The organism is Terribacillus sp. 7520-G (genome assembly GCF_002271665.1).
Classification (GTDB): Bacteria; Bacillota; Bacilli; order Bacillales; family Amphibacillaceae; genus Terribacillus.
This window is the reverse complement of record NZ_NQFP01000011.1, coordinates 1-57,671: the sequence shown is the minus strand read 5'-3', so window position 1 is coordinate 57,671 and position 57,671 is coordinate 1. Positions and strand designations below refer to the sequence as shown.

At 41.8% G+C, this 57,671-nt stretch carries 51 protein-coding genes (1 of these 51 running past the window's edge); 44 read left to right on the top strand and 7 right to left on the bottom strand.

All coding sequences use genetic code 11. The annotated features are described in order from the left end of the window. The 3 genes in view from purN to purD are tightly spaced (at most 19 nt apart) and all read left to right on the top strand, a layout consistent with a single transcriptional unit that may run on beyond the window. Positions 1-314: the 3' portion of a phosphoribosylglycinamide formyltransferase gene (gene purN, locus CHH53_RS04955; protein WP_095215017.1), read on the top strand. The gene continues 241 nt to the left of window position 1, outside the view; only the last 314 of its 555 coding nucleotides appear in the window; its start codon lies beyond the left edge, outside the window; the stop codon is at positions 312-314. 19 nt (positions 315-333) lie between these two features. Beyond that, positions 334-1,860, top strand: coding sequence for a bifunctional phosphoribosylaminoimidazolecarboxamide formyltransferase/IMP cyclohydrolase (gene purH, locus CHH53_RS04950; protein ID WP_095215016.1), 1,527 nt, complete (start codon positions 334-336; stop codon positions 1,858-1,860). Positions 1,861-1,878: 18 nt separating this feature from the next. Further along, a complete protein-coding gene (gene purD, locus CHH53_RS04945; RefSeq protein WP_095215015.1) occupies positions 1,879-3,132 on the top strand; it encodes a phosphoribosylamine--glycine ligase in 1,254 nt (417 codons plus the stop codon). 39 nt (positions 3,133-3,171) lie between these two features. Here the strand turns inward: purD and CHH53_RS04940 are convergent, their stop codons facing one another. Then, on the bottom strand, positions 3,172-3,396 hold the full coding sequence (locus CHH53_RS04940; RefSeq protein WP_158221486.1) for a YgaP family membrane protein: 225 nt from the start codon (positions 3,394-3,396) through the stop codon (positions 3,172-3,174). 167 nt (positions 3,397-3,563) lie between these two features. Here CHH53_RS04940 and CHH53_RS04935 point away from each other — a divergent pair, with 167 nt between their 5' ends. The 12 genes from CHH53_RS04935 (at position 3,564) to CHH53_RS04885 (ending at position 17,101) form a co-directional block, all read left to right on the top strand. Further along, entirely contained in the window at positions 3,564-3,866 is a 303-nt protein-coding gene (locus CHH53_RS04935; protein WP_093727343.1) for a YerC/YecD family TrpR-related protein, read from the top strand. Positions 3,867-3,881: 15 nt separating this feature from the next. After that, positions 3,882-4,874 (top strand): Gfo/Idh/MocA family protein, encoded by a 993-nt coding sequence (locus CHH53_RS04930; RefSeq protein ID WP_095215013.1) that lies wholly within the window; start codon positions 3,882-3,884, stop codon positions 4,872-4,874. Positions 4,875-5,012: 138 nt separating this feature from the next. Continuing rightward, positions 5,013-5,702 (top strand): heptaprenylglyceryl phosphate synthase, encoded by a 690-nt coding sequence (pcrB, locus tag CHH53_RS04925; RefSeq protein ID WP_095215145.1) that lies wholly within the window; start codon positions 5,013-5,015, stop codon positions 5,700-5,702. 13 nt (positions 5,703-5,715) lie between these two features. After that, positions 5,716-7,935, top strand: a complete 2,220-nt coding sequence (gene pcrA / locus CHH53_RS04920; RefSeq protein ID WP_095215012.1) for a DNA helicase PcrA — start codon at positions 5,716-5,718, stop codon at positions 7,933-7,935. Between the two features lie 13 nt (positions 7,936-7,948). Continuing rightward, the gene (gene ligA, locus CHH53_RS04915) at positions 7,949-9,955 is read left to right on the top strand and encodes an NAD-dependent DNA ligase LigA (RefSeq protein WP_095215011.1); all 2,007 of its coding nucleotides are present in this window, start codon (positions 7,949-7,951) and stop codon (positions 9,953-9,955) included. Positions 9,956-9,968: 13 nt separating this feature from the next. Next, the gene (locus CHH53_RS04910) at positions 9,969-11,183 is read left to right on the top strand and encodes a CamS family sex pheromone protein (RefSeq protein WP_095215010.1); all 1,215 of its coding nucleotides are present in this window, start codon (positions 9,969-9,971) and stop codon (positions 11,181-11,183) included. Between the two features lie 132 nt (positions 11,184-11,315). Next, entirely contained in the window at positions 11,316-12,662 is a 1,347-nt protein-coding gene (locus CHH53_RS04905) for a helix-turn-helix domain-containing protein (RefSeq protein WP_095215009.1), read from the top strand. 12 nt (positions 12,663-12,674) lie between these two features. Beyond that, positions 12,675-12,806: a hypothetical protein gene (locus CHH53_RS17775; RefSeq protein ID WP_255374701.1), complete on the top strand. Its 132-nt coding sequence runs from the start codon at positions 12,675-12,677 to the stop codon at positions 12,804-12,806. A 277-nt stretch (positions 12,807-13,083) separates the two neighbouring features. Further along, positions 13,084-13,374, top strand: a complete 291-nt coding sequence (gene gatC, locus CHH53_RS04900) for an Asp-tRNA(Asn)/Glu-tRNA(Gln) amidotransferase subunit GatC (protein WP_095215008.1) — start codon at positions 13,084-13,086, stop codon at positions 13,372-13,374. Positions 13,375-13,385: 11 nt separating this feature from the next. Further along, positions 13,386-14,852, top strand: a complete 1,467-nt coding sequence (gene gatA / locus CHH53_RS04895; RefSeq protein WP_095215007.1) for an Asp-tRNA(Asn)/Glu-tRNA(Gln) amidotransferase subunit GatA — start codon at positions 13,386-13,388, stop codon at positions 14,850-14,852. Further along, complete coding sequence (gene gatB, locus CHH53_RS04890) at positions 14,849-16,279, top strand: Asp-tRNA(Asn)/Glu-tRNA(Gln) amidotransferase subunit GatB (protein ID WP_095215006.1); 1,431 nt, start codon at positions 14,849-14,851, stop codon at positions 16,277-16,279. Before gatA ends, gatB begins: the two co-directional genes overlap by 4 nt. Before the next feature lie 114 nt (positions 16,280-16,393). Then, the gene (locus tag CHH53_RS04885) at positions 16,394-17,101 is read left to right on the top strand and encodes a dienelactone hydrolase family protein (protein WP_158221485.1); all 708 of its coding nucleotides are present in this window, start codon (positions 16,394-16,396) and stop codon (positions 17,099-17,101) included. 185 nt (positions 17,102-17,286) lie between these two features. Here CHH53_RS04885 and CHH53_RS04880 read toward each other — a convergent pair whose 3' ends face one another. Continuing rightward, on the bottom strand, positions 17,287-17,949 hold the full coding sequence (locus CHH53_RS04880; protein ID WP_095215004.1) for an O-methyltransferase: 663 nt from the start codon (positions 17,947-17,949) through the stop codon (positions 17,287-17,289). 295 nt (positions 17,950-18,244) lie between these two features. Here CHH53_RS04880 and CHH53_RS04875 point away from each other — a divergent pair, with 295 nt between their 5' ends. The 18 genes from CHH53_RS04875 to CHH53_RS04800 all read left to right on the top strand — a co-directional run bounded on the left by CHH53_RS04875 (position 18,245) and on the right by CHH53_RS04800 (position 37,820). Further along, positions 18,245-19,162: a diacylglycerol kinase gene (locus tag CHH53_RS04875; RefSeq protein ID WP_095215003.1), complete on the top strand. Its 918-nt coding sequence runs from the start codon at positions 18,245-18,247 to the stop codon at positions 19,160-19,162. Positions 19,163-19,271: 109 nt separating this feature from the next. Next, positions 19,272-20,657: a 23S rRNA (uracil(1939)-C(5))-methyltransferase RlmD gene (gene rlmD, locus CHH53_RS04870; RefSeq protein WP_095215002.1), complete on the top strand. Its 1,386-nt coding sequence runs from the start codon at positions 19,272-19,274 to the stop codon at positions 20,655-20,657. A gap of 1,312 nt (positions 20,658-21,969) precedes the next feature. Next, positions 21,970-22,245 carry a hypothetical protein gene (locus CHH53_RS04865; protein WP_095215001.1) on the top strand — a complete coding sequence of 92 codons (276 nt, stop codon included), beginning with the start codon at positions 21,970-21,972 and terminating at the stop codon, positions 22,243-22,245. An 11-nt stretch (positions 22,246-22,256) separates the two neighbouring features. Next, positions 22,257-23,063, top strand: a complete 807-nt coding sequence (locus CHH53_RS04860) for an SAVED domain-containing protein (RefSeq protein WP_095215000.1) — start codon at positions 22,257-22,259, stop codon at positions 23,061-23,063. Between the two features lie 192 nt (positions 23,064-23,255). Continuing rightward, positions 23,256-23,852, top strand: coding sequence for a cyclic GMP-AMP synthase DncV-like nucleotidyltransferase (locus CHH53_RS17620; RefSeq protein WP_233134857.1), 597 nt, complete (start codon positions 23,256-23,258; stop codon positions 23,850-23,852). Between the two features lie 69 nt (positions 23,853-23,921). Continuing rightward, a complete protein-coding gene (locus tag CHH53_RS17615; protein ID WP_233134855.1) occupies positions 23,922-24,419 on the top strand; it encodes a nucleotide-binding domain-containing protein in 498 nt (165 codons plus the stop codon). A gap of 120 nt (positions 24,420-24,539) precedes the next feature. Next, positions 24,540-24,815, top strand: a complete 276-nt coding sequence (locus CHH53_RS17120) for a hypothetical protein (RefSeq protein WP_143594466.1) — start codon at positions 24,540-24,542, stop codon at positions 24,813-24,815. Positions 24,816-24,833: 18 nt separating this feature from the next. Beyond that, on the top strand, positions 24,834-25,814 hold the full coding sequence (locus CHH53_RS04850; RefSeq protein WP_095214999.1) for an HD domain-containing protein: 981 nt from the start codon (positions 24,834-24,836) through the stop codon (positions 25,812-25,814). Positions 25,815-26,188: 374 nt separating this feature from the next. After that, on the top strand, positions 26,189-27,391 hold the full coding sequence (locus tag CHH53_RS04845) for an AAA family ATPase (protein WP_095214998.1): 1,203 nt from the start codon (positions 26,189-26,191) through the stop codon (positions 27,389-27,391). A 180-nt stretch (positions 27,392-27,571) separates the two neighbouring features. Beyond that, a complete protein-coding gene (locus CHH53_RS04840; RefSeq protein WP_095214997.1) occupies positions 27,572-28,396 on the top strand; it encodes a hypothetical protein in 825 nt (274 codons plus the stop codon). A gap of 617 nt (positions 28,397-29,013) precedes the next feature. Further along, positions 29,014-29,568 carry a TetR/AcrR family transcriptional regulator gene (locus tag CHH53_RS04835; RefSeq protein ID WP_095214996.1) on the top strand — a complete coding sequence of 185 codons (555 nt, stop codon included), beginning with the start codon at positions 29,014-29,016 and terminating at the stop codon, positions 29,566-29,568. 94 nt (positions 29,569-29,662) lie between these two features. Then, the gene (locus CHH53_RS04830) at positions 29,663-30,781 is read left to right on the top strand and encodes an MFS transporter (RefSeq protein ID WP_095214995.1); all 1,119 of its coding nucleotides are present in this window, start codon (positions 29,663-29,665) and stop codon (positions 30,779-30,781) included. Between the two features lie 709 nt (positions 30,782-31,490). Continuing rightward, positions 31,491-32,099 (top strand): hypothetical protein, encoded by a 609-nt coding sequence (locus CHH53_RS04825; RefSeq protein WP_095214994.1) that lies wholly within the window; start codon positions 31,491-31,493, stop codon positions 32,097-32,099. Positions 32,100-32,104: 5 nt separating this feature from the next. Next, positions 32,105-33,937 (top strand): DUF6792 domain-containing protein, encoded by a 1,833-nt coding sequence (locus tag CHH53_RS04820; protein ID WP_095214993.1) that lies wholly within the window; start codon positions 32,105-32,107, stop codon positions 33,935-33,937. Beyond that, entirely contained in the window at positions 33,938-34,276 is a 339-nt protein-coding gene (locus tag CHH53_RS04815; RefSeq protein WP_095214992.1) for a hypothetical protein, read from the top strand. Positions 34,277-34,533: 257 nt separating this feature from the next. After that, positions 34,534-35,226 carry an N-acetylmannosamine-6-phosphate 2-epimerase gene (locus CHH53_RS04810; RefSeq protein WP_095214991.1) on the top strand — a complete coding sequence of 231 codons (693 nt, stop codon included), beginning with the start codon at positions 34,534-34,536 and terminating at the stop codon, positions 35,224-35,226. A gap of 364 nt (positions 35,227-35,590) precedes the next feature. After that, positions 35,591-36,571 (top strand): tRNA dihydrouridine synthase, encoded by a 981-nt coding sequence (locus CHH53_RS04805; protein ID WP_095214990.1) that lies wholly within the window; start codon positions 35,591-35,593, stop codon positions 36,569-36,571. Between the two features lie 394 nt (positions 36,572-36,965). Further along, positions 36,966-37,820, top strand: coding sequence for a methyl-accepting chemotaxis protein (locus tag CHH53_RS04800; protein ID WP_095214989.1), 855 nt, complete (start codon positions 36,966-36,968; stop codon positions 37,818-37,820). Between the two features lie 52 nt (positions 37,821-37,872). Here the strand turns inward: CHH53_RS04800 and fni are convergent, their stop codons facing one another. The 4 genes from fni to CHH53_RS04780 all read right to left on the bottom strand — a co-directional run bounded on the left by fni (position 37,873) and on the right by CHH53_RS04780 (position 41,153). Then, a complete protein-coding gene (fni, locus tag CHH53_RS04795; RefSeq protein ID WP_095214988.1) occupies positions 37,873-38,943 on the bottom strand; it encodes a type 2 isopentenyl-diphosphate Delta-isomerase in 1,071 nt (356 codons plus the stop codon). Between the two features lie 12 nt (positions 38,944-38,955). Continuing rightward, the gene (locus CHH53_RS04790) at positions 38,956-39,408 is read right to left on the bottom strand and encodes a hypothetical protein (RefSeq protein ID WP_095214987.1); all 453 of its coding nucleotides are present in this window, start codon (positions 39,406-39,408) and stop codon (positions 38,956-38,958) included. Positions 39,409-39,489: 81 nt separating this feature from the next. Next, positions 39,490-39,720: a non-oxidative hydroxyarylic acid decarboxylases subunit D gene (locus CHH53_RS04785; RefSeq protein WP_095214986.1), complete on the bottom strand. Its 231-nt coding sequence runs from the start codon at positions 39,718-39,720 to the stop codon at positions 39,490-39,492. Positions 39,721-39,734: 14 nt separating this feature from the next. Next, positions 39,735-41,153 carry a non-oxidative hydroxyarylic acid decarboxylases subunit C gene (locus tag CHH53_RS04780; protein WP_095214985.1) on the bottom strand — a complete coding sequence of 473 codons (1,419 nt, stop codon included), beginning with the start codon at positions 41,151-41,153 and terminating at the stop codon, positions 39,735-39,737. A gap of 251 nt (positions 41,154-41,404) precedes the next feature. Here CHH53_RS04780 and CHH53_RS04775 point away from each other — a divergent pair, with 251 nt between their 5' ends. The 11 genes from CHH53_RS04775 to CHH53_RS04715 all read left to right on the top strand — a co-directional run bounded on the left by CHH53_RS04775 (position 41,405) and on the right by CHH53_RS04715 (position 56,589). Continuing rightward, a complete protein-coding gene (locus CHH53_RS04775) occupies positions 41,405-42,616 on the top strand; it encodes a DUF2334 domain-containing protein (RefSeq protein WP_095214984.1) in 1,212 nt (403 codons plus the stop codon). Positions 42,617-43,122: 506 nt separating this feature from the next. Next, the gene (locus CHH53_RS04765; protein ID WP_095214982.1) at positions 43,123-44,649 is read left to right on the top strand and encodes an AbgT family transporter; all 1,527 of its coding nucleotides are present in this window, start codon (positions 43,123-43,125) and stop codon (positions 44,647-44,649) included. Positions 44,650-45,334: 685 nt separating this feature from the next. Further along, positions 45,335-45,808: a hypothetical protein gene (locus CHH53_RS04760; RefSeq protein WP_143594465.1), complete on the top strand. Its 474-nt coding sequence runs from the start codon at positions 45,335-45,337 to the stop codon at positions 45,806-45,808. Positions 45,809-47,368: 1,560 nt separating this feature from the next. Next, positions 47,369-48,163, top strand: coding sequence for a hypothetical protein (locus CHH53_RS04745; RefSeq protein ID WP_095214978.1), 795 nt, complete (start codon positions 47,369-47,371; stop codon positions 48,161-48,163). A 2-nt stretch (positions 48,164-48,165) separates the two neighbouring features. Then, positions 48,166-48,798 carry an ATP-binding cassette domain-containing protein gene (locus tag CHH53_RS04740; protein ID WP_233134852.1) on the top strand — a complete coding sequence of 211 codons (633 nt, stop codon included), beginning with the start codon at positions 48,166-48,168 and terminating at the stop codon, positions 48,796-48,798. Then, complete coding sequence (locus tag CHH53_RS04735) at positions 48,791-49,366, top strand: hypothetical protein (RefSeq protein WP_095214977.1); 576 nt, start codon at positions 48,791-48,793, stop codon at positions 49,364-49,366. Before CHH53_RS04740 ends, CHH53_RS04735 begins: the two co-directional genes overlap by 8 nt. 308 nt (positions 49,367-49,674) lie before the next feature. Further along, a complete protein-coding gene (locus tag CHH53_RS04730; protein ID WP_095214976.1) occupies positions 49,675-49,950 on the top strand; it encodes a DUF6018 family natural product bioysynthesis protein in 276 nt (91 codons plus the stop codon). Between the two features lie 209 nt (positions 49,951-50,159). Continuing rightward, the gene (locus CHH53_RS17290) at positions 50,160-50,330 is read left to right on the top strand and encodes a hypothetical protein (protein WP_158221484.1); all 171 of its coding nucleotides are present in this window, start codon (positions 50,160-50,162) and stop codon (positions 50,328-50,330) included. Between the two features lie 84 nt (positions 50,331-50,414). Further along, positions 50,415-51,881 carry a DEAD/DEAH box helicase family protein gene (locus CHH53_RS04725; RefSeq protein WP_095214975.1) on the top strand — a complete coding sequence of 489 codons (1,467 nt, stop codon included), beginning with the start codon at positions 50,415-50,417 and terminating at the stop codon, positions 51,879-51,881. Positions 51,882-52,011: 130 nt separating this feature from the next. Beyond that, positions 52,012-53,412 (top strand): 23S rRNA (uracil(1939)-C(5))-methyltransferase RlmD, encoded by a 1,401-nt coding sequence (gene rlmD / locus CHH53_RS04720; protein ID WP_233134845.1) that lies wholly within the window; start codon positions 52,012-52,014, stop codon positions 53,410-53,412. A gap of 285 nt (positions 53,413-53,697) precedes the next feature. Further along, entirely contained in the window at positions 53,698-56,589 is a 2,892-nt protein-coding gene (locus CHH53_RS04715; protein WP_095214974.1) for a DEAD/DEAH box helicase, read from the top strand. Between the two features lie 84 nt (positions 56,590-56,673). On the opposite strand, the gene CHH53_RS04710 is transcribed toward CHH53_RS04715, so the two are convergent. Continuing rightward, positions 56,674-57,561 (bottom strand): WD40/YVTN/BNR-like repeat-containing protein, encoded by an 888-nt coding sequence (locus CHH53_RS04710; protein WP_095214973.1) that lies wholly within the window; start codon positions 57,559-57,561, stop codon positions 56,674-56,676. Between the last annotated feature and the right edge of the window lie 110 nt (positions 57,562-57,671).

Genomic DNA, 57,671 nt, shown 5'->3' with positions numbered 1-57,671 from the left:
TCTTCCTGGCAGGCTACATGCGCCTGATCGGACCGACACTGCTGGAAGCTTTTCCAGGAAGGATCGTGAACATCCATCCGTCCTTATTGCCTGCATTTGCCGGCAAGGATGCCATCGGACAAGCTTTGGCAGCAGGCGTGAAAGTAAGCGGTGTGACAATCCATTATGTTGATGCAGGCATGGATACCGGCACCATCATCGCCCAGGAAGCAGTCCAGGTACAGGATACAGATACACGTCAGACATTACATCGACGGATTCAAGCCATCGAGCATCGGCTTTATCCGGAAACGATTCGATCCATACTTACATAACGAGAAAGGAATGAAAGCAATGCCACGTGCGTTGATCAGCGTATCAGATAAAACTGGAATCATCCCGTTCGCCAAAGGTTTGGCAGCATTGGATTATGAAATCATCTCTACCGGAGGCACATTGAAACAGCTGCAGGAAGCAGGCATTCCGGCTATGGCAGTATCCGACGTCACAAAATTCGATGAAATCATGGACGGTCGTGTGAAAACTCTCCATCCAGCCATCCACGGCGGACTGCTGGCGAGAAGGGACCTCGAAAGCCATATGCAGGAGCTGAAAGAGCGCGATATCACACCAATCGATTTGGTGGTGGTGAATCTTTATCCTTTCAAAAATACAATCGAGAAAGCCGGCGTGACCGAAGCCGATGCGATTGAGAATATCGATATCGGCGGACCGACAATGCTTCGCTCGGCTGCAAAGAACTTTGCTGGAGTCACAGTCCTTGTCGACCCGGATGATTATGATGCGACATTGTCTGCTTTGCAGCAGGGGGAACTTTCCTATGAAGCGAAACGCCGTCTGGCAGGAAAAGTGTTCCGTCATACCGCAAATTATGATGCGATGATTGCGTCTTATTTTGCAGGGTTGAATGAGGAGCAAGATACGGAAACGCTGACACTTACATATGAAAAAGTCCAATCCCTGCGTTATGGGGAGAACCCGCATCAAGCAGCGGCGTTTTATAAGGAGCCGATCGTCAAAGGTGCCTCGATTGCAAACGCCAAGCAGCTGCATGGCAAGGAGCTGTCCTATAACAATATCCAGGATGCCAATGCGGCACTGGAGATTGTCATGGAATTCCAGGAGCCGGCTGCGGTGGCGGTCAAGCATATGAACCCTTGCGGCGTCGGCATCGGCGATACCATCTCCAATGCATTCCGCAAAGCATTCGAGGCCGATCCAACATCCATTTTCGGCGGCATCGTGGCCTTGAATCGGGAAGTGGACAGAGATACGGCATTGCAGCTGAAAGAAATCTTCCTGGAAATTGTCATTGCACCAAGCTTCACGGAGGAAGCAATGGCCCTATTGACAGAGAAGAAAAATATCCGCCTATTGGAGCTGGCAGCAGACAAGATCCGGCAGCCGAAAAAAGTCGTCAGCGTAAGCGGCGGTTTACTTGTCCAGGATCATGACACAGGTGCAGTGACGGAAGCGGATTTGACAGTAGCTACCGATCGCAAGCCGACAGAGGAAGAACTGAAGGATCTGCTCTTTGCCTGGAAAGTCGTGAAGCATGTGAAATCCAATGCAATCGTAGTCGCAAAAGAGGATCAGACAATCGGTGTCGGTGCTGGTCAGATGAACAGGGTCGGTGCAGCTGAAATCGCCTTGGAACAAGCCGGAGAGAAAGCGAAAGGCGCGGTGCTTGCATCCGATGCTTTCTTCCCGATGCCGGATACAGTCGAAGCAGCGGTGCAAGCTGGTGTGACAGCTATCATCCAGCCAGGCGGCTCCAAACGGGATGAAGATTCCGTGGCTGTCTGCAACAAGCACAATATTGCCATGGTTTATACGGATATGCGCCACTTCAAGCATTAATCGTCAGGAGGAGACATTGTGAAAGTTCTTGTAATAGGCAGCGGCGGCCGTGAACACAGCATCGTCGCGAAGCTCGCTTCAAGCACGAAGGTATCTGCTCTGTATGCAGCGCCTGGGAACGGCGGCATAGCGGATTTGGCTACTTGTGTGCCGATAGATGTAACAGCTGTTGAGGAGCTTGTACGCTTTGCCAAGGAAGAACAGATCGACTGGACGTTTGTCGGACCTGAGATTCCTTTGCTGGCAGGAGTCGTCAATGCATTCCAGCAGGAGGGATTGCATGTTTTCGGTCCGACAAAGGAAGCAGCTTTGATCGAAGGCAGCAAGGATTACGCCAAGCGGTTCATGCGCACGCATGGTATACCGACTGCTGCAAGTGAAACCTTTTCGGATGCAGAGAAAGCAAAAGCCTATATTGCCGAACAGGGTGCACCGATCGTTGTCAAAGCGGATGGTCTTGCAGCTGGTAAAGGTGTTGTCGTCGCTCAGACGGTTGAAGAAGCAAATGAAGCTGTGGAGAGCATGCTCGTCGGCAATCAGTTCGGTCAGGCAGGCAGCCTGGTTGTCATAGAGGAGTTCCTTGAGGGCAAGGAATTTTCACTGATGGCTTTCGTCCATGGTAAAAATGTTTATCCGCTCGTGCCTGCCCGGGATCATAAACGCGTTTATGATAATGATGAAGGACCGAACACCGGCGGCATGGGAGCTTTTGCACCAATTCCTGATTTGAAGCAGACAGTGATCGACGAAGCTGTCAGCCGTATCCTGAAGCCTGCTGCTTCTGGCCTGGCCGAGGAGAAACGTCCCTTTACTGGTGTTCTTTACGCCGGTCTCATCGAAACAAGCAACGGTCCGAAAGTAATCGAATTCAACGCACGCTTCGGTGATCCCGAAACACAAGTCATCCTGCCGCTTTTGGAGAATGATTTGCTGCAGGTGATGCAGGATGTCACGGCTGGTGAAGATCCAAAGCTGAAGTGGAAGGACGCCTATGCGACTGGAACGGTCATTGCTGCAAGCGGCTATCCCGGAAGCTACGAGGAACAGCTTCCGATACCAGACTTATCCGGGCTTCCGAATGATGTATTCTGCATTCACGCCGGGACGGAAAGAAAGGCAGATGGCTTTGTTTCCAGCGGCGGACGTATCTTGTTCATCGGATCTGTACATCATAATCGGGCGGTCGCAGTGGAAAGTGTCAAAAAAGGGCTGGATATTTTCAAAGATAATCCTTCCTTCCATTATCGGACGGATATCGGGTTCGGGGAATAAAACGAAAGAAGAACTGGGATAAAGGCCAGTTCTTCTTTTTTATTCTTCTTTGGAAGCTTGTTTTTGACGAAATTGGTTGATCAAAGTCATGCTCGGGCAATATCGGACGATACCCTCGGCAATCTTGATTGCACCTGCCAATAACACCAAATGGGCGGTGAACTGCTTTGGCTTTGTGACGAGTGCAGCTGTCGCATACCCGACCATGCTGACGCCGGCAGCAATTCGGATCATTGCCTGGATCAGCCCCATATTCGGTTTCATTTTTTGGCACCCCTTTCCTTCTGCCAGCTTAGTTTTTCCTGCCATGACAGGGGTTTATGCTAGTATAAAAATTCCAATGCGCGTCGTATTACGCAAAAGCCTCAAGATGATGTATGATAAAGGATAAGGTAAGAAGCACATCCGTACGTATGGGGGAGGGAAGCTGCATGCAGCTTGACAAGCTCCGTGGTGAGCATTTAGATGAATTATTCAAGGCTATCCTTTCATTGAAGGATATCGAGGAATGCTATCGTTTCTTCGATGACATTGCAACCATCAGCGAAATTCAATCGCTTACACAGCGTCTTCAGGTTGCGAAGATGCTCCGTGATGGGGCGACGTATCATAGCATCGTCCAGGAAACAAGTGCATCCACGACAACGATTTCCCGGGTGAAACGCTGCCTCAATTATGGAAACGACGGCTATAATACAGTACTTGAACGTTTGGAAGAAAAAACAGAAGAATAAGGGAGCTGACATGGGATGGTGCGCTTTGGTGTGATCGGAACGAATTGGATAACGGAATCCTTTTTGGAAGCAGGAAAGAAAGTAAAGGACTTTGAACTGACAACCGTTTATTCCCGGAAAGCTGAAACGGCGGAGGAATTCGCCAAGAAGCACAAAGCAGTACATACGTTCACTGACATTGAAGAAATGGCAGCGAGCGGAGAGATCGATGCAGTTTATATCGCGAGCCCGAATGCTTTGCATGCGGGACAAGCGAAGATTTTCATGCAGCATGGCGTTCATGTATTATGTGAAAAGCCGCTGGCATCCAATACGGCAGAAGTCAAGGATTTGATTGAAACAGCGAAACAGCATGATGTTCTGTTGATGGAAGCAATGAAATCGACATTCTTGCCGAACTTTCAAGCGGTAAAGGAACATTTGGGTGAAATCGGAACGGTGCGGCGCTATGTGGCTCAGCTTTGCCAGTATTCTTCCCGTTATGATGCGTATCGGCAAGGCACGATCCTGAATGCCTTCAATCCCGAGCTCAGCAATGGTGCAACGATGGATATCGGTATCTATTGCATATATCCGCTGGTTGCGCTGTTTGGCAAACCAAAGGAGATAAAGGCAAGCGGAACCTTGCTTGAATCGGGCGTCGATGGACAAGCAACGATCACATTGACGTATGACGGAATGGAAGCAGTCGTCTACTATTCCAAAATCACCAGCTCCACGCAGCCTTCCGAAATACAAGGAGAAGATGCGACGATCCGGATCGATCATATCGGGCATTTTGAAGATGTGACGATCCAGTATCATGACAGCACAGAGAAAACCATCAGCGGTCCGCAGGATAATGAACATCGTATGTTTTATGAAATAGAGGAATTTGTGAGCTTGATTCAATCCGGAAAACGGGAATCGGCCATCAATACACATGAGTTGGCGCTGAATGTAGCGGAAATCATGGAAAAAGCAAGAATCCAGTTCGGCCTGATTTTCCCGGCCGACCGGATCCAATGATACCGAAAGCCTGGCAAAAGATTGCCGGGCTTTCTTCGTTCGTAAAGTCTTCGTATTTTCCTCCTGGTTATCACTCAATTATCCAGTCGATTTTTGCTATAATGAACGTTATGGAAGCAAGTAATGGAGGATGCGTACGTGTATAACATGAAAGAGTGGAAACATATATTCAAGCTCGATCCAGCTAAGGAAATCGGCGATGAAGAGCTGGAGAAAATCTGTGAGTCCGGAACGGATGCCATCATCGTCGGCGGTACGGACAATGTGACATTGGATGGTGTCCTCGATCTGCTGGCGCGGATCCGCCGCCACACAGTTCCGGTCATCCTGGAGATAAGCACAATGGACTCGATTACACCTGGCTTTGATTTTTATTATGTGCCGATGGTGATGAACAGCAAAGACAAGCAATGGATCATGGGGCTGCATCATGAAGCTGTGAAGGCATACCGGGATATGATGCACTGGGACGAGATCATGATGGAGGGTTATTGTGTCATCAATCAGGAAGCGAAGGTTTTCACCCATACGAACTGCGAAATGCCGTCTGAAGAGGATATCATCGCTTATGCTTATATGGCGGAGCATATGTACAAGCTCCCGATATTCTATCTGGAAAACAGCGGCGCGTATGCAGATCCGGAACTTGTCGGCAAGGTGAAAAATCAGCTCTCGAACACATTGCTGTTTTATGGGGGCGGCATCGCTTCACCGGAGCAAGCAGCCGAAATGAAGCAGTATGCAGACGTGATTATTGTCGGAAACAGCGTATATGATAATATAAAGGCTGCCCTGAAGACAGTGGAAGCAGTAAAAGGAAAGAAATGAAGGCGGTGCAAACATGAGCCGATTGGCGAATGATTTAATAAATGGTTTGAATAAGGAACAGGCAGAGGCGGTACAGCACACGGAAGGACCGCTGCTCATCATGGCTGGTGCCGGAAGCGGTAAGACACGTGTGCTGACGAACAGGATTGCCTATTTGCTGGGGGAGAAGGAAGTATCGCCGCGCAGCATCTTGGCGATCACTTTCACGAACAAAGCTGCCCGTGAGATGCGGGAGCGTGTGCACAAATTGGTCGGGGAGGAAGGTTCCCAAATATGGGTTTCCACTTTCCACTCCATGTGTGTGCGCATTTTACGCCGTGATATAGACAGAATAGGATATAATAGCAATTTTTCCATCCTTGATACGAGCGATCAGCTATCTGTCATCAAGCAAGCACTGAAACGGCTCAATCTGGATCCGAAGCAATATGATCCGCGCGCGATGCTTGGTGCCATCAGCTCAGCAAAGAATGAACTGATCACGCCTGAACAGTACAGCAAGGAAGCTGGCAGTGTTTATGAACGGAAAGTGGCTGAAGTATTCGACTTGTATCAAAAAACGTTACGCCGCAATCAATCACTGGATTTCGATGATTTGATCATGCAGACAATCCAGCTGTTCGACCGCGTGCCCGAAGTGCTGCAATACTACCAGCGCCGTTTCCAATACATCCATGTGGATGAGTACCAGGATACGAACCATGCGCAGTACCGTTTGGTGAATCAGCTCGCTTCCCGTTATAAGAACCTCTGTGTGGTAGGGGACTCCGATCAGTCCATTTATCGCTGGCGGGGAGCCGACATCACCAATATCCTGTCTTTCGAGAAGGATTATCCAAATGCGAAGGTCGTCATGCTGGAACAGAACTACCGCTCGACGAAAACGATCCTGGATGCGGCAAATAAAGTCATTGCCAACAATACAGGGCGCAAGCCGAAGAACCTTTGGACCGATAATGCGGATGGAGCAAAGCTGCGTTATTACGAAGCAGCAACAGAACGCGATGAAGCATTGTATGTGACCGAGAAGATCGAGGAAATGGTCATGAAGGAGAAGAAACGCCATTATCGTGATATCGCGATTCTTTACCGGACGAATGCCCAATCCCGTTCCATCGAGGAAACGTTTGTAAAAGCAGGAGTCCCATATCAAATGATCGGCGGCACGAAGTTCTATGACCGCAAGGAAATCAAGGATATGCTGGCCTACTTGCGTCTGATAGCAAACCCCGATGATGACATCAGTTTCGAGCGGGTAGTCAATGAGCCGAAGCGCGGCATTGGAAAAACCTCCATTGAAAAGCTGCAGGCATATGCCAATGAGCATGAACTTTCCTTGTTCGAGACACTTAAGGAAGTCGATTTCACAGGTGTAAGTGCCAAAGCGGCCAATGCCTTGAGCGAATTCGGGACAATGATCAGCAATTGGAGCAACCAGATGGAATTCCTGACGGCAACGGATATGGTCGAGCAGGTGCTGGAAGGTTCAGGCTATGAAGAAATGCTGAAAGCAGAGCGGAGCATCGAATCCCAAAGCCGTCTCGAGAACTTGGAAGAGTTCAAGACAGTGACCAAAAACTTCGAGCAGACAAGTGAAGACAAGTCCCTGGTTGCATTTTTGACGGATCTCGCACTGATTGCGGATATCGATTCGATGGATGATGACCCATCCAGTGACGATAAAGTCGTCCTTATGACACTTCATGGTGCCAAAGGGCTTGAATTTCCGGTAGTATTCCTGATCGGGATGGAAGAGAATGTGTTCCCGCACAGCCGTTCCCAAATGGATGAGACGGAGATGGAGGAAGAGCGTCGTCTTGCATATGTGGGCATCACCCGTGCAGAAGAGGAGCTATTCCTTACCAATGCCAAGATGCGGACATTGTTCGGCCGGACGAATATGAACCCGGTCAGCCGTTTTATCGGTGAAATTCCGAATGAGCTGCTCGAAGGCATGCAGGAAACCAAACAAAATCCATTCGGACTCCAAAGCCGTCGCCAACAGCCGAAGCCGCAGGAGCAAAAGCGCATTGTCCGCAAGCCGAAGCCAAAATCAGGAGCCGATGCGCTTGGATGGAGCCCTGGTGACAAGGCAGTCCATAAGAAATGGGGCGAAGGAACAGTGGTGAAGGTCAATGGAGAAGGAGAGGCGATGGAGCTTGATATCGCCTTCCCGGCACCGGTTGGCATCAAACGGCTGCTTGCTTCGTTCGCACCGATCACAAAAGCTTAACTGAGGTGGCAACATGAATAAAGAAGAAGCGATCCAAGAGCTTGCGGATTTACGCAAAAAGCTCAATCAATATAATTATGACTATCACGTCCTCGATGATCCTCAGGTGTCCGATCAGGAATATGATCAAACACTGAAACGTCTGCTGGACATCGAAGCGGAGTTCCCGGATCTTGTCACAAGCGATTCACCATCCCAGCGCGTCGGCGGCACGCCGCTTGAAGCATTCAACAAGGTGGAGCATCGCGTACCGATGCTTTCCCTGGGCAATGCCTTCAACGAAGAGGATCTGCGGAGCTTTGACAAGCGGGTTCAAAATGGATTGGGAACCGACGATTACTCATATATTTGTGAACTCAAGATTGATGGACTGGCGGTTTCACTCCGTTACGAAAATGGAGAATTCGTCCAAGGAGCGACACGTGGTGACGGGACGACGGGGGAAGACATCACCCAGAATCTGCGGACAATCCGCAGCATCCCGCTCCGAATAGATTTGAACGAAGCAATCGAGGTGCGCGGGGAGGCATTTATGCCGCAGAAATCCTTTGCGGCCCTCAATAAGCAAAAGGAAGAAAACGGCGAAGCGCCTTTTGCCAATCCGCGTAACGCAGCAGCAGGGTCTTTACGGCAGCTTGATCCGAAGATTGCTGCCAGCCGCAATCTTGATATTTTCCTATATGGTTCTGGCCAATGGGAGACAAATGATCTGGATTCCCATAGCGGATTGCTCGATTACTTGGAGAAGTTAGGTTTCAAGACGAACAAGGAGCGCCGCCGCTGCCGGACAATCGAGGAAGTACTGGCTTATGTGGAGGAATGGAGCGCCAAACGCCGTGAATTGAGCTATGAAATCGATGGTATCGTCATCAAGGTGGACAAGCGGGAGCAGCAGGATGAACTTGGCTTCACAGCACGTACACCTCGCTGGGCGATTGCCTATAAATTCCCAGCTGAAGAAGTGACGACGAAGCTTTACGATATCGAGCTGAATGTCGGACGTACCGGTGTCATCACTCCGACCGCACTGCTGGAGCCGGTCCGGGTGGCCGGCACGACAGTACAGAGAGCAACCTTGCATAATGAGGACCTGATTCGCGAGAAGGATATTCGGATCGGGGATACGGTTGTCATCAAAAAGGCCGGTGACATCATCCCGGAAGTCGTCCGTGTCGTGACGGATGCCCGAACCGGAGAAGAGCGGGAATTCCACATGCCCGAGCACTGCCCGGAATGCGGCAGCGAGACGGTTCGTTTGGAAGGCGAGGTAGCGCTTCGCTGCATCAATCCGAGCTGCCCGGCACAGCTTGTCGAAGGATTGATTCATTTTGTTTCCCGGAATGCGATGAATATCGATGGACTTGGGGAGAAGGTCATCATCCAGCTGTACCGTGCCGGATTGGTGCATACGATCGATGATCTGTATAAGCTGGATCGCGATGCTTTACTGGACCTTGAACGAATGGGTGAGAAATCGGCAGATAATCTGCTTAAATCGATTGAAGCATCGAAGGATAATTCACTGGAGCGCCTGCTGTTCGGTTTAGGCATCCGTTTCGTCGGTGCCAAGGCTGCGAAAACATTGGCCCAGGCCTTTGAGACGATGGATGAATTGCAGCAAGCATCCGTGGAGGAGCTTGTAGCAATCGATGAAATCGGGGAAAAGATGGCTGACTCCATTTATCAGCATTTCCAAGAAGATAAGGTCATCCAGCTGATTGAAGAGCTGAAGGCGGTAGGCGTCAATATGACCTACAAAGGCATCAAGCCGCAGGAAGTGACTTCTGACAGCATCTTCAGCGGCAAGACCATCGTCTTGACGGGGAAAATGGAAGCTCTCACACGGCCGCAGGCAAAAGAGAAAATCGAAGCGCTTGGCGGCATTGTCACTGGCAGTGTCAGCAAAAAAACAGATTTATTGATTGCCGGCGAGGATGCTGGTTCGAAATATGAAAAAGCAGAGAAGCTTGGCATTGAGATATGGGATGAAGCACGTTTGATCGAAGCGTTACAGGAATAGAGAGGGGAAACACATGAAGAAATTAGCAGGTGTTCTTAGTATAGGGGCACTCATTTTGCTGGCAAGCTGCGGTCCGTCTGGCGGCGGGGAAGAAGAGGTCAAGCAGGAAACGGCGGATGGCGGGGAAAAAACATCCGTCGTTTCCAGCTACAACTACTCGGATGAGGAATATAAAGTATTGCTTCCTTATGAGAAGGGAAAATCCAAGGGTGTCGTCAACTATGAGACAAGCGCTGCCCGAGGCGTGATCATCAACCAAATCGCCAACCGTTTGGATATCGATGAGGTCGAAGAAGGACTGCGGAATCATTCGAAGGATGTTTTCAGTCCGGAAGATTACTATTTCCGTGAAGGGCAAATGCTGGATAGCGATACGCTTTACAGCTGGATCGGCCGATACGCCAAAGCCAAGGAAAACGATAAGGGAGAAATCACCGAGGATGAAAAAGCGAAGGAGCTTGGACTGAATCCGGAACTGGATGAAGACAAAGCTTCCGAGGAGGACTTCCGCAAAAATCCCAAATATCTTTCTCACATCCTGGAGCAGGACTATATGGTCGAGGATGACAATGGCGATATCACATTGGGCGGCGTTTCCATCGCCCTTGCGATGAAGTCGGAATACCAGTTCACAACTGGCGGCAAAGGACCATATCGTGAGGATATCCCAGAGGATGAGATGCTTGCACAAGCAAACGAAATGGCCAAGAAGATTGTCGAAAGAATGCGAGGAATGGATGGATTATCCGAAGTTCCGATTCATATCGCCGTTTACCGGGAAGCCAAGAAGGAATCGGTCGTTCCAGGCAACTTCGTTGCTGAAACAACCGTAGAAGAAGGCAGCAGCTCGGTCGGGGACTGGGACAAGATCAATGAGGAGAATGTCTTGTTCCCATCCGATGCGGCAGAAAAGGATCATCCAGATGAAAGCCAATATATATCCGCTTTCGAAACGAAGGTGTCCAGCTTCTTCCCGAATTACACCGGCATGGTCGGAAGAGGATTCTATCAGGATGATGAGCTGAAAAAACTTACGATCGAAATCCCGATCCAATTTGAAGGGAATGCTGAAGTGGTCGCTTTCACGCAATATGCATACAGCCAAGTCATGGACATCTTCCCGAATTACTATGATCTGGAAATCAACATCACCTCCAATGATAAGACAGAAGCAATCATTACGAGGGAGAAAGACACAAAAGAACCGGAAGTGTATATCCTTAATTAAAGAAGCCATACAAAAAAAGACAAAAATTCACATTTAAAGACAAGACTAGGAAAGTATAATTGGGAAATAGGTACAGAAGCATACTCTTTAATCCCTACTTTCCCAATATACTTAAAGCTGGGATATGTTAGAATGAAAGCAGGAACACATCCCAGCAATGGTCTTGGGCACAAGCTCTTACTCAGAAAGAAAAAAATGTTTCGAGGTGTAGCCCAAATGGAAATCGGCCCTTTAATTAAACTACATAGAATAAAGCAAAACATGACGCAAGAAGACCTAGCAGCGGGTATTGTTTCAGAATCCTATCTGTCCAAAATCGAAAATCAAAAAACCGACGCCAGCCCGGAAGTCATCGCATTATTATGCGAACGACTCGGTATTCAGCTCAATGCAGAAAACGAGGATATGATCAAGGAGAAGGCGGAAGAATGGTACGGCATGCTGTATGAAGTGCACAATGCCGACGAAAGAAGGCAGCGATTCAAGGAACTTGAAGCACTGTTCAAAGCGAATAATTCAGATCATGAGATGTTGTTCGAAATCCAGAAAATCAGGTTTTATCTGATAGAGGGCAGAGAAAAGGAAGCGAAGGAACAGATTGAGCGTTTAGAACCTTTACAAAATACTTTTGAGCCAATCCATTTGTTTTATTGGTATAAGTTTTTAGGAAATTACAATCACCATGAAACTGAAGATTTCTCTCATGCGCTTGAAAATTATGAGAATGCAGCTTTATTATTGCCTAAAGTAAATGTTAGTGAAACTGAAATTGCAGATATACACTATCTTCTTTGTATAATACATAGCAAATTAGTAAACGATCTCAATGCAATGGAACATGCAAATAAGGCGCTTACTACTTTTCGTAATAACTATAATTTTGTTCGTTGCGCTCAATGCCATATAATTTTAGGAATTGCTTACAGAAGGCTCCATATGCTGGAAGAGGCCATAAAACAGTACAATTTGGCTAAACATTTAGGTGAGATTACAGAATCGTATGATGTTATCCAGCTAACCAACCATAATCTGGGGTATTTGCATTCTAGAGGAGGAAGGTCAGAAGAAGCAATAAAATATTTTAAAATGGCGTTTGAGATTGAACATGCGCATAATAGTTATAAATTAACCACAGTTATGGCGTTGATCAGAGAATATATTTTAACGAGAGACTTTTCGAATGCAGCAAATTATATAGAGCGAGCAGAGATTTTAGTCCAAAAACAAAAACGCATTAATAGGCAACTAACAATTGAGTTAGATGTATTTAAAGCTATTGTTGAAAAACGGTATAAGGATTACGAGAACTTAGTAACAAATCAATTGATACCATATTTAGTGGAACAAAGAGAAAGTGTTCATCTTATAACGTATGCAAGTATGATAGCTGCACATTTTGAAGAGATAAAGAAGTATAAAAATGCAGCATATTATTATAAATTAGCAAGTAATACGTACGATGATTTACTAAAAATCTAGGAGGTTTTATTTATGAAAAAACTTTTGGTAACTGTTGCTGTGGTTCTAACTTTAGGAGCTAGTATTATTTTTTCTGCCTCCCATCAAGAGATTGCATTCGATAGTCATCCGCGAGGTTATACAATCGTAAATCTACCATTCTAAAAAATGCAGCAAGAGCTGCATTTTTTTCTTAACTTTTGAAGGATAATCCATTCCTTCGCCGAATAAATACACTAAGTACTATTTCCCTTAAGTAAGACCCTCAATCGCTCGCTTTATCATGAGATAAGGCGGGCTTTTTCTTTTTATCGTGCTTGGCTTTGTTTGGCGGTCAAAAGGTGCTAAAATAGTTATATGTTATAGTCTGGTTGCTTTACGGCAGCTCCTTTTGCTATGATCATTTTTATATACATGTAAGGTGAATTCCGGAGGTGACAGTATGTCAGAGATTACAAAAGAACAGGTATTGCATGTAGCGCATTTGGCGCGTCTTGCAATCACAGATGAAGAAGCGGAAAAGATGACGAAGGAACTCGATGCTATCATTGGATATGCCGAGCTTTTGAATGAGCTTGATACAGATAATGTTGAACCTACGACACACGTGCTTGATTTGAAGAATGTCATGCGTGAAGATGAACCGCGCAAGTGGATCGACCGGGAGGATGCATTGAAAAATGCACCGGATCAGAAGGATGGCCAGTTCCGTGTGCCGTCGATTTTGGACTGAGGAGGAAGATTATGTCTTTGTTTGATTATACATTGAAAGAATTGCAGGAAAAGCTACATAACAAAGAGATCACGGTTACGGATCTTGTGGATGCTTCCTATGCGCGCATCAAGGAAGTAGACGATGAAGTGAAAGCTTTCTTGACACTTGATGAAGAAAATGCACGGGCGGCTGCCAAGGAATTGGACGAGCAGGACAGCGACAACCCGTTATTCGGTATTCCGATCGGTATCAAGGATAATATCGTGACGAAAGGTCTTCGCACCACTTGTGCGAGTAAGTTCCTTGATAACTTCACGGACCCGCTTTACGATGCAACGGTCGTTTCCAAGCTGAAGGACAAGAAGACTGTCACAATCGGGAAATTGAACATGGATGAATTCGCGATGGGTTCTTCCAATGAGAACTCCGCGTACTTCACTACTCGCAATCCTTGGAACACAGATTATGTTCCAGGCGGTTCCAGCGGTGCGTCTGCAGCTGCTGTAGCTGCAGGAGAGGTATTCTTCTCCCTGGGTTCCGATACAGGCGGTTCCATTCGTGAACCAGCAGCATTCTGCGGTGTCGTCGGATTGAAGCCTACATACGGTCTTGTTTCCCGTTTCGGTCTCGTTGCATTTGCATCTTCCCTGGATCAAATCGGTCCGATGACTCGTACGGTAGAAGATAACGCACACCTGCTGCAGGCAATCGTAGGTCATGATGAAATGGATTCCACCAGTGCCGATGTGGAAATCCCGAATTACACAGAAGCTTTGAAGCAGGATGTCAAAGGACTTCGCATCGCTGTGCCTTCCGAGTATCTCGGCGAAGGTGTTTCCGATGAAGTCCGTGATTCCATCAAAGCTGCCTTGAAAGTTTATGAAGATCTTGGCGCAACATGGGAAGAAGTTTCCCTTCCGCATTCCCGTTATGCAGTGGCAGCATACTACTTGCTGTCTTCATCTGAAGCATCTGCCAACCTCGCGCGTTTTGACGGCGTCCGTTATGGTGTTCGCTCCACTCAGGCGGAAAATATGATCGACGTGTTCAAATATTCCCGCCGCGATGGTTTCGGCGAGGAAGTAAAACGTCGCATCATGCTTGGTACGTTCGCGCTTAGCTCCGGCTATTACGATGCGTATTATAAGAAAGCCCAAAAGGCACGTACTTTGATCAAGAATGACTTTGACAAGGTGTTCGAGGATTATGATGTCATCGTTGGACCGACAACTCCGACACCAGCCTTCAAAGTAGGCGAAAAAGTCGAAGATCCATTGACAATGTACGCAACCGATATCCTGACGATCCCTGTGAACCTTGCGGGCGTGCCGGGAATCTCCCTGCCTTGCGGATTCTCAAGCGAAGGGCTGCCGATCGGCTTGCAAATCATCGGGAAGCACTTTGATGAGGCGACGGTCTACCGCGCTGCTTATGCATTCGAGCAAGCGACAGATCATCACAAACAGAAACCGGCATTGGGAGGCGTAAAAGGATGAATTTCGAAACTATCATCGGACTCGAGGTACACGTGGAGCTGAAGACGAAGTCCAAGATTTTCAGCCCGAGCCCAAATGCATTCGGTGCCGAACCAAATGAAAACACCAACCCGATCGATCTTGGGTACCCTGGTGTGCTTCCAGTCTTGAATAAAGAAGCAGTGAACTTTGCAATGAAGGCCGCGATGGCGCTTAACTGTGAAATCGCAACGCATACAAAATTCGACCGGAAGAACTACTTCTATCCGGATAACCCGAAAGCTTACCAGATTTCACAATTCGATCAGCCGATCGGCGAGAATGGCTGGATCGAAATCGAAGTGGATGGGTACAAGAAGAAAATCGGTATCACACGTATCCACATGGAGGAGGACGCTGGTAAACTGTCCCATACAGGCGACGGATACTCTCTTGTCGATTACAACCGTCAAGGTACACCATTGATCGAGATCGTGTCCGAGCCGGATCTTCGCACACCGGCAGAGGCGTACGCGTATCTTGAGAAGCTGCGCAACATCATCCAGTACACCGGTGTATCCGATGTGAAAATGGAGGAAGGTTCCCTGCGCTGTGACGCCAACATTTCCCTGCGTCCGATCGGACAAGAGGAATTTGGTACAAAAGCAGAACTGAAGAACTTGAACAGCTTCGCATTCGTCCAAAAAGGCCTTGAATTCGAAGAAAAACGCCAGCAGAAGGTCTTGCTTGCCGGCGGTGAAATCCTGCAGGAAACACGCCGTTATGACGAGTCCACCAAAGAGACGGTCCTGATGCGTGTCAAAGAAGGTTCTGACGATTATCGCTACTTCCCAGAGCCGGATCTTGTTCCGTTGTATATCGATGACGAATGGAAGGAACGCATCCGTGCGTCCATCCCTGAGCTTCCGGATGCCCGGAAGGCCCGCTATGTGAATGAGCTGGGCTTGCCTGCATACGACGCAATGGTGCTGACGCTCAGCGTGGAAATGTCCGACTTCTTCGAGGCGACATTGAAAGCTGGCGCCGATGCGAAAGCAGCTTCCAACTGGCTGATGGGTGAGGTTTCTGCCTACTTGAACAAGCAGCAGAAAGATCTTTCCGATATCGCATTGACACCGGAGGGACTGGCAAAAATGATCACATTGATCGAAGATGGCACCCTTTCCTCCAAGATGGCGAAGAAGGTATTCGCTGAGCTTGTCGAGAACGGTGGCGATCCAGAACAGATCGTCAAAGACAAAGGACTTGTCCAAATCTCTGATGAAGGCCAGCTGACTGAAATCATCACAGCGATCCTTGATCAGAACGAACAGTCCGTCATCGACTTCAAGAACGGGAAAGACCGTGCCCTCGGCTTCCTGGTCGGCCAAGTCATGAAACAGACAAAAGGCCAAGCCAACCCGCCGATGGTTAATAAAATCCTGATTGCGGAAATGAATAAACGCTAATGAGAAGGACCTGCCTTTGGGGCAGGTCCTTTTTCATGTATGGAAGTTTTCATTACCGTCTCCAATGTGCATGTGATATTTGGTAGACTATCAGAAAAGGGGGGAGGAAAAAGCATGGTACATAACCAGGGACTGCCTTATCATTTTTTTCAAGGTACAAACCAGAAGGCACCCATACTTGTCATTTATCACGGCTGGGCGGGCAGTACAGCAGGATATTATGAGCTTGCAGCCGAGCTGAAAGAACTAGGGTATACAGTGGTTTTACCAGATATAATCCATCACGATAGCAGAGGGATTTTAGATAATTACTTTGATGGACAGATACGTCAGCGGTTATTCTGGGAGACAGTATTCCAGACAGTCGATGAATTCGAGATCTTGTTAGCTGATCTGAAAGTGAATAGGAAGGACATCCTTGTCATTGGCAGTTCCATGGGCGGTTTTATAGCAAGCAGTATTTTAGCAAAGAATCCAGAAATACAAGGCTTGGTAAATGTGAATGGATCCGGCGCATTCGTAGTTGCGGAGGAGTTTTTCAGGAGTGCCGACGGAAGAAGGAGAATGACATCTATCGAAAGATCGATGCTTGAAGCGTATGATCCGATAAATTATACATATAGCGGCAAACCTGTTTTACTTATGCATGGAGATAATGATCATATAGTGGATTCCTCTGGGCAATATGCGTATTACGCGCACTGCAGCAGCCCGCATATTACGTTTGATATCTACAATGAAGTCAATCATCAGTTTACAGATGATATGGTGGAGGGGCTCAAGTCTTGGCTGAGCAAGCAATTTGGAAGCAGCGGTGAATGAGGCAGGTGGCAGATAGCTATATCTGGAACCATACGACTTGGTTTACTTACTATATTTTTGATCGCTGTTTTTGTATAGCTGCAATCAAGCAGTGAAAGCATACTGATGGCCATAGCTCTGACAGCAAGTGTATTGCTTCATAAAAAAGACGCATCAAAATAATCAATGCGTCCTTTCCCTGGCGATTATTTTACATACCCGAGGACAAATCCATCATAGCCTTTGCTGCCGACTGTCTGCACAGCGGTGGCTTCGATGCGGGGTTCTTCGGAAAGCATTTTGAGAAACTGCTGTACGCCTTGCACACGCTCATCCGTGCTATGCTCATTTGCCACTTCGCCTTTTCGGACAACGTTATCGGCAACGATGACTGCCCCAGGTGCTGCTAATTTCACTGCCCATTTGAGATATTCAGGATAGCTCTGTTTATCGGCATCGAGGAAGATGAAATCAAAAACATTCTTCTGCTTGTCATACAATACAGGCAGTGTATCGATAGCTTTACCGACTACCACTTCTGCTTTGTCCTGCAGTCCAGCTTTGGCAATATTGCTTCGGGCGACTTCAGCAAAATCAGGATTGGCTTCCAGTGTGTACAATTTTCCTGAAACGGGAAGGGCTTTGGTCAGCCAAATGGTGCTGTAGCCGCCAAGGGTGCCGATTTCCAGGATGTGCTTAGCACCCTTGATTTTCGCCAGCAAGTGCAAAAGCTTCCCTTGCAGAGGAGAAACATCGATCTGAGGCAAACCGGCGTTTCGGTTCGCCGTCAATACATAATCATGGTCCTCGCCGGCAAGCAGCAAATGATCTAAAAACAAAGCATCTACATGATCCCATCTGTTTTCCATACGTTTCATCCCCTCTTCTTCTATGCTTTTAGTGTAGCGGATGGGGAGAAGAAAATATATTGATTTGACTGATTACTGTGAATTTTTGGCTTATGCAGGCGTGCCAAATCAAATAAAAAACAAGTAGCCAAAAGAGCGGGGAATTTCCGATGACTGGGTTAAATCCGGCTTATTTTTCCTATACTGACAAGAGATAGGCTTCCTGAAGCGGGCAAAGACCTTTTCAAAATAGGAAAAAAAAGCTATGATAGGACATGGACTATGTGAACGTAAGGTTTGGTAGGAGGCAATACAGATGAAACGCGCTCGGATCATTTATAATCCAACTTCAGGTAAGGAAGCGTTCAGACGGGAACTCCCGGATGTATTAGAAATCTTTGAAAAGGCAGGCTATGAGACTTCGGCGCATGCGACCACATGTGAAGGCGATGCAACTAAGGCAGCACGCTTGGCAGTGGAGCGGGGCTATGATCTTGTCGTTGCATGCGGCGGGGACGGTACTGTCAACGAGGTCGTCTCGGGATTGGCAGAACAGCCGAACCGGCCGAAGCTCGGCATCATTCCGGTCGGTACGACGAATGATTTGGCCCGGGCATTATTCATTCCGCGCAATATCAAGCGAGCAGCAGAGATCATTGTGGAAGGCAGGACGCGCAAGCTAGATATCGGGAAGGTCAATGATCATTACTTCATGAATATCGCTGGCGGCGGGAAGCTGACAGAGCTTACCTATGATGTTCCAAGCAAGACAAAAACAATGCTCGGTCAGATGGCCTATTATTTGAAAGGCATTGAAATGCTCCCATCCCTAAGACCTATCAAGGTCGAGATCGAGTATGACGGAAAATGGTTCGAGGATGAAATCATGCTTTTCCTAGTTTCCAATACGAACTCTGTCGGCGGTTTTGAAAAACTTGCACCAGATGCGCTGCTGAACGATGGCTTGTTTGATCTGGTCATCCTGCGCAAAACCAATATTGCGGAATTTATCCGTATCGCTTCCTTGGCAATCCGAGGAGCGCATTTGGACCATGATCTTGTCTTTTATACAAGAGCGAACCGAATCAAGGTGAAGCCTGCGGATAAAATGCAGCTGAACATCGATGGCGAATACGGCGGCTTACTGCCAGGTGAATTCGTCAATCTGCATCAGCACATCGAATACTTTGTCACAGAAGAATTCATCCAGAAACAAGATAGCTTAGTTGACTAAGCTGTCTTGTTTCTTTTTTCGACATATTTCCCGGGCAATGGACCCGGATTTCTGATTTCCGCCACAATGTGTTACAATCTTGAAAGCAAAAACAAAAAGGACGATGAAAATGGCAAAATTAGCGCCACCAGTTGAAAAGAATCAAACAATCGAGCTGACTTTCGAAGACCTGACCCATGATGGCGACGGTGTCGGCAAAGTCGACGGCTACCCATTGTTTGTACCATATGCACTGCCAGGTGAGACAGCACAAGTAAAAGTAATAAAGACGAAGAAGAACTTCGGTTTCGGTAAGCTTCTTGAAGTGACCAAACCAAGCCCAGCCCGTGTGGAACCGCCATGTGATGTTTATATCCAGTGCGGCGGATGCCAGCTTCAGCATATGAGCTATCAGCTGCAGCTTGAGATGAAACAGAAGCAAGTCCAGAATGCCATGAAGAAAATCGGCCATCTGGAGCATGTACCAGTCCATCCAGCACTGGGGATGGACGACCCTTGGCGTTACCGGAACAAAATCCAGATTCCGACAGCGGAGCGAAATGGTGAGATGATCACTGGCTTCTATCGCAAACGCAGCCATGACATCATCGAGAACATGGAAACCTGCGTCATCCAGGATGAAGTGAACGACCGGATGGTGGAAGCTGTCCGCCGAATCGCCAGCCGCCTTGGCATCCCAGCTTATGATGAAGAAACCCATCGTGGTGTCCTTCGTCACATCATGGTCCGAACTGGCCAGCAGACCAATGAAACGATGATCGTACTCGTCACTCGCACAAATGAATTGCCTTATGCGAAGGAGCTTGTAGCTGAGCTGCATGAGACATACCCGCAAATCAAATCGATCGTGCAGAACATCAACAAGGAACGCACAAACGTGATCCTGGGCCGTAAAACAAAGCTACTATGGGGCGAAGAGTACATCTACGATACAATCGGAGATATCAAATTCGCGATTTCCGCACAATCCTTCTACCAAGTCAATCCGGCCCAGACGAAGGTGTTGTACGATCAGGCATTGAAATACGCGAAGCTAAGCGGCAATGAAACGGTCATCGACGCATACTCGGGTATCGGAACAATCTCGCTGTTCCTGGCCCAAAAAGCGAGAAAAGTCTACGGCGTCGAAATCGTACCGCAAGCAGTTTCCGATGCCAAAATGAACGCCAAACTCAATCATATGGACAACGCCGAATTCTACGTCGGCAAAGCCGAAGAAGTCATGCCATGGTGGAAAGCCCAAGGCCTTAACCCAGACGTCATCGTCGTCGACCCACCGCGCAAAGGCTGTGACGAAGCACTGCTTCAAGCCATGATTGACATGAAGCCGAAACGTATCGTTTACGTAAGCTGTAACCCAAGCACATTGGCACGTGACTTGCGCTTCCTCGAGGATGGCGGATTCGAGACAAAGCAAGTGCAGCCTGTAGACATGTTCCCACAGACTGGCCACATTGAATGTGTGGCAGAGATTGAGTTGAAGGTGTCTAACTAAAATAAACATTTCCCAGTGATAATAAACTTTTCCTATTAAGGCCCCGATTTCGGTAAAATAAACATTTCCGATTTCCGGGTCTTTTTTCTATTATCCCTTGCCCTGACTGTCTTTTCTCGATATTCTCTTCCTTCCATTATCGGAGATCTTTATTTTAACTGAGGAAAAAAGGTGAAAAAACAGGTGGAAAAGCAGGTGAAAAACGCCCAATTTAGAACAGAAAAAGCGTGAAAATGGGGGTTCGGTAGGAAATCTTTATTTTTACTCTAACGGTGGAATGCGGGTTGGAGGGGTCTTATTTAGGAAATGTTTATTATTGTTGTACATAGTAGAGAAAAGAATTTTAGTCGAGTTTGTATTATTCCTTGATATTGTGCTTGTGAGAGATAAGAATAATGAAATATGGGATAACACAAATGAGTCACTGCTATGTTATTGAGGGTAAAGGCTGTATTTAATATGATCTTTTTAGTTGTTTCTGCGAGGATACAAAAAAAGCGATGGTTAGATACGGGTATCAGCAGCTTTACTGTTTACTTTAATTGTTCTCCTCACTATAAAAACCGCACGCTTTGTCTTTTTCCCTTCCGTTCATCCCATCCCAAAAGTGTTATATTTAACTCGAATTTGTACCAGGAACTATTCCTTCAGAGAAACCTAAAGGAATAAAAAATGGCTCAACCATAAAGTTTGTACACTTTTCTGTTTGTGTAAGATCAATGAGAAATCGGATAAAATCAGGAAATATAACACCATCCCAAATCTGTTATATATCGCTATATTGTGTAGCTGGAGAACTTTAATTAGTTAGCCTTGTGTAAACCAATAATAGCCCAACAGAGAGCTTCTTTGTAGTTTAATCCCATATGACTTTCCCTTATTTCCTCTTTTATTTTCTTGTCTTTTAACCATCCTAAAAACGTTACATTTCAATCATTTCTCCTGATCCTTCTCTCCACTTTGGGTAAAAACTTAATAAAGTTAACTGAATATTCCATGCAATATAGAAGGGTAAATAGGGAGGAAGATCAGGTGTTTTAGGAAACTACTTATTAACTGCAAAGAAATTTTAAGTAGGAGAGGAAATGGGGCTGATGCTGAAGCTTTGAGAGACAAGGGATTGATGAGATTCGGGGTTGCATCTCTCCTTTTTGAAGTAGGAATAATTTGAAATTTTTATAAAACATTCAAAAAATTTCCAGTAAAATAGTATTACGAAATTGTCTTTTTTGAAAATATAAAAGTTCTGCATTTTGTAGATAGTATAGTCAACAATTGTTGAACTTTGAATAGAAGAGAAGGGATGTTCAGTATGCAGGAAATAATTGCGAAGATTAAAAGGTATTTAAGAGATTGGCATAACAAAAGGATAGTCCTCACATTGGTAGTAACGGGATGTACAATATCATTAGGTGGTTTTTCTTCTCCTATTTGGTTAACGCCACTTATTGAATTTATTAATCAAAGTTATCAAGTAAATATTACTGTACCAGACTCAAAGGTTGACTACGTAGTAATGTTTAGCGCAATAATTACAGGTATTATATTAATCTGTTTAGGAATTAATTATGTAAACGTAACAAAATAAAGAACAAAAAAATGGTTCAAATTTGTCATTCCTCTATAGAGGGGGTAAATTATTCAAGTGTTCGTGCGGATTTTGATGATTATGATATTACTCCGATTAACATAAATCTTTATCGTGACTTGAGTGAAGTTAGTGAGATGAACTTGAAAATGGCTTGGATAAAACAAGAGCAAGCGATGAAAGATTTGCTTGTACATATTAATGATCCCGCCACAAAAGAAATAGTATATATGGCTATGGCCCATATTCCTTACCAATTTTTATTAGGTTATCAGATATCGGATAAGACTAATGTGAAATTTTTAGAGTGGAATCGAACCGAGAAATATTGGGTCCCTTTAACTCAAAAGAATATTTCTTTTCCATCACTGAACTTGTATAGATACGATTTAAAGCAAAGTATTGATAAAGTGGAAGAAATAGTAATAAAGGTCGGTATTACCTTTGAGATTTTTGATGAGCAACTTGAAGGGCATGGACTTGAGGGATTAAATTCATATTATTTTAAACTAGATTCTCCTCGAACAGATGTCATGACATCTGTTAAACAAATCAATACCTATAAAAATCAGTTTAGAGAATTACTTACTGAAATACATCACAAATATCAGAAGTTAAAAAAGGTCCATGTATTCCTATCAGCCCAGCCTTCTATAGCATTTAGCTTTGGAAGTTCAATTTCTGCAAGAATGGACTCAAGTAAGGAATTCTGGATTTATAATTATCACGGGTCATCCACGATAAAGTATCCATGGGCGCTAAAGATTGCCAAACATGAAAAAGATGGAGAAATTAAATTAATGGAGAGCAGGTTATAACATGTATGATTTGAGTTCTACATTTCACGCTTTTTATAAGAAGCATGTTGTTCTTCCCAAAAGAGAGAAAGGCAAGTTATTTGAAAAAAAGATCTCAATCTTAAACGATTAAGAGAAGGTTTAAAGGAATACAATGAAGAAAAGGGAACAAACTATAAAATAGCTGAATCTATTGTTCAAGGTAGCGTTGCTATGTCTACGGTTATAAAAAATGAGTATAATGACTATGACATAGATGTTGCTATTGTATTTGAGAAGGATAAAATTCCAGAAGGAACAACATCTGTAAAGAATATTGTTGTGGAAGCTCTTAGAAGGAAGTGTACAAGATTTAAGGTCCCCCCGTGTGCGAAAACCAACTGTGTGAGAATTGAGTATGAAGATGGCTATCATATTGATTTTGCTATATATCGAAGATTCAAGGATACTTATGATAATTACCATTACGAACATTGTGGGAGCCAATGGAGAAGCAGAGACCCCAAGGGTATTACTTCTTGGTTTAACCAAGAAAATAAGAGTAAAGACTACTACTTGCGAGAACTGGTTCGGTTAATGAAGATGTTCTCAAAGTCAAGAGAAGGCTGGACAATGCCAGGGGGTCTAGTACAAAGTGTACTAGCGAATGAAAATTACCAAGAATATACTCGTATTGACGAGCGATTCTATCATACATTAAAAGCAATAAAAAATAGGCTATCTTGGAATAAAGAAGTCTACAATCCTATTGACCCAACTCAAACATTGAAGCTTGTTCAAGGTGACGATATAAAAATAAATAACTTATAAAGTAGATTAAATGCACAATTAGCAAAATTGGATGTATTGTTTGATACTAATTGTTCAGAAGAGCAAGCTATGGAAGCTTGGAAAGGTTTCTTTAACCATGATTTTTGGGAGCAAGAAGCAGTACAGGAAAGTACAAAGAAATCCTTTGCTTCATACGCTGAAAGTGAAACTGAATATAATTATAGGGAGACAGAAGAATTCATTGAATACATGTTTCCTGTAAACTTAGAATATGAGGTAGAACTAGATTGTACAGTGACTCAGGATGGATGGAGAGCTACTCTATTAAGTAAATTATTAAGGAAGGGAGACAGATTGAAGCCTAAAAAGAAGCTAGAGTTTTCGGCTAATACTACCGCTCCAAAGCCGTATGAAGTTTATTGGAAGATTAAGAACAAAGGAATTGTTGCTAAAAGAAGAGATGAAGTTCGTGGTCAAATTCAAAAAGGTACTTTGCAGCATAAGGAAAAAACTGAATTTAAAGGTGAGCACTTTGCAGAGGTGTATATTGTAAAGAATGGTGTATGTGTATCAAGGGAGAGAATAGATGTTCCTATCTCAGAATAAAAATCTTATTCAATTACATCTCAGTTCTACTCTCTCGTTCCCTCAGCTATCCTTGGTCCAATTCTCTTGAAAATTTTATATCCAAGAATAGAAAAGTGGGGGCTTATTTGGACAGATGTTATGGAAGAACATGATCGTTCTGCCTCAAGTAGTATAAGAGCTTATTCATTTTTAATTGCTTCTATTTGTACCTTCTTAATTGGTAATTTTCTATCTATTGGTATGTATGGAAGCCTTGCATTTGGTGCAGGATTTGCACAAGAAGGCGATTTGACAGTAGTTAGAAGAAGTGGTTTGATACTAGGATTACTACCTTTTATAGCTTTATTTTTCATATCATTAATAATACCTAGTAGGCAAATGATTAAAGCAAATACAACAAGATCAATTGGATAATAAAGGATGTGAATCTTAATGAAAGCAATTTTTGTAAAGGAACCATTATATCCTGACGTTAAGACTTTGCCATGGGAAGAGGATTTGTTCAATACAAGATACCTTAGAAGACTAAAGTATTTAGCACACTTTGGAGCGGGTTCGTTCGTTTCACCTGTCGTACATTCACGCTTTGAACATACTATAGGAGTTTGGAAATTAGCATCGATTTTTTTCCCCGATAACCATCTTGTCAGGGCTTCAGCTATTTTACATGATATTGGACATTTGCCTTTTTCACATGCAGTTGAGAAAACACTAGGTTTTGATCATCATTTATTGACAGAAGAATACATCAAAGATATTAAAATAGAGAGAATTTTGAATAAGATAGGCCTCACTTCTAAGGAAGTAATTGATTTTTTAAATACGGAGAATCAAATTACTGGAACCACAAATATCATCGGTTTAGATCATTTAGATAGTTTTTTAAGAGATACTTATATGAATGGTAATATCGATCACTTACCTGCAAAAGTATTAAAAAATATAAAATGTAGTGCTGAAGGTGTAGAGACCGATTTTAATACAGGTATGTATTTATTAAAACTTATTTATGAAGATCATAAATTATTCCTATCTCCCGAATTATTAGCTGCGGATAGAATATTAGCTGAGGCTGTCAAAATATTTTTTAATGAAGTTAACAACTGTAATATCGAATTCTTGACAGATAACCAGTTATTAAACTTACTTCTAAATTCAAATAACCAACAGGTGAAGAGTATACTAAGTACATTATTGTATAACCCATCGAATATAACTATTAACACTGAAGTTTCGGGAAAAGGTATACAGTTTGGTGTTCGAAAAATATATAATAAAATTCCTCTTTGTGGAAATGAACCATTAAGTAATAATGAGGCAGCTCAATTCATACTTAGTAAGATTCAGGATTTAAAAAAGATTTATGAGTTGGTTCTGCCAGTTGAGGAAAATCTTAAGATGATTGAAAAATAACATTATCAAAAGTTGATCAAAAAGGTAGAAGAGGGACGCTCTTCTACCTTTCTTATGATGAAGTTCTAAATATCTCCATTATGATGGAAAGCAAGTTGATTGTATACTTCTTTTGATTTGCATATTTAACTTCTATGATTTAGAGAAAGAATAGAGTTATTACATTAGTTATATTCTTTATCAATAAAGAGGTTCGTGATTATATCATCTCCTTCTTAGAATAGATGTACAAGCATAATTATTATTCAAAACATTATGAATGGAAATGGTGTTTTGTATGAGGTTGCATAGGTCTCGGGGGCACTTCTCTTCTTAAATAGACAGAGTAATCGTTTTAATGTATTTAATATAAATAAAAAACTTAGAGGAGATAAATGAAAAAAGCATATAAATTATCGGCTTTATGCTTACAATTCTTTATGAAAATAGATGAGTTATTGGGAACTAATAACTATAAGAAATATGTCTCCAGGAATATGTCTGTAGATCATATGCTGCCCTTAATTGGTCAGGTAGCCCACAATATAGGACTTGGACTGTTAATCATTGATGAAACACAGAATATAAAGAAACGTGGGGCGGAGCAAATCATGAATTTCTTTGTACATCTGATTAATTCAGGGATTAATCTGTGTCTTATAGGGACTCCCGGGGCATATGATTTGTTTGGTAAAGAATTAAGAATGACACGATGTTTAACGGGAAATGCAGAAATCATATATAACAATATGGAATACGGAGACGAATTTATCTACTTGCTTGAATCTTTATGGAAATATCAATGGACTGAGAAAGTTATTCCGTATCGTAATGAATTTGCAGAGGTATTTTATGAAGAGACGCAGGGCATATCTGATCTGGTAGTAAAACTGTTTGTCTATACACAGCAGATTGCTATAGGGAGTTGTAAAGAGGAGATTTCTATTGGATTAGTACGGAAAGTGGCAAAGGAAAGATTCAGGTTGCTACAGCCAATGATAGATGCTATTAGGTCCGGGAATCCTCATAGAATAGCAAAATACGAAGACATAAGGAGAATAGAGTCTGAGTATTCCACTTTAGAGAAAGCAAAGAATGAAACAAAAAGAGAAGTGCTATATTGTATCAGGGTTACTTACTTTAGGGGGGGATATCTTACAATTAAAAATGAACAAAGAAATAGAGTTTTAGATACATTTCCTATAAAAAGAAAATATGCAGGAGAAGTAATTAACGAAATTGAGAAGTTCGAGAGAATGTACGGTGATTACTATTATGATGATCCAAATGGAGAACAAAGTGACTTTAAGATACCCGATGATAAACTAGAAGATTATTATTATTATGTACGGAGCAGTCGTAATCTTTTAAGTTCAGCCTCTATGGTCAATGCCAGTTTCTTTAGAATCACAAGAAATATTATCTCATATTTAGAAGAGATAGAAAGACTACACAAAATAACTCCTATTCATCCATATCATTCTTTAGATATAATGCTCTCAAGAGTGGAATATGTAAGCAGAGTATATGAAGCAGTTAAAGAAGCGAATGAAGAAGCAAAGAGAATTGATAAATCATTAGATAAATTATTAGAATAAAATGATAGCACAAAAGTCTACTTCCTCTTATTTTTCACTGAAGAATTATGATCATCATTAATAATGTGGCCGAATGAGCTCCGTTACTTGAATAAGAAATGTGGTAAATTAAAGACGTTATTTCTTATTTTAATATGGTAATATTATACTGTGATTCTATTAAATTAAGCGGGTGATCAGTTGGCTACCATACAAGAATTATACAGTGATTTCAGTGTGGATCATTGGTTCGATTTAGAGCCTTGGGATGTACATTATATAAATTTTGAACCTAATATTATTTACGCAGCACATAAAATTGGCGATGTCTATTATGCCTTTAGTAATGGAAGGTCTTATCTTTCAGATTTCGATTGTGAAGATTTTGGTCAATTAATATCTCAAAATGATGACACACACCTAAGATACATAAGATCTAAATTTCTTAAAAGTGCTTTATCTTTTTACAACTACGCCATCGATTTATCTTGGCAAGTTATCTGGTTTTATTTAGGGGATAACTCATTTCTATTTATGGAGAAGTCTAAATACTATCAAAAATACTCTGGGTTATGTACTTTTACAAGCCTACTTGAAGTGGTCGGATTAAGAGGCAGGGAAGATTTCAGGCAACATCTACTTGCCTTTAATAACGATCCCCTAACTTTAGAGGTGAGAAAATTATATAATTATGTAAAACATAGAGGTAGCTTATACACCAAAAATTTAGGTGAGCAATATAATAGCATGATGATGGGATATGTTAATGGTAGTTTAGAATATACGCCTCAAATGATTACAAGAGAAGTCTTTGATTTGGATCAATGGAAAGAAAAATTAATTGAATTCGACCAGCTGTTTTTTCATTATTTTGAGGATTTAATCCATTTGATACTTCCAAATAATTATCAAAATAATCAATATGATTTTGGTTTATCCCTTAATTATAGTCGCAGAAGGTTAGAATTTATTCAAAATGATATGGAAGATTATGAGAGGCGATTTAATGAGAATTTTTCAGGATAAAGTGATTTGCTTAATCCTTTCTCTTCCACTGTCAATTCTGAATAAAAGAAGAGAATTTATGATAGTCTCTCTTTTATGTTACTTTATCTTCATCTTCATTCTACTATGTCTAACTAAAAAGAACATTTCTCAGTAAAAATAAACTTTTCCTAATAAGACCTCGATTTCGGTAAAATAAACAATTCCGATTTCCGGGTCTTTTTTCTACTATCCCTTGACCTTACTGTCTTTTCTCGATTTTCTCTTCCTTCTTTTATCGGAGAACTTTATTTTACTGAGGAAAAAAGGTGAAAAAACAGGTGGAAAAGCGGGTGAAAAACGGCCAATTTTGAACAGAAAAAGTGTGAAAATGGGGTTCGGTAGGAAATCTTTATTTTAACTTGAACGGTGGAATACGGGTTGGAGGGGTCTTATTTAGGAAATGTTTATTATTGTTGGACAGAAGGTGTCTAACTAAAATAAACATTTCTCAGTGATAATAAACTTTTCCTAAAAAGACCTGGATTTCGGTAAGATAAACAATTCCGATTTCCAGGTCTTTTTCGCTGCAGTTTCTTGCGATAAGAGAAACTGTATGATAATTTTATAATGAACGTTCAATATAAAAGAGGTGTCATATGAGAAAGTCACAGAAAAAAGAAGCTATATTGAATACGGCAGAAAAGTTATTTTATCAGAATGGTTTTCATGCAATTGGTGTTAAATCAATATTGGATCAAGCTGGAGTCGCACCGATGACTATGTATTATCATTTCGAATCAAAGGAAGAATTGATTAAAGAAGTTTTAGCCCGAAGAGAACATCAGTATTTTGAATTAGTTGAAGATAAGATTAACAAAGGTGATGGTATTCATACTTACATAGAGTCCTTGATTCAAGCTCATCTAAACTGGTTAGAAGCAGAAGGTACAAATGGTTGTTTGTTTTTAAGGGCAAAACAGGAATATGAAGGTGTAAACGAGGAAATTGCTTCTTTAAGCAGAGAGCATAAAAAAACACTTGTTAATAAAATCGAAAATGATATGAAAGTATTTGATGTTCCAAAATCCTTGGGTATTCAGATCATGATTATTTTAGAGGGTTTAACATCCATGACCCAAATACAGGAATTAGATGAAATAAAAGAAGCAGCAGATCGTTTAATAAAAGGTATACAGGTTTCTGATAAATGAATTTGAATAGGAAGACAAATGTAGTACATTGTTTCCTATTTTTTTCATTCATTTATTATAATGAACGTTATATATAAAATGAGGGGTGATAGATATGTTTGACAAGAAATTGATTGTAGTTGGATTACCCATGATTGCTGTGACATATGGTTTATCTCGATTCAGTTATGGGCTGATGCTCCCATATATTAATGAAACGATGGAAATGGCTCCATCAACTAGCGGTGTCATTTCGTCTTTGTCGTATATCGCATACTGCATTGCAATCGTTTTGGCAATGGTATTTTCGAACAGAATAGCACCGAAATCCATTCTTGTCCTTGCAGGATTCTCCTCCATTATTGGTTTGGGAATTATAGCTGTATCGGGTAATCCTGGGGTATTAGGGTTAGGCATATTGCTGGCTGGGCTTAGTACAGGTTTCTCCTCACCACCATACGCTGATATTATTGATAAAAACGTAGAAATAAAATTACAGAATCAGACGAACTCATGGATAAATTCTGGCACGAGTATCGGGACAGCTTTAACTGGGGCTATTGCAATTATAATGACAGATAATTGGAGAGAAACGTATTTGATATTTATGGTCATTGCAATGGTAGTATTATTCGCTAATTACAAAGTGCTGCCTAAAAATCAAACTTTAAAAGAAAACGTAAAAGCAGGTTTCTCAAAAGAAGAGTGGAGAAGATCCATACCATTAATTCTGTCTTCTCTATTGTTGGGAATCTCCTGTTCGGCCTATTGGACATTTTCAAGAGATTTTATGTTACAGAATGAGAGTGTTCCTGTTTACCTCGGAGAGTGGCTATGGGTGCTTATTGGAATTGCAGGATTATTAGGAGGAACTGCAGGAGCATTTATCAATAAGTTTGGTTTAATGCCTGCATACAGGATTTCAGTAGTGGCACTTTCAACCTCGTCTTTGCTATTAGGGACATTTACAGATGACATTATGATAGGGTTTCTATCACCAGTCCTTTTTGGTAGCTCATATATTTTTATGACCGGCGTTTTAATAGTATGGGGGATTTCGGTATTTAAGTTCAGCCCATCATTTGGACTAGGCATCCCCTTTTTAATACTGGCACTTGGTCAAGCGATAGGATCAATTTTCTCGGGAGTCATCGCTGATCTATCAAGCTATAATGTTGTATTTGTAGGTGCTTCTATAATTGGTTATATAGCTTTACTATTTAAAAGAACATGAAGTTAGCATGAAGTGGCACCCTCTGTTATAGGGGGCGTGTCAGTTGAATACTTTACAATATAGAATACTACTGAACTAATATGTTGTGTGAGATCCTATTCTTCCATCTAATATCTTCATCCTCTTATGTCTACTAAAATAAACTCTTCCAATAAAAATGAACTTTTTCTAATAAGATCTGGATTTCGGTAAAATAAACAATTCCGATTTCCAGGTCTTTTTCGTGTGCAGCCCTTGTCCTTACTAGATTTTCTCGATATTATCTTCCTTCTTTTATCGGAGGTCTTTATATTTTAACTGAGGAAAAAGGGGAAAAACGTTGTAGAAAAGCGGGCGAAAAACAGCCGATTTTGAAAAGAAAAAGTGTGAAAATTGGGGTTCGATGGGAAATCTTTATCTTAACTAGAACGGTGGAATTCGGGGTTGGAGGAGTGCCTTAATAGGAAGATTGTTTCATTAAGCGAGGAGGAAGAGGGATATTAGTGTTGTTGTCAGTGATTTATTTTTGAAATCTCATAAAGGTACATGCTCCCAAGACTAAAGAACCTTTTTTAGAAAAGTCCATACAATTGTTGGGAATGATTGGATGTGTTTTGTATAATTTTTATGGACTACAGCAATAATCCAAACCTTATGGAGGTATCGCTGCGTGAAATTTAAATTTGTAATCTTTCTTTTGCTAACAACGCTGATTATAGGAGGATGCAATATGAGTAATGGCAAAGAGTCCCTCTCCCCTTCTGAGATGGATCCGAATGATTTACCAGATGTACCGGCATTTCAAGATGAATATACAAGAGAATATATGCAGTCTACTGAACAAGTTAAAGACGGTTATTACCCATTAATCTCTAAGACGAATGGATTCACTCTTCACTTCCCTGAAGATATGGTTGTTGATGATACCAGTAACGCACAGCCGGACGAACTATATGAATCCCTCATATTCCATTATGAAGACAATGATATAGCAGCGATGGATGAGTTCACCATTCACTATATTAGTCCTGTATCTGACATTGAATGGAGTAAGGATTATATGAATAGAAGAGCCGGGCAGGAATTGAATTTTGAAAAACTAGAAGCGGATTATGAGAATCAGTACATTGAAGTGGCAGAAATGAAACCGGATGATTCTACCTTGACACTAGCTGCACTTATTTGGAATGACAATGACCAGCAAGCACAGATATTTACGAATATTATTTGTAGAAAAGATATCGACAAAGATGAATGTGCTTCTTTACAAGATAAAGAACGGGAAAAAGTAATAGAGGTATTTAAATCCATAAAATTCCTGGATAATAAAGGTAAGTGAGTCCAATGGCTGAAAACATACTCGATTATAAGTCGATATCAATGAGACTGACCAATGAAGAATATAAGAATATGGATGCTGCGGAAATGGAGTCCAAAATAAAACAGATTTATTTGGAAGAAACGGGCTCGTTATTAGATGCAGATATCAAGATATTCCACACATCTGACTCCAATAATAAGCTACTTGCATCCTCTGGATATGATGGAACGGCTATATATGTCGATGATGGCAAACAAGAAGAACTGTACGTTATCTCACAAGGCTCAACAAATGGTCCAGATTGGTCTTTTAATGCCAAAGGTGTATTCGCAGGTGAATCTACAGTACAACCCGCTTCCACAGATACATTTGTAACTGAAGCAAAGCAACATTTAGGAGTTGATAAAGACACAAAGGTCATCTCATGGGGGCATTCATTAGGACACCATAATAACGCAACTTCTTTTCTTGGATCTGATACGTTCGATGAAGTCTATGGCATGAATGGAGCGCAAGTAAATGCGTATGAATTGTTTGAATTAGACAGGGAGTTTCAAAAGGCGATAAGTGATGAATTCGATGTGAGATTAAAAGATGAATTGCGTGATACTGTTCCAGCAGATGAAATTGAAGAGTTCACTAAGAACTATTACAAAGATAAATCAGATGATATCCATCAAATCATCTCTTCAGACGACCCTTTAAATGGCTTAACTACTTATGTTCCCGGAATCGTAGAGATAGGTGAAGTGGAGGTGTATGATACAAATCCATCGGTTCCAGGTATTGGCGAGTTAGCAAAAGACATTCCTCCTGAAGTTATAAAAGATGTACAGGACTTGGCTTTAATTTATGCAAAAGCAGATAATGCGGGTGGCACAAAAGAGGTCGCTAATCAGCTCTTTGGGGTGAATATGGATTATCTAAAAGATGTAAACAGCCTCGGGAGCTTCTTGAGTTGGTACACGTTTAATCAAGGAGAATTTGATGAAACGGTGAAGGCTCTAAATAAAAGCGTTCCGCCCTTACTGGATAAAGTTAGAGTCGTTTTGGATAACAAGGACTTGATTTTCGGACGGTTACAAGAAGCGGGTTATATATCCCTAAAAGAAAAAGACACGATGATTGAAGAACTGGAACTGATAGAGTCTCACCTTTCAACGATAGAGGACGGATTGAATGCTAATTCCAGTTTGTCTGGTGTCCAATTTTTGCAAGATATCTCTATCGTTGCATTTGGCGGAAGTCTGGTATGGATAAAGTCTTCGTTAACATCATCTATAGAGCGTATGAAAGATAGTGGTTTTTTTGAAAGTCTAAATAAAATAGTAGCCAGCCATAGCATTCCGGAACTGCTTGCTGCCATGTCGAAAGGGAATAAAAGCTATTTCGGTACAGATATGGTCTACACAGCAACCAAGGGCGATCCTATCAAAGTGAACATCTCCGCAGCACTCCGCATGTATAGAGAGACCCTCCCCATCCTAGAAGAAAAAGAAACCAAGATTCGGAATTTCGAGCAAGCGGTAAAAGAGGAATTGGATGAAAGTTATAAGGATGAAAAGCGAAAAGTCCAGGACGAGATCAATCGTATGGAATCCAGTCCAAGTAGTTACCGTGACTTATTAGCCAAGCATGGACACTTACCCGCATTCAATAAGGAAATGAAGTCCATCAAAGTACATGAAGTCTTCTGCCCTTTGGAGAATAGTGACTTTGATGAGGAAATCCATGAACTAAAAAAATCAGTGGAAAGCGGCAAGCTGTATATCGAGAAGTACCGTAAGGCCATCGAGGATTTATTTGACGAAGAGGACAATGTATCCAGGCTATTCGATTTTTCAAGGAGGTTCTAAATGGGACAGCAACGCACATTCCAAGCTACGGAACAGCTAATCCCTAACAAGGATTACTCCGATAAGAAAAAGACTTTGAACACTCCGATTGATGGAATTAGACTGAATGATGAAGAATTCTATTCTTATGTAAATAAGATAATCATTGGTGGGGATCAAAAAGGAAAAATCATTGATGCCATGAAGAAGGAAACGGCAAATCGGATGAATCATGATGAAGGACTATGCGAAGATGTTACCAGGAAGATAAACAAAGCTGTAACTACATTCAATGAGCAAGTGGCAGAAATGAAGGAGCAGCGGATATCGGTTACTTATGAAGATCATAGTATGGAATGAAGAAGGGATGAGCCATGTATACTAGTTTCTTCTTCTGTCCTAACTCCCTCTAAAACCGTGAAGACTGTTCTTCCTATCAAGATACCGGATAAATCGTTCTGACTGCATATCATATGTTTTGTTAAATTAGATATGCCAAGTGTCGTCAATTTAATGGCAGTCTTAATTTTCCAGTTTTTACACGTACGTTGGAGAGTGCGACAACAGTTCTTGCTAATAAGGCTCTATACATTCAATCCATCAGGAGGAAAGCCGGAATGTTAAACGAAGTTAAAGGTAATTTGATTGTATCCTGCCAAGCCTTGCCGGACGAACCACTGCATAGTTCATTTATCATGTCCAAAATGGCATTAGCTGCAAAGCAAGGGGGAGCCAAAGGTATACGGGCAAATTCCAAAGAAGATATCATTGCAATAAAAAAAGAAGTGGATCTTCCAGTAGTTGGAATAATCAAACGTGATTATGATGATTCGACGGTTTATATTACCCCTACTTATAAAGAGATTGATGAGCTGCTTGAAAGCGGCTGCGAGATGATTGCCTTGGATGCTACAAGGAGAAAAAGACCTGAAAACATCGGGTTAGCGCAATTAGTGCAATATGTTCGAGAAAAGAATCCTTCTATACAATTGATGGCGGATGCAGCAGCTTTGGAAGATGCTAAACAAGCAGAACAGCTTGGTTTTGATTGTGTGTCCACCACTTTGTATGGCTACACAGAAGAAACAAGCAGCAAGAAACTTCATGCTGACGATTTTGAATTTCTAAGCAGGATAATTGAAAATGTCAGTATCCCTGTCATTGCTGAAGGGAATATACTTACACCGGAAATGGCAAGACGATGCTTACAAATTGGTGCATATGCGGTGGTTGTTGGGGGAGCGATCACGAGACCGCAGCAGATTACCGAGAGGTTCATGGAGGGAATGAAACGAAGCTGCCAAGTTTAGCTGACGCTTTATATAATCAGGACAGATCCAGCAGGATGCTGTCCTTTAACTTTTGTTTGGATATATATGGCAAAGTGTACGACGGATAAATTTTGCAATATGGTTGGATTTTTTTGATATGTATGATCTGCTTTTAGTTTATTTATGGGATAATGTTTTGAGTATATCTTACATCTTTTAATATAGCCTTAAGAAACAGTGTGATGGGGAACTTTTCAGTGCACGGTTTATTTGATGATGATAAAAATGGAATGTTCATAATTTACTGTCGTTTGATAAAGCGTGTTCAAGCATGCTATAAGTGTAACAGGGAGTTATATGATAAGATTTTATATTGGTATATATAATGAAAGGAATTTTATATATGAAAGATAATTTCTGGCGTGATTTACCACGACCATTTTTTGTTCTGGCGCCAATGGAAGATGTGACGGATGTTGTGTTCCGTCATGTCGTGAGTGAAGCTGGCAGACCAGATGTTTTCTTTACGGAGTTTACCAACTCGGAGAGCTATTGTCACCCGGATGGGAAGGATAGCGTGCGCGGCCGTTTGACCTTCACAGAGGATGAACAGCCGATGGTGGCGCATATATGGGGGGACAGACCGGAAAACTTCCGTCAAATGAGCATTGGGATGGCAGCGCAAGGCTTTAAAGGTGTGGATATCAATATGGGCTGCCCTGTGCCGAATGTGGCAGGGAATGGAAAGGGAAGCGGTCTGATTTGCCGTCCCGAAGTTGCAGCGGAATTGATACAAGCAGCAAAAGCAGGCGGGTTGCCGGTAAGTGTGAAGACAAGGCTTGGCTACACAGAGGTAGACGAATGGCGTGATTGGCTGACACATGTTTTGAAGCAGGATATTGCCAATCTTTCCATCCATCTGCGTACAAGGGCGGAAATGAGCAAGGTCGATGCGCATTGGGAATTAATCCCGGAAATCAAGAAACTTCGTGACGAGGTGGCACCAGATACACTTCTTACGATCAACGGCGATATCCCGGATCGTGAAACCGGCTTGAAACTAGCTGAACAATACGGTGTGGATGGAATCATGATCGGGCGCGGTATCTTTACAAATCCATTTGCTTTCGAAAAGGAGCCGAAAGAGCATACGAGCAAAGAATTGCTGGATCTTTTGCGGCTGCACTTGGATCTCCATGACAAGTATTCACAAGACGTAAAGCGTCCCTTCAAGCCGCTTCCTCGCTTCTTTAAAATCTATGTCAAAGGATTTAAAGGAGCAAGTCAGTTAAGGAATAATCTGATGAATACAAAGTCAACCGATGAAGCACGTGCATTGCTTGATGCGTTTGAGGAAGAGCGTGCTGATATGTCCGATGAATAAAAGCAAGACAAGTTCCGACCTGGATTTTGGAAGTGGTATTTCCGATTTCCGGGTCTTTTTTGTTCGGTTGGGAGATGACGAAGTCTTTTGAAACGTGCTGAGCCATACAGAAATATGGCATCGATCCCGTATTGCAGATGCAGCATAATGGTCAGTTTTATAGGGAGGATTTCGAAGCCGGGAAATAGAATATTCCGGATGGCAAGAAACGTGATTCATGGGAAACATACATGATGTAATCTGGAGAAAGCGTATTTGTGCAGCTTGAGATTGTAATCGTCCCGAGTTATCCTTTATAAATAAGAAACCACTCCACACTTTACAATCTTTACATACAGCCGATAAGTAGTATGAACGTAATGAATATTGTATGACAAATAAGTGGAGGGATTTTATGCCAGTTGATTTAAACCGGGAACATTTATTCACAGCCTTAGAGCGGGCCGTGGCAATGATTGTATTTGATTCACAAGGAAAAATAGCATGGGCGAACAACAATTTTTCCCAAGTGGTCGGATACAGCACAGAAGAACTGCAAAGGATGCATCATAGAGAATTATGTCCGCGCGCATTTTCTGCCAGCAGGGATTATGAAGTATTCTGGGAGAATCTCCGGGCCAATAAGTTATATCATAATAAGGTGGAGCGAGTCAGGAAAGACGGAAGCACCCTATGGCTGGATGCTTTTTATACACCAGTCATCAATGCGGAAGGAAAAGTGGATAGTATCATTAAAATTGCGACGGATATCACCAATCAGGAAAATATCCTGAAGAGCAGCTCTTCGGAATTCATGTCCCTGGTAAAAGAGATGAACCAAAGCACAAATGAAGTGCATCGCTCCTCTGAATCGGCAGTTACCGATATGGGGGAACTTATCGAAGAATTCGATGTCGTGAAAGACAATATAAACGAGATTAAGACGATGGCTTCCACTGTAAAAGGCATAGCGGATCAATCCAATTTACTCGGGCTCAATGCCAGCATTGAAGCAGCAAGAGCAGGAGAGCATGGGAAGGGATTTTCCGTCGTTGCCAATGAGGTCCGTAAGATGGCCGATACCAGCAAAAGCTCCGCCGAGGATATATCGAAGCAATTATTGCAGATTACGCAATCCATGGAAGCCATGTCGGAAATGGTGAATCAAGTCATGGATAGTATACATAAAAATTATGGGACCATTGGCGAGTTGAAAAATGCATATGAAAATATTGCCAAGACAGCTGAACGATTGTCCGAAATGAAATGAGTCGTACCATAATAAAGACTGCTGCCATTGACAGGCAGCAGTCTTTATTTGGCTATATCTTTTTCCGTCTGGCAAGCTTTTCTGGATAAATCCCACGAAGTTCACACCATTCACGAAGTGATCCAGTCACCATGATGGGATTACGCTGCATGTCTTGGATGGAACGGGTGCCCTGCATAAGAAAGATCATTTTCAAATGCGTTTTCCACCTGTTTATTTCCTTGATCAAGCCGTCTGTACCTTTTGTGTGCAGTATCTTTAAAAAGGAGCCGGCAACACCGGCTGCAGCTGCTCCAAGTGCCAATGATTTCGCTGCATCCAATGGATTGCGTATGCCGCCGGAGGCCAGGATGGTCATATCCTGTAAAAATGGCTGAGCTTCCAGCAAAGAAACAGGTGTCGACTGCCCCCAGCCATTCAGGTAACGGAAATCTTTTTCCGCCCGCCGTTCGTTTTCAATCGTAATAAAATTCGTGCCGCCGCGGCCGCTGACATCTACATATCGCACACCGATACGTTGCAGCTGGGAGAGGGTCTCGAAGCTCATGCCAAAACCAGTTTCCTTTACAATCACAGGTATGGATGTCTTTGTGAGGAGGGTCTCGATTTTCCTGAGCAAGCCTGAAAATTGCCGCTCACCTTCAGGCATCACGACTTCCTGGGGAACATTCAAATGAATCTGGAGCGCATCTGCTTCCAGCATGTCGATCGCTCGTAAAGCGAAGTCCGTTGATACATCCGCTCCAACATTGCTGAACACGATACCAGCGGGATTTTTTTTGCGGACCACCTTATAGGTATCTGCGAGTGATGCCTTTCGCAGGCCGGAATGCTGGGAGCCAACCGCGATGGCAATACCGGTTTTTGCAGCTGCCTCTGCCAGCTGTGCATTGATTGCTCCTGTGTTCACACTGCCCCCTGTCATGGCATTGATGTACAAAGGGGAATCCAACTGCAGATTCCCCACTTTTGCGGTTACATCAATTTCATCTAGATTCGTTTCAGGAAGGGAGCGGTGAATGAAGGTTAAATCATCAAAATCAGAGCGGGCTGCCTTTTCGGCAGTCAATGCAAGCTGTACATGCTCGTCTTTCCGGTTCTCCCGGATGGAAGACTCGTCCATAGCTGCACCTCCTTACCACAGTGTTTCCCGGATTGTCTCTTTCCAACGATCAAGGACGGACTCCGGATCCTTCAAGTCAATGTGGATGCCGGAAGTAATCTCCGCATATTTAGCGGTATCTTCTTTATAAAAAATCACCTTTGCCGCAAATCGCTCCAAAGGATGCTTGGCGTCTGCCAGTACGCCAAGGGGACTCAAGGCAAGACGGACATAAAAGACCTTTCCTTTATATACGGATACCAGTGTGGCCTTTTTGGTTCGTATACAGTTCTTTGCCGTGGTGGTTCCCGGCCAAAGTGCGATTCTTAGATTTTCTTTATCCAAAGCTACGACTTCCCCGACGCTGACCATGGCATTATGCGGCCAGCCATCCTCGGTCACTGTCATGAAAAGCATTGCTTCATGCTGTTTGTCTTGCAAATCGGATCCATTGAGCAGCTCATACAATTCTTCCGATATTTCCATGCTTGCACATCCTTTCTGAAAATCGATATACCAGGACAGGGCTAGCCTGTTACAGACTAGCCCTGTTATATGGTATTTTTATTATTTTATATATCTGGCAGGAAGAGCCGGAACATTCTCTGCAGATGGGATATCATCTGGATTAACCTTGAAAGCACGATTATATTTTTCTGGGTTCGTGATCGTTTCCGGTTCAATGGAACGCCATGTGAAAATACATACCGGACACATATAGACTTCCCAAGCACCTTCAACTGGCGACTTTGCTACAACAGTGGCTTCTTTTGATTCACATCGAGGGCAAGTATGCATATCGAACACTCCTTTTATTTTAATAATTCCCGTAACCGTTGTTCCCATTTATCCACATCAAGCGGGGAATCAAGAGGTTGTGAGTAATGGCCTCTTGTTTCCGGTGCCAATGGTGTCGTTGCATCCAGGATCATTTTGTGCGTGATACCTGCTGGTGAGGAACCAGGATCCAATGCAAGGACAGATAGGTCAGGAATGATGACAGTGTCATGTTTTGGATGCAGCTTGGTGGATAGTGCCCACATCACTTGTGGAAGATTGAATGGATCGACATCCTCATCCACAACGATGACCATCTTGCAGTAGCCTAGTCCATGCGGTGTAGTCATGGCGCGCATTCCCACTGCCTTGGCAAAACCGCCATAACGGCGCTTCGTGGATACAATCGCTACCAATCCATGTGTGTACATGGCGTTCACTGCCACGATTTCGTTTGGAAATGCTTCTTTCAATTGCTGATACAAAGGCACACTGGTGTTGATACCAACCATGTAATCTGTTTCTGTCCATGGCATGCCGATGTAAAGATGTTCGAATATAGGGTTTTTACGATGATAGACTCTATTGATTTTGATAACAGGCATGCTTCTTCCGCCGGAATAGTGGCCGGTGAATTCGCCAAACGGACCTTCGAATTCACGTTCGCCTGCCAAAAGTTCACCCTCAAGTACGACTTCCGCTCCCCAAGGAATATCAAGATCGGAATCTTTGGCTTTTACAATTCGGTATGGCTCGCCTTGAATGGCTCCTGCCATTTCATATTCGGATTGATCATAAAGCAGTGGTGTTGCTGCGGCTGTCGTGATGGCAGGCTCATTTCCAAGGGCAATGACCACAGGCAGATTTTCGCCTCGTTCTTCTGCCTGACGCAAGTGGATGGCAATATCATGCTGCGGGACTGGCTGGATCCCTATGCGGTCTTTTCCTTTTACTTGCATGCGGTAGATACCGACATTTTGTTTGCCGAAGTTTTCCGGGTCTTCCACATCGCGGGAAATGACACAACCCTTATCCAGATAGAAACCGCCATCTCCTTGGTTCAAACGGAACAATGGCAAAATCTCAAAAAGATTGATGTCCTCCGTAATTTCCACTTCATGAAATGGTGCAGTCTCTTCCCGTTTTACTTCCATGGGAAATTGATCATATCGACGGGCGAATTCAAAGAATTGATCCTTCAGAGGCGTGTTCTTCGGCAATCCCATCATCAACGCATGGTTTGGCCAGGAACCCATTACATTCATAGCTACTTTTGCATCTGTATAGCCATAAATATTATCAAATAGCATGGCAGGCGTTTCAGCGCCCATTTTGCTCATTGCTTTTGTAGCCGCTGCAATGTCAGGTTCAGGCTTCACTTCATCACTTATGGTCAAAAGCTGCCCTTCTTTTTCCAATGTAGAAAGAAAATCGCGAAAATCTTTATAGGCCATTATAAATCCTCCTGTTTTTTTGGTTTCATACCTTCCCATCGTTTTGCACCCGATAAATCAATACCGAATTGGTCCAATGCGCGGAAAGCGTGCCCATCGATTGGAGGCATGGGTACCATTGTGGGGGGATGATTCGGTATGGCATGCAAGAGCAAAAGGACTGCAAAACAATGGCTTATCTAGGAGGATTTCCAATATGATATAACTAAAGAAGTTAGGAAACCTGAATTGTATACGAAAGAGGAGAGCTTATGGATATTCGTCAGCTGGTATCTGCAGACGATGCAGAGGTCTCGGGGTTTGGATATAAAGCGGATGGCAGCGGATCATTGCCTCTTGTGGTGAATGAGGAAGATGATTATTACTTTTCCGGGCAGAATCTGTATAACCCTTTCGGGGAGGTAGTCACGGAGTCGTTTCGTCTTTTTCTGAATGACGGGAGCAAGGGGACCGTCAAATATCTGAGACTGGAGGATGTGCATCCAATGGCAGATCCGGAATTATTGCGGGAACAAGCTGAATATTTGAAGAAGGAAAATATCCCGTATATGGTTGCGGTGATTCCTGTATATGAAAATAAAGACAAAATTGTTCATCTCTCTGATTCGCCGAAATTAGTGGATACATTGCGGTATATGCAAGAAAACGGCGCAAGTATCATCATGCATGGTTACAAGCACCAATACCGCAGCTCAGAGACAGGAGAGGGATTTGAATTTTGGGATGCGGAGAATGATCGGCCCATTTATCAACCAGCCAAAGATAAAGCGAAGCAAAGATCGGATTTTTCAACTGCTGAGGAGTATGATGAATTTGTAAAGAAAGGAGAAAAATACGAGAAGGGATATATGGAAAATGCAATCAGAAGCGGTGTGGAGGAGCTGGTTGCACATGATTTATATCCGATTGCTTTTGAGGCGCCGCACTATGCAATCTCCCAGCAAGGTTATCGTATAGTCTCTAAACATTTCTCTTCTTATGTCGGGCAATTGCAGCTTACTGATTCAACATGGCAAAGCGAGTATGCCCCCATGCATGAATCGAAACCCGATTTCCTGCATGGTATGATTATTTATCCAGAGACTTTGGGTTATATCGAGCAAGGCGATGCCAAAGCCATGGAGAAATTGAACGCTAAAATAGAAACTGGATCAAAATACAGCCAATCATATTTATCCGCTTTTTACCATCCTTATCTTGGACTTGATGGTTTAAAAGAAGTCGTCAAAAGTCTGAATGAGGTCAATGGGGATTGGCTTGATTTAAAACAAAAAGATAACTTGGTCCAGGTAAAGGACATTCGAATCCAAACTAAAGACGGGGAATACCAAGTTGAGAAGCCATTCTTAGCCAGTGATTATGAACGGAATTTGTTTATCAAGAAATCCCTGATATGGGCTATTCCGTTAGTTTTGTTTATTTTACCTGCTGCTTCATTGCTGGTAATAAGGAGACGGGAGTAGGGAGTCAACCAAATGGGGATATTTGTCCTTTTGAAGGAAGATGATTTATGATTTATGGATGCCGGGCGGAATACGTGCAAAAAAAAGACCGGCCGCCCGGACCTGCAGCCTGTATAACACGCTCTATTACGGTAATCCTAACCCTGTACCAATTCAATGAGGAGGGGTATTCCATGGTAAAAGACTCCTATGCTCCGAGGGAGAAAAAGAACGGCGAGGGTAAGAAGCCGGATGAACAAAGAAGAGGAAAGGCAAGATCCAACACGCGCGGCGGAAGGAATTAAGCTGGCTCAGCACAGATATGCAAAGTAAATGAATATCCTGATTTAGACCTGGTGTTCGTGAAGTGATCTTTCCGGATGCTAGGTCTTTTTCATGTATAGCTGCAGCTCCTACAACTGGCTATTTTGCCTATTTCATTCATGGGAGCTCTTGTCTATACTTAGGGTGTTATTTTCATACGATTGTTTGAATTTTTAATCTAGTCTGAATAGGGGGATTAAAACGTGGAACAGTCACAAAAGAATGGTTTCGTCATGCGTGCTTTGAATGGTATCGAACGTGTCGGGAATAAACTTCCTCATCCGGTAACATTGTTTTTCATCTTTGCGGCGATTGTTGTTGTTTTATCCGCGGTTTTTTCTGCCATCGGGGTCAGTGTAGAAGACCCGGTCAATGAAGGGGAAACAATCGCGGTCAAAAATCTGCTGAACGCAGAAGGGATTCTCTATCTGTTCGAAAGTGCGGTAACAAATTTTACCGATTTCGCACCGCTTGGGACTGTGCTGGTAACGATGCTTGGTATCGGGATTGCAGAACGCTCTGGATTGATCAGTGCGGCTTTGCGCGGGCTTGTGACATCTGTTCCGCGTACATTGATGACGGCAGCTTTGGTATTCGGCGGTGTCATGTCCAGTATGGCAGCTGACGCAGGATATGTGGTGCTGACTCCGTTGGGAGCGGTGTTGTTCGCAGGGCTTGGGCGTCATCCATTGGCTGGTCTGGCTGCGGCATTTGCCGGGGTATCCGGCGGCTATAGTGCAAACCTCCTGCTGACTTCGCTTGATCCGCTGCTTGGAGGCATGACGCAGGACGCGGCGGCGATTATCAGCCCGGATTATGCGGAGGGTATCAATTATGCGATGAACTTTTACTTCATGTTCGCGTCTGTTTTCCTGCTCACAATTTTAGGTACATGGGTCACCGATAAAATCGTGGAACCTCGTTTAGGCACTTATAAAGGCAGTGTAAATGAAGATGTCAATTACCTCAGGCCGCAAGAGAAGAAGGGTCTATGGGGAGCACTTATTGCATTTCTCCTTACCCTTATAGGGATTGCCTTGCTCGTCATTCCTTCATGGGGACCATTGCGGGCGGGAGAAGCCAATATCATCGACGCACCATTTTTGAATACGCTGGTTCCGGTCATCCTGATCGTATTCTTTATCCCGGGTCTTGTTTATGGGCTGCTCACAAAAGAAATCAAAAATGATAAGGATGTCGCTGATCAATTATCGGAAACAATGGCAACGATGGGGTCGTACATCGTCTTAGCCTTTGCTGCGGCTCAATTCGTTTCTTATTTCAATGAATCGAACCTTGGTACTGTCTTGGCAGTAAGAGGTGCAGCTTTCATTGATGCAACTGGTTTTACAGGAGTGCCCCTGATCCTGACCTTCGTTGTCGTTTCTGGCTTCATCAATCTGTTCATCGGCAGCGCTTCTGCTAAATGGGCGATCATGGCCCCTGTGTTCGTCCCGATGATGATGCTGTCAGGCTATTCACCTGAATTCACACAGCTGGTGTACAGAATAGCGGATTCAACCACAAATGTCATCTCCCCATTGATGCCATACTTTGCCATCGTCATCGCTTTCGCTCAAAAATATGATAAGAAGGTCGGAATCGGGACGTTGGTCTCGACGATGCTTCCGTACTCCATTGTCTTCAGCCTCGGCTGGGTGGTGATGATGCTGATTTGGATGTGGATTGGGCTGCCGATCGGACCTGGCACCCCGATTGAATATCCTTGATCCTTCACTTGAAAGGGCTCGATTCCTTAATCCGGATCGAGTCTTTTTTTGTTTAAAGATATTTTTTGAGCTGCATCTTTTTATAAGCCGATATTTTGACGATACTTACCTGATAATGATGAAGACGAGGCGGAATTTGAAAATAAGCTTAATGAGCACATACCTAACATTAAAGCTGCTGATGCCGTGAAATTAGATGGTTACCTGCAGGGGATTGGCTATTGTATTTGTTACAACGAAGAACAGTACATGGAGTTAGTAAGGTAGATGCAAGAAATGCTTCAGAGGTAAAATAAATGATAAGGGTAGATTTTTTTGACGAGATTAGCTTTATGATGGAAAGAATTTTGAGTTTCTATAACAAAAGAAAAAATCAAATAACATAAAATAACGAGAGAAAGTAGATGCTTTTTCTCGTTATTTTATTTAGCATTATCAAATGCTACAGTTATTTCTATCCGGAAGTATAAGGTACTGATCGAGAAGTGGTGCAGATTGAGGAAAAGCTGCACCAAGCAGTCGTACACACATAGTATGCATAGAGATCAAACAAAATTCCCTTAATAAATGATCACTATTACAAGAAATTTAGTTTTTTTTTCTTAAAAAATATAGTTAATATTGACCATTCGAGTAGGACCATGGTAGTGTGACATAGGATAAATGCTAGTAATATTTTGAGGAGTTGGGTAAAATTACTTTATTAAAAAAGATTTTGGCATTATTAGTATTTTTAGGTGCTTTTGGTTCAGCTGCAATTAGTGTACAAGCAGCTCAGCCTGCAGACTACACAGATTCTACATTCACCTTTGCTTTTTCTGGCTTTGATGAAAATGATAATACAAATGCAAGAAGAAAAGGTTCATCATCTTCTATGTATATTAAAAATACATCAAGTTATAAGTTCTCCGTTGAGCCTCAAGCAGATGCACATTACGGAAAAGGAACAGATTGGGTTAGAGTTAATAATAAAGGTTTATTCCCTATTAACCCTGGAAAAAAATACGAAGTCTATAATACTGCTTATGAAGACTTTTTCGATGGAGTACAGGTTCGTTTCCATGGACATATGGATTTATGGTATAAGACTGTAAAAGCGAAGGTTAACTGGAGTCCTGATTATAACCCGGAGAGCGGCACAACTGTAGTAGGCCTTTAATTAAAATTACATAATAGGTATTCTAGCGTTTATCCTTCCTAAAAAGGAAAGGAGTTATGAGCATTTTGCTAGCAGTTCAATTTAGCAGGTTATTACATAGTAAATTTTTTTATATTAGTATTTTAATTGGTTGTTTCATAACAATGGCACACTTCTTGCAAACTACAAGTATCTCAACAAATGAGACGTCCATTATTCCAAATTCAGCATATCTCCTTTGGCTGAATGTCAGTATGTCTGAAATTGTAAATATGTTTTTTATGATGTTGCCTATCCTAGCAGTGCTGCCTTTTAGTACTCAGCTTCTTATTGATAAAAAAACTAAATATCATCATCTAATGATATGAGATCTGGAAAGTATAAGTATTTATCTTCTATGCTATTAGTAAGTGCACTCGCAGGTTTTGTGGTAATTTCATTACCAATTTTGCTGAACTTCCTTCTATTTTCCCTTACATTTCCGACCATTTCACCCAATCCATTCATCTATTATATAGATGGAATAAATTCATTTGAAACATTGTTCTATGATATTGAGTTGAAATATCCCCTGATACATACATTGATTTATATTTGTTTATCAGGTTTGATTGGGAGCATTTTTGCTACTTTTGGTACAATGCTTTGTTTATATTTCCGGGTAACGTTAGTAGTAATAGCTATACCTGTACTAATAAATTTACTTATGTCAGTATTAGGGGATTTCTTAGGAGTAAGCTTATCACCATTGTATTTCTTAGGAATGCATCCACCAGTTCCTGTATATCTCTGGAGTGTCTTGCTATTTTGTATTTTTGTAGTTATTAGTACTTGTATCCTTGTTATTAATGGTGGTAGAAATATTGATAAATACTAACCTTATTAAATTTAGCATAAGATATTTCTTCGTAAATCGAAGAAATTTATACACATATATAGCGCTCGGAATTTTATTATTAGTATCTTACTTTTTTATTTTATTTGTTCTTCATGATACCAACGATAATATCCCGAGGCCCTTTCATGTTATTACTTATAATCTTGATTACTATTACAGGTGGGTTTATTGGTTCTTAGTTCCGTTTGTTCTAATAACCTCACTATTAGGTAATCTACAAAGCATCTCGATATATATTCAAATAAGAATAAATAATCCTAAGCAATTGCTATTTCTTTATATTATACAATTAAGCATTATTGCATTTTGGGGAACTTTACTAATTGGCATAATAACATTTGCTTGTTTTCCTTTAGCATCTAAAACTATTACTGCAAACGACGTCTTAAATATTTCTTTCCTATTAATATTCTGTTTTCTTAACCTAATAAATATAGGCTTATTGGTTACTATTTTAGCAAAGAAATTTTCAAGAGAAGCTAGTTTTATAATTGTATTTTTACTAACACTTTGCGACCAATATGTGCTAGGACATTTCTTATTTAGCTCTACTAAGCTCTTATATAGGCCAGGTTTCTCACTTTTTGGGACAAGCTTTGCATTGCTTGAAAATATCTTATTATTGATAGGACTCCTTTTAGTACTAACCGATGTAATCCGAAGAAAAGAGGAGTGAGTGTTTCATGTTATCAATGATAAAAAGAGATGTTCTAATGAGATTTCATTACAGTAAGCATCTTGTAATAATTCAGTTTGTACTTTTTTTGCTTATTACTTTCTTTTTTATTTTTATTTTTGAGTTAAATAATATAAGCAAAGAAACAGAATGGATATCTATTAGTCGGTTTTGGAATGGTTTTTCAGAAAGTGACCTTGAAGAATTTAAACGTACTGGGGAGTTTCGGATTCCTTATCTTTGGTTGGTTTTTCAGCTTCTTTTCTTTATTTCATTAAGAACATTCTTTGCGGTAGACTTAACAAAAAGCAGTGGCTTTATTATTATGCGCACAGGGTTTAGAAGATTTGTGATAAGTAAGATAATTTCATTGTTGATATATACCGCTTTATACATATCAGTATTTCTTTTATGTATTTTTCTAGTGTCCCTATTACAGTATTTGATGTTTGGCATAGAGCCTTCTTTCATTACAAATTGGAAGATTGTATCTATTTTCTACTTTTTTTTAATTATGGCCTTATTCTTAGAAGCGATATTTTTTGAGATTGGAAGTGTCATTATAGGTGAAATAATTACTTTCATTATAGTGTTTACATTTAACTTTCTTTCTATTTTTAGTAAAAATATTTTTCTGATCGGCAATTATACAATGTTCAGTCGTTGGAGTGAATCCATTATGTTAAAACAGAATATAATAACTTTGTTTTCTTGGGTAGGTATTCTAGTTTTAATTTTCTTTACTATTGAAATGATTATTGTGAAAAAAATAGACCTTATAAGTGAAAAGGGGGAGAATTAACCTTGTATGTAAGATGTGAAAATGTATCAAAGATAATCAAGAAACAGGTTATTTTAAATAATATAGATCTTTCTCTTGAAAAGGGAAAGATCCATGGAATTCGTGGTTATAATGGATCTGGAAAGACAATGCTTTTAAGAGCTATTGCTGGTTTAGTCAAGCCATCCGAAGGAACAGTATTAGTGAATAACAAAATTGTAGGAAAAGATACGCCATTTCCTGAAAGTATTGGTGTATTAATTGAGTATCCAAGCTTCATTCCCGATTACACTGGTTATAAAAATTTATTATTCTTAGCGAAAGTTAAAAATAGAATTAGTGAAGAAGAGATTAAGAACACTATTAGTTTAGTTGGATTAGACCCTAATGATAAGCGAAAATATAAAAAATATTCCCTGGGAATGAAACAGCGTTTAGGTATAGCGCAAGCAATAATGGAGAACCCAGACTTGCTATTGCTTGATGAACCTTCAAATGCATTAGATGAGAAGGGGATACAACAACTGATCAGAATCTTAAAGACGCTAAAGTCTGAGGGAAAGACAATTATAGTAACAAGTCATGATCATGATTTCCTAGAACAAGTGGCTGATGATACATACACTATTTCTGAAGGCGCGGTTATGAATGAGTAAATTTAAAAATAAATATATCTATATTATAATTCCCGTTATTTTAGTCATTATTATAGGATTCATTGTTAGAGTAAATATTGTAAATGATGAACGTAAGCACTTTGAAACATACAGAGTAGATGTACATGCTGGTGAAGTTATTACCATGGGTGATTTAGAATTGACTTATGGTAAAGCTAGCGAGCCGCTAATAAAACAAAGCGAGGATTATCCGGACAAACAAGATGTTGTTTTTGAACTACCTATTAAAATTACAAAAAAGAGTAGTAGTAATCTTGATATAAAAAACAAGTTTGCAATATATGAGCAATATAAAGGCTTTATTAACCTTGCAACAGTTGCTTATACTAGTGATGCTTTAAAGCAAGACAATCGAGGCTTATTTAATATCCTCAGTGATTACCAGGAAGGAAAATCTATTGACCTTAAAATCACGACAGATCTTAAATTGGGAGAGTTTTACTATTATTATAACGATTATAATATAGATAAACCTGCTTATATTGTTATTGCCGGTCCACAGAGTCCGAAAGGAATTCCACTATACTACTATAAGTTACAGGAATAATTCAGGATATAATTAGATTGCTTACGATCTTACAGAATTAATTCCACGGTAGCTCTATTTTATAGAGTGATTCTATTCAATAATTATTCAATGTTTCATCTTGTGAAAAACTATAGTAAAATTATGTAATTAAAATACCATTTCTATTTTTAAAGCAACCATTACTGGTTCGCGGTGATTAATTAACCTTATTATGAAACGTAACGCGCTCTTTGGAGCTATTGTCTACACATTAGTGTATTTAATAGACTCTGAAGAGCGCTTTTTTGCGTTTTATATAAATTAACTTCAGAAAGGATGTTTTAAACATGGGGAGCAACACAGCAAAATTAAGTACAAATTCAAGAAGTAATGGCTTAGCAAGGTTCGAACGGGTTATGAAGGCAAGAGCTCAGATTGAGTACATTTACAAAGGTGATAAAAGAGAGTTTTATCGCTGTAAGACTCGCAATAAAAAAGAGGCGCTGCAGGAAGCTTTGAAATTTATCTCCGCCTTAGAAAAGGTCCATCAAAAGAAAGTCATATGGAGATTCAAAGGTGAGACAGAATATCGCATAGGCGCCGCTGTTGTGGTTGATAGCTAGGTTTATTCCTACTATTAAACTCAAGGGCTGTTTTTTTATGCCCTCAGCGGGATCTACGAGAAACATGGTGTTAACCAGGCTTCTCGTTTTTCTATATAAAACAAAAGAGAGAGGATGCTTTTTATGAAATCATGGGAAAGCCAATCTAATTGGCGGCAAGTAAATCTTTCAGAAGTAACGAGAATAATAAACGTAAGGGGTTTACTATTATGACACCAAATCAATTCGATTGGCTGAAGAGTCATCTACATCAGTTGGCGTCAGAAGACCAAAAAAGACTTCAAGAACTCGGAATTTCAAAAGCTATCCAAGCCGAAAAGCTAAAAATCTCTATTTCGGATTTTGCTAAGGTGAGGGATGAAGCTTCTGAAATCGTATAAGTACATGAATAACTAAAAATGGAGGTGACTCCTATTGCTAGAGGATAGAGAGAAACCTCTATCCTTTGGTGTTTAGGTAATAAAATGAATCAAGTTCAATGGGATTTAGTAAATGAGAAAGATTCTCCTAAGATGATTGATATATATATGGACCAGGCTTGGCAGGATGCATATTGTTATTCGCTTGCTGTTGAAGAGACTGAAAATGAGGCACAAGTGCCGCCTAATTTACTCTTTGCTATCATATCCGGAAGTGACTCTACACTTGAAGCAATGAAAGCAGCCGTAGATATAGGTAGCAATGGCCTTTATTTCGGACATGGTGTAAAAGGTCTATCTCAGTTTTCTTTCGAAAAAGAGTTTCAATTTAGCTCAGAGAAAGGGAAGTATGAGAAGTTTCCAATAACCCTTGCAAACGGAACTAAGGCACTAGCTATAGTCCACGATAAAGTCTTATCAAATGAAGAATATATTCTTTCATTTGGGGATGATCCTGCAGAAAATCTTAGACAAATACTTGGCGGGGGACAATACGGATTACATATACTTCCTGAATGGAAAGATTGTGTGTATCAGGAATTGGTCCTACACAATTATTTGGAGAGAGTAGACTTCTACAAGGATCCTGGATTATTTCAAGAAGGCTTTACATTGCTCAGACTAAGAATGGTAGAGCATGAAGCGGATGCTTTAATTTCAAAATTAATTAAAGCAGGAAAGCTGCAGTTTCCTAAGCATGGTAAAGGCGAGAACTTACATGATGTAGTGGATCTCAATAGCTATATGACCAACTACGTTGATGACATGATTGAGAAGATTTCTGCTCAAGTTATGCCTACTCATAACCCCATGGAAGATGAAGTATCAGAGCATTTCAGTAGTTATAAGAGAGAGTTGTTTCCAGTTCAGGCCCACGTTTCTACTGCAATTGCAAAGCGGTTGAAACATGAAGATAATTTCATCATTCAAGGTGAGATGTCCACCGGTAAGACAACTATGCTTGCTGCTATTGCGGATGCTTATCATAAAAATAAAGGTCAAAAAGGTTATTTTTGTTGTGTAATGGTTCCTCCATCTCTCACAAAGAAATGGCCAGAGGAGATAAAGGAAATCATTCCAGGAGCAATCGTTCACGTTATTACTAAGACGGAATCACTAATAAGGTACCATTCAGAGTGGATACGGAGCGGAAGAGTAAAACCTGTTAGACCTACCTTCTTTGCCATCAGTTTTACTACGATGAGAGGGGATTCAGCTTATGTACCTGCGGTAAACTTGCAGGATAACAAGATAAACAAGTTTGGATACTATTGCCCAGATTGTGGCCAGCCGCACCAGGTAGTTGAGTCGACTGATACTCAACTTAATGAAAGCGGCAGCGAGGTAATAGTAAAAGTAAAAAGAGACATGGCAGAAAATGAGTTTGGAACATCAAGGAGAGTCGCGGATAGCAAGATGCCAGCAAATGCTTTTTGCTCGGAATGTGGAGGAAGCTTATGGACTAAGAGTGTCCCTAATCGGTATGCCTCATTTAGAGAATGGGCCGCATAGGAAAGCCGTTGAAATATTTATCTGGCATCCAGCGGCAAAACATGATAAAAAAGTATAGGAATCATTTTAAGAAATTACCTTTCATTATATGATAGATTAATCGATTCCGTAAGAAAGGAGGAAAAGTAAAATGAAGATGGCACGTGAAATCATGGAACCAAGAGTCATGGAAACAGAAATCAGCCATTTAGACAATAAAGGGTCTGGCCAGGCCGCAGTATGGATCGATAGAGGACAGGATAAGCCGCGTAAGGTGAAACTGACAATTCCCAAAACATTGCCAGGCGAAAAAGTGCGGGCAACGGTAGCTTGGCCGCATGCGAAAAGATCAAAAGCTGCTTTGGAGGAAGTGATGGAGGCCAGTCCGGAACGTGTTGCGGCACCATGCCCTCATTTTGATCTTTGCGGCGGCTGTGCATGGCAGCACTGGCAATACGAGGGACAGTTAAGACAAAAAACAGCTCATGTGAAGGAATCATTGATCGGTCAGGGCTTTGATCCTGCACTGGTGAAGGACACCATCGGCATGGACAATCCATGGCATTACCGCAATAAGATGGAGTTCACATTTGCTGCGGATGGCTCGATGGGCTTGCATGAACAGGGGAATTTCCGCAATATCATCCCGCTTGAAACATGTCTGATCGCCGGCGGCGATATGAAGGATGCCGTCATGGAAGTGGCGGCATGGGCCAAAGATCATGGATTGAGCGGCTATAACAAAGAGAAACACGAAGGTCTGCTTCGTCATTTGATGGTAAGGCAGTCGTTCATCACGGGCGAAATCATGCTGGGGCTGTTTGCGACAGAAACTCCTGATGGGGAATTGGCACAAGCGGTAGAGGATTTAAAGCAGCGAATCGAGGAAAAACATCCAAAGGTGAAAAGTCTGCTATGGCTTGTCAATACGGATTGGGCTGACCGTACACAGTCAGAGGATACACATGTCTTGGCGGGACGTGATTTCATTTATGATGAAATCGGAGGCTATCGCTATCGTCTTTGGTTCGATACATTCTTCCAGACGAATCCGGTACAGGCTCAGAAACTGATCGACCTTGCCCTTGAAATGGCCCAGCCGAAGAAAGATGAAAAAATGCTGGAGCTGTTCTGCGGAGTGGGGACCTTCTCCCTTCCATTTGCCAGCAGGGTGGAAAAGCTTGCCGGCATCGAAATCGTGGAAAGCTCCATTGAATCTGCGAAACGAAATGCAGCAGATAACGGCATTGACAACACATACTTCCTGGCTGAAAACGCAAGATATGGCATTGACCGTGTACTGGACCAGCTGGGAACTCCTGATTTGCTATTGCTGGATCCGCCGCGCTCCGGCGCAGGCGGTAAAGTAATGCGAAAGATCGGCCGATCCCAGCCGAAGCGGATCGTTTATGTTTCCTGCAACCCAGAATCATTTGCAGTCGATGTCAAGGAACTCGAACAATTCGGTTATACATTGGACCAAGTGCAGCCGGTTGATTTGTTCCCGCATACGATGCATGTGGAGTGCGTGGCAGTGTTATCTCTAAATTAATAAATAGCTTTGTTAGAAGCTGATGACTTCCACTTATTGAAGGGAAGCCACAGCTTCTTTTTTATTTGCATCATAGGGGTCATATTTCTATGAAGAGGCAGATAAGGAATATCTCTTTTTAGATGAAGACAGTATTAAATAAAGTGGATGAACAACGTATCTTTTTCTGAATTCATGAGTCAGGAATAATTTGTATTAAAAAGATGATATAATTTTCCGATAGTATATATATGTATAGATTTACCACTTAGGAATGTACGGGTTCCATTGGAGGGTTCAAACAACATGACGTTTAACATGACAAAGTATTTCAGGGATAGTATTGCTTCTAAACTAAGAATTGATTTTAAAAATAATGAATTTGCAGTTGCGTCCATCAATGAAATTCAATATGGCAAGACAGACAAAAAGCACTTTGACAGATTACAAAATAAAAAGAAATTCAGTCAGCAAACTCTTCCTGTCATACTTATAGTTAAGTCTATAAAAACAATCTTTGATGGCCAGGAAAAAAAGTATGACAAACATGAACTGGACGATTTAAATGGTATCTATTATGTTCCAGCAACGCTTACTTCTGAGGGGGTATTGGAACCATCTGATAATAAATATCCTTGGATAGCAAGGGAACATCTTACACCGATAATAGACCAAGACATCGCTGTTGGATCACTGAACGACTTCGATGAATTTTTCAGTGATAATTTTTATAGACTCAAAAAAATGTCGAGTTGGGAAGAATACTATACATTTGTCTGTGATATGTATGAACAAGTCACTAAAACCAAAATCACTGCCAATCTGGTCAACGGTATGGAACTGGATGAAAAAATATATATTATCAGAGATGAAACGATAAACTCTACAGCGGCCCTGCTGAAGCTATATGATCATTTATTGACAAGTGATCTCAGTCAGCACACATTATATCAGAATTTTATGAAGCAAGAAGTAACTCCATTGACCCCTTTGCTCGCAGACAATTCCTCAAATATGAAAAAGCACCTGGGGCAAATGGGGGGAGAGTACCCTTTATCCCCATCACAAAGGGAATGCCTTCATCACTTTAATGCAATGGACGAAGGGGAAATTCTTGCTGTAAATGGGCCACCTGGTACAGGGAAAACAACATTGCTTCAATCATTAGTTGCAAATCTTTTTGTTGAACGAGCAATTAAGAAAGAAACCGCACCAGTGATAGTTGCATCGTCAACGAATAATCAAGCAGTAACAAATATTATTGAGTCGTTCGGAAAAATGGAGAAACAATGGACGGAAAGTGATTTGGAAACAAGATGGATAACAGGAGTTGATAGCTTTGCTGTGTACTTCCCCTCTATAAGTAAGGAGGAAGAAGCAAAAAGAAAGGGATTTCAGTTCACTAATCCGCGTGGTAAACATTTTTTCGATAAATTGGAAAGTGAAGATAACATAAAAGAATCTACTGTTAAAATGCTGAATGCTTGCAAGGATTATTTCGGACAAGCGTTTACTGATATTTTGGAATGCGAGTCAGCTATTTGGGAGAGACTTACAGAAGTTAACGGAATAAGAGAGAGCCTTTTGTCTGTAATGGAGGAATTTAATCAACAATTCACCAGTGAATACGATATGGAGACATACATTGAGATTTTAGGAAGGCAGCGTGTTCAGTTAGAGGAGCAGTATAATGCAATCAGCGCCAGAATCGATGAATGGATAGCTCATTTTAATAAGCTGCCAAAAATGATTCGATGGTTTGGTTTTTTGCCGAACTTTAAAAAGAGAAAGGAAGATCGTATCCGATACTTCATTCAACCGGAGGAAACATATATAAATGAGTCAATGAATGAAGATGAGATCATTTCTATATATAGTAAAAAAACACAGGATATAAGAAATGAAATGGAAAATCTAAAGAGCCTGGAGAGCAAAGTAATTGATCTTACAACAAAATATAAGGATTATATTAGAAAGTTAGTCGATTTAAAGATTGTAAGTTCAAATGATGTAAATATGAATTCATTATGTGGTCTCAATGAGTTCTTGGATACCACTGCTAAGTATGCTTCTTTCTGGCTGGCAGTCCATTACTATGAATGTCGATGGCTGCAGGCAAGGAGACTGACGGACAATCAGAAAGGAAAAAACTTTCCAAACGTTCTTCAAAGGATGTATGAGAACTTGAGTATGGTATCTCCATGTTTCGTTATGACTTTTTACCAGCTCCCTAAAATGTTATTGGCATATGATAACGGAAAAGAACATTATCTATATGATTACATCGATTTATTGATCGTAGATGAAGCGGGGCAGGTCTCACCGGAGATTGCAGCATGTTCTTTCTCTTTGGCCAAACGAGCTGTAGTGGTTGGTGATGTCCATCAAATCGAACCGGTATGGAATATTAATAAATCTTTGGATATTTCTTTGGCCCTTTCCAGTGGAGTCATCAATTCAATTGAAGAGTTTGACAAACTCAGTGATCTTGGTTTGAATACATCAGGATCCAGTATTATGAAAGTGGCATGCAAGAGCTGCAGATATGAAAAATACAGCGATAGGGGATTATTCTTAAGTGAACATAGACGCTGTTATGATGAGATAATTGAATACTGCAACCGGTTGGTATACAAGGGGAATTTAAAGCCTAAAAGAGGAAAAGCTGCACTAGATGATGATAATAAGATAGCTAGCTTGTCCATAAAGCCTTTAGGGCACGTACAAGTCACTACTGCGCATTCTCAAAAAAGAGCTGGAAGCAGATATAATGAAAAAGAAGCAAGTAAAATTGCTGAATGGTTAAATGAGAATTTCTCAGCAATCAAGGAAAGCTATCAGGGTGAGGAGGAGAAAATGCTAGTAGGTATCATTACTCCATTCAAGGCACAAGTCTCTGTTATCAAGAACAAGCTTTCGAAAGAGCTACGGACGCTTGTGGATGTTGGAACTGTCCATACTTTTCAAGGTGGAGAAAGAAAAATCATCATCATGTCAACTGTTTATGGTCACAATGACGGATGTTTCTTTATTGATGCGAATAAAAGCTTATTGAACGTAGCCGTATCTCGCGCCAAAGACAGCTTTTTAGCGTTTGGGGATATGGGATGTTTATCGAACAGTGAAAGTAAGCCTAGCAGCCTGCTAAAGAGAATGACAGTGAAAATGCATGACTTTCCTATGCTAAACTATAATTGATTCTATAAGTAAAGTATTTAATTCATGTCGTGAATATCAAAGGCTTCAGCTCTCAAAACAAAGAGCTGAAGCCTTATTTATATCTTAATAGTAAGAATCATTCTCCCGCCAATTTGCTTCTTCTTCCTCTGTCATGACATCGTCGGGGTCAATCAATCCAGTCATGTCGAATGTGGCACCATTGTCGTCTGAGACAAGTGTGGCTTTCACATTCCCGCCGTAATAATCGCCGTTTGAACCTTGTCCCATTGTCATGATGAGCTGGTCGCCTTCGAATTCTGCTGATTCCATTACCGTAAAGATCTCATCGTATATGCCGGGCAATTCAACTTCAAACGCTCCCCAATTTGCTCCGCCGTCAGTTGTACGATAGTATTCTGCAGGACCTGTTAAGCCGAAAGTCATGAAGCCTATATCCTTGGAGACGAATGTGCCGCTCTGGACAATCCGTTCGCTGGGTGCACTGCCTGTCAGAGTCCATGTCCTGCCGCCGTCTGCTGTTTGGTAAATTTGGTTGCCTTCCGCCGACATGGTTCTGCCGCCTGACAGAATGACGAAGCCATCCTGTTCACTAGTAAAGCCGATGATACGTAAGCGGACACCTTCGATTGCATCAGGAAGTTCCGCTGTCTCCCAAGTCCTGCCTTGGTCCGTGGATGATAAAACAGCTGTGTGCCCCATGCCGCCGATGATAAAAGCCAGTCTTCCTTCGGATAAGCTATAACTTTGATCGATCAGTTCCGTTTTGGAGCCTTGGTATTCTCCTCTAAAAAGCTCGTCGACTTCCACAGGAACCTGCATCCAATCCTCCCCGCTGTTCGTCGTGACCTGCAATCCTGATTGATTGATTGCATAGGATATAGCTGGAACGCTTCGTGCTTGTGATGGTGGTTCGATCGATACAGGGGCTGTTTCTTCCTGACAGCCGGCCAACAATAATAAACAAAGACAGATACCTGATATGTATCGCATTTTTCGCATCCCTTCTATCATTCTATTTTATGGTATTTGGAAAGGGCAGTACAACCCATTATGTAAAAGAGTGGAAGGGAATGGTCCACTATAGAAAAAGAGGCTGGGAC

Excerpts from the sequence above, each read along its gene's own strand:
- CHH53_RS04775 (WP_095214984.1), top strand. The coding sequence starts at position 41,405 with ATGGATATTCGTCAGCTGGTATCTGCAGACGATGCAGAGGTCTCGGGG.
- CHH53_RS04715 (WP_095214974.1), top strand. The coding sequence starts at position 53,698 with ATGACGTTTAACATGACAAAGTATTTCAGGGATAGTATTGCTTCTAAA.
- CHH53_RS04820 (WP_095214993.1), top strand. The coding sequence starts at position 32,105 with ATGGCTGAAAACATACTCGATTATAAGTCGATATCAATGAGACTGACC.
- CHH53_RS04845 (WP_095214998.1), top strand. The coding sequence starts at position 26,189 with ATGAAAAAAGCATATAAATTATCGGCTTTATGCTTACAATTCTTTATG.
- gatB (WP_095215006.1), top strand. The coding sequence starts at position 14,849 with ATGAATTTCGAAACTATCATCGGACTCGAGGTACACGTGGAGCTGAAG.
- CHH53_RS04885 (WP_158221485.1), top strand. The coding sequence starts at position 16,394 with ATGGTACATAACCAGGGACTGCCTTATCATTTTTTTCAAGGTACAAAC.
- CHH53_RS04825 (WP_095214994.1), top strand. The coding sequence starts at position 31,491 with ATGAGTAATGGCAAAGAGTCCCTCTCCCCTTCTGAGATGGATCCGAAT.
- CHH53_RS04835 (WP_095214996.1), top strand. The coding sequence starts at position 29,014 with ATGAGAAAGTCACAGAAAAAAGAAGCTATATTGAATACGGCAGAAAAG.
- CHH53_RS04875 (WP_095215003.1), top strand. The coding sequence starts at position 18,245 with ATGAAACGCGCTCGGATCATTTATAATCCAACTTCAGGTAAGGAAGCG.
- CHH53_RS04800 (WP_095214989.1), top strand. The coding sequence starts at position 36,966 with ATGCCAGTTGATTTAAACCGGGAACATTTATTCACAGCCTTAGAGCGG.
- CHH53_RS17290 (WP_158221484.1), top strand. The coding sequence starts at position 50,160 with ATGACACCAAATCAATTCGATTGGCTGAAGAGTCATCTACATCAGTTG.
- CHH53_RS17620 (WP_233134857.1), top strand. The coding sequence starts at position 23,256 with ATGTCTACGGTTATAAAAAATGAGTATAATGACTATGACATAGATGTT.
- CHH53_RS04710 (WP_095214973.1), bottom strand. The coding sequence starts at position 57,561 with ATGCGATACATATCAGGTATCTGTCTTTGTTTATTATTGTTGGCCGGC.
- fni (WP_095214988.1), bottom strand. The coding sequence starts at position 38,943 with ATGGACGAGTCTTCCATCCGGGAGAACCGGAAAGACGAGCATGTACAG.
- pcrA (WP_095215012.1), top strand. The coding sequence starts at position 5,716 with ATGAGCCGATTGGCGAATGATTTAATAAATGGTTTGAATAAGGAACAG.
- CHH53_RS04745 (WP_095214978.1), top strand. The coding sequence starts at position 47,369 with ATGTTATCAATGATAAAAAGAGATGTTCTAATGAGATTTCATTACAGT.
- CHH53_RS04725 (WP_095214975.1), top strand. The coding sequence starts at position 50,415 with ATGAATCAAGTTCAATGGGATTTAGTAAATGAGAAAGATTCTCCTAAG.
- CHH53_RS04860 (WP_095215000.1), top strand. The coding sequence starts at position 22,257 with ATGGTTCAAATTTGTCATTCCTCTATAGAGGGGGTAAATTATTCAAGT.
- CHH53_RS04735 (WP_095214977.1), top strand. The coding sequence starts at position 48,791 with ATGAGTAAATTTAAAAATAAATATATCTATATTATAATTCCCGTTATT.
- CHH53_RS04865 (WP_095215001.1), top strand. The coding sequence starts at position 21,970 with ATGCAGGAAATAATTGCGAAGATTAAAAGGTATTTAAGAGATTGGCAT.
- CHH53_RS04880 (WP_095215004.1), bottom strand. The coding sequence starts at position 17,949 with ATGGAAAACAGATGGGATCATGTAGATGCTTTGTTTTTAGATCATTTG.
- CHH53_RS04830 (WP_095214995.1), top strand. The coding sequence starts at position 29,663 with ATGTTTGACAAGAAATTGATTGTAGTTGGATTACCCATGATTGCTGTG.
- CHH53_RS04805 (WP_095214990.1), top strand. The coding sequence starts at position 35,591 with ATGAAAGATAATTTCTGGCGTGATTTACCACGACCATTTTTTGTTCTG.
- CHH53_RS04790 (WP_095214987.1), bottom strand. The coding sequence starts at position 39,408 with ATGGAAATATCGGAAGAATTGTATGAGCTGCTCAATGGATCCGATTTG.
- CHH53_RS04730 (WP_095214976.1), top strand. The coding sequence starts at position 49,675 with ATGGGGAGCAACACAGCAAAATTAAGTACAAATTCAAGAAGTAATGGC.
- purH (WP_095215016.1), top strand. The coding sequence starts at position 334 with ATGCCACGTGCGTTGATCAGCGTATCAGATAAAACTGGAATCATCCCG.
- CHH53_RS04780 (WP_095214985.1), bottom strand. The coding sequence starts at position 41,153 with ATGGCCTATAAAGATTTTCGCGATTTTCTTTCTACATTGGAAAAAGAA.
- CHH53_RS17775 (WP_255374701.1), top strand. The coding sequence starts at position 12,675 with ATGAAAAAACTTTTGGTAACTGTTGCTGTGGTTCTAACTTTAGGAGCT.
- CHH53_RS04910 (WP_095215010.1), top strand. The coding sequence starts at position 9,969 with ATGAAGAAATTAGCAGGTGTTCTTAGTATAGGGGCACTCATTTTGCTG.
- ligA (WP_095215011.1), top strand. The coding sequence starts at position 7,949 with ATGAATAAAGAAGAAGCGATCCAAGAGCTTGCGGATTTACGCAAAAAG.
- CHH53_RS04850 (WP_095214999.1), top strand. The coding sequence starts at position 24,834 with ATGAAAGCAATTTTTGTAAAGGAACCATTATATCCTGACGTTAAGACT.
- rlmD (WP_233134845.1), top strand. The coding sequence starts at position 52,012 with ATGAAGATGGCACGTGAAATCATGGAACCAAGAGTCATGGAAACAGAA.
- CHH53_RS04930 (WP_095215013.1), top strand. The coding sequence starts at position 3,882 with ATGGTGCGCTTTGGTGTGATCGGAACGAATTGGATAACGGAATCCTTT.
- CHH53_RS04810 (WP_095214991.1), top strand. The coding sequence starts at position 34,534 with ATGTTAAACGAAGTTAAAGGTAATTTGATTGTATCCTGCCAAGCCTTG.
- CHH53_RS04785 (WP_095214986.1), bottom strand. The coding sequence starts at position 39,720 with ATGCATACTTGCCCTCGATGTGAATCAAAAGAAGCCACTGTTGTAGCA.
- gatC (WP_095215008.1), top strand. The coding sequence starts at position 13,084 with ATGTCAGAGATTACAAAAGAACAGGTATTGCATGTAGCGCATTTGGCG.
- CHH53_RS04940 (WP_158221486.1), bottom strand. The coding sequence starts at position 3,396 with ATGAAACCGAATATGGGGCTGATCCAGGCAATGATCCGAATTGCTGCC.
- rlmD (WP_095215002.1), top strand. The coding sequence starts at position 19,272 with ATGGCAAAATTAGCGCCACCAGTTGAAAAGAATCAAACAATCGAGCTG.
- CHH53_RS04935 (WP_093727343.1), top strand. The coding sequence starts at position 3,564 with ATGCAGCTTGACAAGCTCCGTGGTGAGCATTTAGATGAATTATTCAAG.
- gatA (WP_095215007.1), top strand. The coding sequence starts at position 13,386 with ATGTCTTTGTTTGATTATACATTGAAAGAATTGCAGGAAAAGCTACAT.
- CHH53_RS17615 (WP_233134855.1), top strand. The coding sequence starts at position 23,922 with ATGGAAGCTTGGAAAGGTTTCTTTAACCATGATTTTTGGGAGCAAGAA.
- CHH53_RS04905 (WP_095215009.1), top strand. The coding sequence starts at position 11,316 with ATGAAAGCAGGAACACATCCCAGCAATGGTCTTGGGCACAAGCTCTTA.
- CHH53_RS17120 (WP_143594466.1), top strand. The coding sequence starts at position 24,540 with ATGGAAGAACATGATCGTTCTGCCTCAAGTAGTATAAGAGCTTATTCA.
- CHH53_RS04815 (WP_095214992.1), top strand. The coding sequence starts at position 33,938 with ATGGGACAGCAACGCACATTCCAAGCTACGGAACAGCTAATCCCTAAC.